Source organism: Peribacillus sp. YIM B13472 (genome assembly GCF_042788005.1).
Lineage (GTDB): Bacteria > Bacillota > Bacilli > Bacillales > DSM-1321 > Peribacillus > Peribacillus simplex_E.
Map to the genome: position 1 here is coordinate 57,672 of NZ_JBHZPG010000001.1, position 57,671 is coordinate 115,342.

A 57,671-nucleotide genomic window follows, 5' to 3' on the forward strand; every position below is an offset into this window, starting at 1 on the left:
CCAAATTAAACATCGTACCTACATAATTTCGGATTTCATTTATTTCTTCCATGGCTTTTATTTGCGCATCAGCATTAGCAGCGTCAGTAAACTTTTCCAAAGCTTTCATGAATCGGGTTTTAATTTCATCCATTTCAGGACGTTTATATTCATACTCATTAAATTTCATATGTACGCTCCTTTTCACGATATAAAAACATTTTTTCAACCTGAGTAACATTATTCATCGAATTCGTTTTCAAGACACATTCACCATTATCGCGGTTATCGTAATATAATTTAATTCGCCACAGCGTATTAAAAACCTTTATGTCCTCAAAACAAATTCAGATTTTTCAGACATGAAAAACCAGCACCTGTCGTCAAATCCGGGTGCTGGTTCTTTAGCTAATTTTGAGCGGAATACCCAATCTTTTTAAGCAATTCGATAACGGTGGCCTTTTCATCGTGCGTAAGTACACTCATGATATCATCGATTCTTTTTTCATGCTCAGGAAATACTCCTTCAATAAAGGCCTTTCCTTTATCCGTTATTTTCGCAAAGGTTACACGGCGATCCTCTTTACATGCAATTCGCTGTAGATATTCCTTCTGTTCAAGTTTATCCACGACATAGGTAATGCTGCCGCTAGCTAGCAGGATTTTTCCGCCTATTTGCTGTAGGGGCTGATCCCCTTTATGATAAAGTAATTCCAGTACTGCAAACTCAGTTGGATTCAAACCCTCTTCAGCTATATGTTTATTTACCACATCATTTATTGATCGATGGGCTCTAGACATCACAATGAACAGTTTCAAAGACTGTTGGATGTTATTATTCTCCATAACTTCACAACCTTAAAAATTTTTAATTAAAATATCTTGAATTAAAAGTTATTATATGACATAAAGGCTTTTTTGTCAATCTACCCTGTTAGTATGCACTATTGTTTAATCATTCATTTTGATATACTTGAAAAAAAAGCTAAAGTAGTGACAATCATGAAAACAAGGCATAAATTCACCACATATCTACTTATTGTTATTTTACCATTAATTATTCTCTCAATCACTTATTGGGTGCATTTAGAACGTTCCATTCAAAAAGAAAGACAGCAACAAGCTGAATGTGCGGGAACGGTTTATCAAGAATACATAGATCAAGTTATCAGAGAAACGAAGGAAAACCTTGAGCTGCTTAGCCTTAGCAGTTCCGTGCTTTATATGGATAACAAGAAAACCGAACTTCTTATGAAATGGATCAAAGATACAGATTCCAGGTATGCCGGAATATATTGGCTAAATCGTGACGGTGTCTCCATTTCAGGGACGAATAAGAATTTCAATCATTACTATTTAATTGAAGAGAATGATATAGAACTTGCAGTAAAAACCCAAAAAGCCGTTGTCGTAGGAACAAAGGAGCTATATAACCCTGATTACAATTATTTTTCCATTTTTGCTCCCATTCTGGATCATGATAAAAAAGTGCAAGGGTTTTTATTGGCACATATCAGGCTGGATCATATGGAAAATATATTAAAGATTCTCAGCCCTGGTCATACCTTTATATTGGAAACAAAGGACAAAACCCGAATTTTAGATAGAAATGCCGGCGGATTCACTGGACATTCTAAATGGGTGGATGTTCCTTTGACCGAAGTCGATTGGAAATTGTCCGTCAAAGTGCCCGACAAGATTAACACAAATAACATGAATGTATTTTTAATGCTTGTCTTTTTCACCTTCTTTTTTACTCACATGATTTATACCATCGTGGAGGAGCTGATCGTTCGCAGGAATACCAAAAACCAAAAGTTACTAAACGAAAGGCAAAAAATAGATTTTGTAGGTACATTGGCTGCCAGTACTGCACATGAAATAAAAAACCCACTTACCGGCATAAAGGGGCTAGTGCAGTTATTGGTTGAAAAACACCCTGAAGAACAAGATCAGTTCTATTACTCTGTCATCATGAAGGAAATTGAACGGATCAATAGTATCGTCAGCGAATTTTTGATTTTAGGGAAGCCGATGGCCCAGACTTTATCCTTATATGATATCCGCAGCATCATTGCTGAATTGAGACCAATAATAGAATCAGAAGCACGTCACTTCAATATTGAAGTGGAATGGAATATCCTAAAGGAGCCGATCCTGGTTCATTGTACAAAGGACCAACTCAAACAAGTCATTCTCAACATTGCCAAAAACGGTTTCGAGGCCATGGAAGTTGGGAAAAAGTTATGGATTCGAATTCACCATGAAAATGAATGGGCTAAAATCATGATCATCGACACCGGGCAAGGACTGAATGAAAAAGAAATAGGTAAAGTGTTCGATCCCTTCTATACATCGAAAAAGGAAGGAACAGGATTAGGGCTATTTGTGTGTAAACGAATAATTGAATCTTTTAACGGTACCATCGAGTTTTCAAGTAAACCTCTTAACGGTACAACCGTAACAATCAGCTTACCGCTGATAAAGAACCGCCCTTAGCAATACTTTGAAGAGTTTCATTTTTTTATGAAGACTAGTAACGATTCCGATTTAAAGGTGTCATGCATACGGTGCATGCTTCTTGAATCTATTTATGGAAAAGGTAAAAATCTTAATCAGGAAGAAGGAAATATACAGATGGGAAGTATCGCTGCCATTAAAACAAAACCGCAAAAACAAGATATGACTCTGAAAATCATGATCATCATTGGAATATGCCATCTAATGAATGATTCTCTTCAGGCCGTCGTACCGGCCATGTTCCCAATCCTCGAAAAATCAATGTCGCTAACATATACACAGCTGGGAATGATTGCATTCTGCCTGAATATCGTCTCATCGCTCCTGCAGCCGGCAGTTGGGTTCTATACGGATAAAAAGCCATTTCCATATGCATTGCCCATTGGGTTGACCAGTACTTTAATCGGGGTCATCATACTCGCAATTGCCCCAAACTATACCATTATCCTTGGTGCAGTCATCTTGATGGGCTTAGGGTCGGCCATATTCCATCCGGAAGGCTCCAGGGTTGCCTATATGGCAGGCGGACCAAAGAGAGGCCTGGCACAATCAATTTATCAGGTCGGCGGGAATAGCGGGCAGGCACTTGCCCCACTCATCACAGCCATCGTGCTTGTTCCTTTTGGTCAAAAAGGCGCACTCTGGTTTGCCCTGGTTGCCTTAATGGCCGTTATCCTATTGCTGTATATTGCCAAGTGGTATTCCCAAAAATTAGTTCACTTCCAGCCTAAAAAGCTTGCTGCAAAAATAATCAATAAAGAGCGGTCCCATAAAGTGGCCAAAGCCCTAGTATTAATTTTATTCATAATCTTTGCCCGTTCCTGGTATGTATCATGCATGACGAACTTTTACAGTTTTTATTTGATCGATCAGTATTCATTCACGATAAAATCCGCACAATTTTTCCTATTTGCCTTTTTGGCCGCCGGTGCTGTAGGTACATTTTTCGGAGGTCCGCTTGCTGATAGATTCGGGCGTAAAAATGTCATTTTCTTTTCTTTCGCTGCCAGCATGCCAATAACCGCACTTTTACCATTCGTACCTCCTACAGCCGCTTTTATTTTATTATTGATGGCGGGATTCATTATAATGAGCAGTTTTTCCGTCACTGTTATATACGCACAGGAATTGGTCCCGGGAAAAGTCGGAACGATGGCAGGCTTGACAGTGGGGTTAGCCTTTGGAATGGGTGCCATTGGATCCGTTTCATTGGGAGCCATTGCAGATATAATTGGAATCGACTCCATGATTAAGCTAGTGGGATTCTTGCCATTATTGGGGATCATCAGCATACTGCTGCCGACTGATCTGACATTGAAAAAATGGTATACAGAAGACTGACTGCAAAATAGTTTTTTTCCTGGAACATTTTCTTTATGTCTAAATACAATAAATTATTGTTCCACCCAAAAATTCACTAATGAGTAACGTTAAGTACCATAAAAAGGAGAAATTTATGAGTGGAGTTTTATTAGGCAGCATCCTATCTGCTATGTCTACAGGGCTTGGTGCGTTACCAATCTTGTTCATTCAAGGTTCAATCACACATCGATTCAGAGACACGCTTCTGGCATTTACGGCTGGAATTATGATGGCTGCTTCGTTATTGAGCCTGATCCCGGAGTCTCTGGCCACCGGAGGGTATATGCAGCTAGTCATTGGGGTTTTTCTCGGGGTGATGACATTAACGATCATGGAAAAAAACATTCCTCATATCGATCTCAGCCATACGAAAAGTGGCATTCAGTTCGATGAAAAGGCTTTGCTCATCATCACTGCCATTACACTCCATAATATTCCTGAGGGTCTTTCTGTTGGGGTCAGTTACGCCTCTGATACTGCAGAGACAGGTAACTTGATCGCTTTTGCCATCGGCCTGCAAAATGCTCCGGAAGGCTTACTAGTCGCCTTGTTTTTAATTAATCAAAAAATCGGTAAACTCACAGCGTTCCTGATAGCAACCTTAACCGGTACCATCGAAATAATTACCGGCTTACTAGGTTTTTATTTAACCTCTTACATTGGGTTCCTGGTTCCATACGGCCTAGCTTTCGCCGCCGGGGCCATGCTTTTCATCGTTTATAAGGAATTGATTCCTGAAAGCCATGGGGATGGTAATGAACGCTCATCTACCTATTCCTTCATTGTCGGCCTTTTGTTCATGGTCATATTATTGGAAGTTTTGTAATTCCCGAACTTCCATGGCTGGCTCCATCAAGTGAGTCAGCTCTTACTTTTTATTTATCAGTTAATCCATTCAGAAAAATTAAGACTTCTAAACCAATCCCGATGCATGAAGGACACCTTCTGGTGGCCTCCCCTCGATATATACCCCAAATCCATAGGAAATTCAAAAGATATATTGTCTTGTTTATATAAGTCTTTCATTAATTGTTTTCATATGTTTGCAAAGGTTCATTTCACCAGAAAGCACACAAAGTTGCTTGTCTCCTTGCCTGCTACTTTAAAAAGTCATGCATGCATTCAAATCCCCTCTAAAAGGTAATGTCGTCATTAAAGGGCTGCTGCACAATAACAACCATCTCTTCTCGCTTATTTCTCACTTCCACTGATGAATGATGTTGAAGGATCAAATACTCATTTATAAGTTTGTCAAGTTGCTCACTTTGGCGAAGGGTATACTCATGATTTAGTCCATACATTTTGGCCAACTCCATCATTTCCCAACGCTTCATTCGAATCTCAGAACAAATTTCCGTTGCACACCTAGAATTCATAACAACATTCACTACTCCTGCCTTTTAAAAGTTACATTATAATAAAGAAGTATTACAAAATATGCCTTATATGTAAATAGATTCGCAAAAAAAGACAAAACTTCTTAAATTGCGATAATGCAATACCCACTAGCAGACAAGATATGACGGAAATTTCTAAGCTTGAACCTCTTATATTGATTAGGAAGATTTCATATGCAGCCATTTCCGAAAATCGATTCGAAAGTTCTGCAATTTGGATATCATTATTATTTTCCGCTTAATTACTTCGGTCGCTTCTCTATAATGGACGCACAATATTTTTCATGGTTATAACCCTCAATTGTGATTCCAAGATATTAAATGATGAAAAAAAGGAATCCAATAAAGGATTCCCCATTAATTAATGAAAATTCCATATGCTTTCCGTTAACTAAAAAAAGGATTAGAACATCCTCTTCTACATTACTCGAATGGCAAATAAATATGAAAGCTCGTCCCTTTTCCCACTTCGCTTTCCACTTCTATATAGCCATTGTGCTCTTCAATGATTTTATAGCTGACCATGAGCCCGAGCCCGGTTCCCCTATCTTTCGTCGTATAAAAAGGTTCACCCAATTTTTTTAGCATTTCCGTTGAAATCCCCATGCCTTTGTCGGTAATTGAAATGCAAACGTATTTCTCTGAAAATCGGCTTGTTTTAATGTGAACAGATCCCCCATCCGGCATGACTTCCAATGCATTTTTGATGATGTTAATGAACACTTGCTTTAACTGGTTCGCTTCACATAAAACCTTAAATTCATCTTCTTCAAAGTCTGTCTCGAATTGAATATTTTCCAATAGTGCCTGAGCGGCCAGTAATTCCAGTGTCTCTCTCAATATGGTATGAACATCCTGTTTGAAAATTTTTAGCGCCTGCGGTTTTGCCAGTACCAAAAATTCCGTGATAATGGTTTCGATTCGATTAATTTCGGAAGTAATCACATGGAAATAAGTAGAAAACTCCCCTTTAACACCATCCTCAAGCAACTGGATAAAACCTTTTAAGGCTGTCATTGGATTCCTGATTTCGTGAGCAATTCCGGCCGCTAGTTCACCAACGACATTCAAAGTATCCGATTTTCGGATTTGTTCCTGCATTTCTAGATTTTTACTAACATCACGGAAAATGCTTAAATTCAGGTTAGAATATAAGTTTTTCCTCGTCAAAAATTCAATATGCTTAACTCTTCCATCTTCGTATGTTATCGGAATGATGGAAGAGTAGACCTCATGCTTATAAACATTTTCAATGTGAGCGTTCAAGACAGGAGCATTTTCAGGAATTTTTTCGATGAATCCCTTTACAGATAAAGATACCAGTTTGCGCTTCGAAATCTCCAATATTTTCTGACCCGCTTCATTAATATCGGTGAACCCTTCATGATTCCATAATATCAAGCCGTCTAATGTTCCCTCAAAAATCTTCCTGAACTTCTTCTCACTATCCCTTAATTCCTTCTCAATCAGCCAGCGCTCACTGACATTTCGAAAAATCGTTACGTTATATCCGTCACCTTCATGTTTTTTGGCAGTCAATTCAAGCAATTTAATTTGGTTATTAGGCATTTTATAAATCAGCTCACCCCGTACCTGGGTGTCTCTTTCAAACGTTTCCATCATATGAACAAAATGGTTATTATTGCTGTACACGTATTTCCAGATATGACTGCCGATCAACTCCTCTCTGCTGGATTCGAATATTTTACATGCTGAATGATTGACCCGAAAAATGATCCCGTCATCATTCCAGAATATGATCGCGTCCATCGATTGGTCGAATAATTCGGCAAAAATCCGTTCGCTCGTCTCTAACTTTTTTTCTATTATATTCGATTCTGTAATTTTTCGAAGCACCGACATATATAATTCATTTCCTACCGTTGAACTTATCGAGAAAGTGAAATGATGCAGTTCATTCCCAACCTTTATCTCTACCTCTCCTTTGAAGTTCGACTCATCAAAGGCTCTTTGTATGCTCTCATCCCAATATTCCCTATAATCTGGGGATATGAGGTCCCTCATATTCTTACCGACAATCTCTTTTTTCGGGATGCCCAAGACATGGATAAAGGCATGGTTCACTTCCATTATTATTCCTGAACTGTCGAATAGAACGATGCTTTCTATGGCTGTATCGAAGATGTCCAAAAACATCTGCCTTGACATCCTTGTTTCCCTTGACGAAGAAACATCCAATGTCACATCCCCCAAACGGTAGAACTGCTGTCCTTCGGAAAGTGAGCCTATACGCATAAACTCTATTTGCTTAAGGGCTCCGGTATGTAGCTGGATAATTTGCCTTTCACTTTCATTCGAGGTTTTTAGGGAACTTGACACTTCCTGGTTATTTAAAGGGATGACATCGAGAAAATCAGTTATCTTCATTGACTCCAGCTGCTCTTTCGCGGTTTCCAGCAGGGCACAAGCGGCATCATTTGCATAAGTGAGACGCAGTTCCTCATCAACCCTAATATAAGGCTCTGACATCGAATTGAAAATGTTCAAAAACCCTTCGATCTGTTTATTCAATTTTAAAATTTCCTGTTTATATTCCGTTTCATTCTCATAACCGATTTTCATATTAACCCCCCTCATCAATACCCCTACTTACCAACTTTATTCGACATCCATCTTGATTTTCCTAGGTGTTTTTCGAAAATCGGCGCAATCACGCTATTCTAAAATTATCCTATATATCAAATTATAGTATATTGAATACTATAAAACTTAGCGTTAAGCTTAATTTAAGGTTTTTATAATAAATTTAATAAATATTGATTTAGTACAAGGTATTTAGGGTATAAGAAATAACAATGCTTTCTAGCTACCTTAAAATTTATTAAATGGAGGCAACAATGAAACAACGTGATTTTTTCTTCGATAACGCCAAGTTCATTCTCATGGCTTTTGTCGTCTTTGGACATTTGCTGAATACGTATATACATGACAGTGAAACGATATATGCTTTATATAAAACCATTTATTCCTTTCACATGCCTGCCTTTATCCTTGTTTCAGGGTTCTTTGCGAAAGGTTTTTATCAAAAAGGGTATTTAGGTAAGATTACTAAAAAACTGATTTTACCCTATATCATTTTCCAATTGATATATACCGTTTACTACTATTTCTTATATGAACGTTCTGCCATCACTGTAGACCTGCTTGACCCCCAATGGTCGCTATGGTTCCTGATCAGTTTATTCTGTTGGAACATCATGCTCCTTGGTTTCTCAAAGCTAAAGCCATCAGTAGGCATAGGTTTATCTTTTTTAATCGCCTTATTGATTGGATATATTGACTATATCTCCAATTACCTTAGTCTCTCCAGGACATTCGTTTTTTTCCCGATGTTTTTGATCGGGTACCATTTAAGCAAGGAACATTTAAAAAAACTATTCACTCCCAAAGTTCGTTTGGCTTCACTCAGTGTCATGTTAGTGATTTTTATCGGTTTTTATTTAAATGCCGATATCAATTATAAATGGCTACTCGGTTCGAAACCATATGCCGAACTTGAAGATGCGACAATCGTGTCCATGTTTAAACGCCTAGGATTTTATGGATTGAGCATAATTTCAGTGTTCAGCTTCCTTTCGTTCATCCCACGCGGACAATATTTCTTTACGAACTGGGGTAAACAAACCCTTTATGTCTATCTGCTGCATGGTTTCTTCATTCGGTTTTTCCGTGAAAGCACCATACAGGAATACTTCAGCAATACAGAGAGCTTTATCATGCTCGCCGGCCTCTCTTTCTTGATTACCGTGTTATTATCAAGTGAAATGATCGCTACCATGGCGCAGCCGATCATCGAATTGAAAGCGACCAAGACAAAACGTTTCATGACTAAAACGAAAGAGTATATTAAACAAGCTTTTTAAAAAAACGGATGAAGCATTTTCTGCTTTATCCGTTTTTTTTCAAATTCCATTTCATTTCGACTTTTAGGCTAAAAAGATTCCCCTTCAATACCATAACTCATTTTTCAAATGGAGCACGCTATGGTAAAATTACTCGTTAGTGCTTGTTGGCTTAAAAAGACATGTACACGAAAGGAGCCAGGCGTTTCTTTTACGCCCTTTAACATGAATATAATAATCAGTACTCTTAACGCAAAATATATCCATACATCGCTATCCATTCGATATTTAAAAGCTTATGCCCAGCCCGATTATGATGTACAGCTGGCAGAATATACGATAAAAGATCCAATTATGAACATAGTTGGTGACCTTCATTCCAAAAAACCTGATGTCATAGGGTTCAGCTGCTATATTTGGAACATCGAAGAAACAATGAAAGTCGTAGCCATGCTGAAGAAGATCAATCCAGAATTGGTTATCATTCTCGGCGGACCTGAAGTCACCTATGATGTTGGGGAATGGCTTGATCAGATTCCCGGGGCTGATTTCATAGTAATTGGCGAAGGTGAAGTCACCTTCAAGGCCCTTTTATCTGAAATTGAAGGTTCGAATGACTATAAGAAGGTCGGCGGCATTGCGTATCGACAGGATGGAAAAAAAATCATCCAGCCTCAGAACGGCAAGGTTGATTTGAAATCCCTCCCTTCTCCATATCGTTTGGAGGAAGACCGCGGCGACCTATCTAAACGTGTCACCTATATCGAAACTAGCCGAGGGTGCCCGTTCAGCTGCCAATTTTGCCTTTCATCAATTGAAGTGGGTGTCAGGTATTTTGATCGTGAAAAGATTAAAGAAGATATCAGATACCTTATGGCTAATGGTGCCAAGACCATTAAGTTCGTTGACCGAACCTTCAATATTAGCCGAAGCTATGCCATGGAGATGTTTCAATTCTTAATCGATGAACATCTTCCCGGTGTGGTTTTCCAGTTCGAGATCACGGCGGACATCATGCGTCCGGAAGTTATCCAGTTCTTGAACGATAATGCCCCTGCAGGACTGTTCCGCTTTGAAATAGGGGTACAATCAACGAATGATCATACGAATGATCTTGTAATGAGAAGGCAGAACTTCGAAAAACTGACCAGGACCGTAACGATGGTAAAAGAAGGGCAGAAAATTGATCAGCATTTAGACCTAATTGCCGGTTTACCAGAAGAGGATTATCATTCTTTCAGAAAGACTTTCAATGATGTTTTCGAGCTCAGACCCGAAGAGATGCAGCTTGGTTTCTTAAAGATGCTTCGTGGCACTGGCTTACGGATACGTGCCGCTGAACACCAATATATATACAGCGAACATGCTCCATATGAAATCCTAGGAAATAATGTTTTATCCTTCGATGACATTGTCCGCATTAAACAGGTTGAAGATGTCCTTGAAAAATACTGGAACGACCATAGAATGGATCATACCACGGAATATCTTGTCAAAACAGTATTTCAATCACCATTCGACTTCTTTCAAGATTTCGGTACCTATTGGGATGAACAAGGCTGGTCACGAATCGGACATCAGCTTGAAGACTTGTTCAGACGCTTACAGCAGTTTTTGGCTTCCCGGGAATCTGCTGAACTGAAAAACATTAACGGACTCATGAAATTGGATTATTTCATGAACCAAAAATACAAACCACGTAAGCCTTGGTGGGAAGCTTCCCTAGATAAAAGTGGGCGGAAAGAGATATATGAAGAGATTCTGAATAAGCCTGAAAAGCTTGGTTCCTCTTTCACAGCCTTGGCACTTAATGAAAAAGAAATACACAAGCACACATTGCTCGAGGCACTTCCCTTTGATTTGGAAACGTATTTAGCTGAGGGAACAATCGTCGAGAAACCATCGTTCATGCTTGCCTATTTTGATCCGAGTGGTAAGGGATCAACGATTTTCCCTCTCTCAAAATCTGGCACCATCATTTTTTAAAAATAAGGACGGACCCAAGAATTGGGTCCGTCCTTATTTACTTATCACTATCACGTTTTTTATTTTCTTTTGCCAAAATTTCATAAATTTTAGTTGCGTTCATATCGCCGCTGAATTCGATTCCAAATTCAGTTCGTACATGTTGTCCCATCTTTTCCTGGCTGTTCTGTTTTTCTTTATCCATTAACTTCTTCCTTTTCTGCCTTGCTTTGAATTACGGTTGGCACCTTTCATTGCGTTTTCCTCCAATGCGAACTCATTGGAAAATTCATTTTCAGCTTGGTTTCTTTTTGGCGTTTTACTTGCTTTGACAGCACCATCCACATTGGCTTTCCGTTTCATTTTCATCCACCCTTTTCATATAGTTTACATTTTAGAATGGGGTAAAAATGCCTGAAATTATTCAGGGATAATATAGGGACAGACGAGAAAAATAACCGTAAAACGGAAAGGGAGACACTACATGAAAAAGAAATTGGATTCACCAATTGTCGACGATACACAACCACACCAAATTAATGCACCAAGCTTTAAGGGAACCGGCATAAAACCACAGGCTCCATTCGTCAATGATTTTGGAGTCGTCATTGGCGACAGTAAATATGCATCTGAAAACTCACCACTCGAAAATTGGAGCGAAGATACAGACCCGGAAATCATGGCTGGAGACGAATGGATACACCCCACCAATGATATAGGCTGGAATTCAACTGAAAACCGTGAACTGTTAGAGGCTAAAAAAGCGCCGCAGCCACCTTTCATGCATCCCGATAAGGATGTGAGCACTGATACGGATTGAATCGTTCTTGAGGGTCCAAGGAACAAGTGAAATCCCATTAAAATACAAGGGGTGCATCATCCACACCCCTTCTTCTCATTTTACCTGCAAAATCAACTTCCCTTTCGTTTGACGGGCGTTCATTTCCTCATGAACGGCTGCTGCCTTTTCAATTGGGTAGATGCCGCCGATAGTTAGCTTAAGCTCCCCGGACGCGACGTAAGAAAAAAGGTCTTGAATGCTAGGCAACAGCAAATTTGGGTGTTTCATGATCTGTGGCAAGAAAAAACCTACGACGGATTGATTGCGCCTCATTAATTGCTGCGGGTTCATCGTATAAGGTTTACGACTAGCATTACCAAAAACAACAAGACGTCCAAATGGAGCCAAACACTTCAATGTTTTATTGAAAATATCCCCTCCTGCCATTTCTAGAGCCACGTCTACTCCCTTTCCTCCCGTGACCTCACGGACTTTCATTTCCCATCCTTCTTTTGTGTAATCGATAAGTTCATCAGCCCCCATCGATTTAGCCAGTTCCAACTTTTCCACTGTGCTGGCGGTGGCAATCACTTTTCCAGCCCCGAAGATTTTGGCTAATTGTACGGCAATCGTTCCCACTCCACCTGCAGCAGCATGGACCAATACCGTTTCCCCCTGTTGCATGCGTCCCATTGTCTTTAGAATATGATAGGCGCTCAGACCTTGAAGGGGCAGGGCAACAGCTTCATGGAACTGAATGGCATCAGGAAGCGGAATGGCCGAGAATTCATCTGAAAGGGCATATTCTGAATATCCACCCGATTCAATTAAACTCACGACCCTTGTACCAGGTTTGATTTTGGTCACCTTTCCACCAACTTCCACCACAACGCCAGCCACTTCCGCACCTGGAATGAACGGAAGCGGCGTAGGTACTACATATTGCCCTTCCCTTCTGGCTGTATCTGCATAATTGACGCCGACACAATCGATTTCAATCAGAACTTCATGCCCAGTTGGCACGGGCCTTTCCATTTCAGTCAATTTCAGTACTTCCGGTCCGCCGTATTCTTCAAAATGAATGGCTCTCATCTTTATCCCTCCCTTATTAATTTCCTGTAAATTCCGGTTTTCTTTTTTCTTTGAACGCTGCAACTCCCTCCAGATGATCTTCTGTGGAGGCCATCAAGGTTTGCGTGATACGTTCCTGTTCGAGCATTTCATCAAGTGTAGCCGTAAATGAATGGCTAACGAGCTTTTTCATCATCCCATAAGCTTTTGTTGATCCATTTGCCAGCTTTTCAGCAAGTTTCAATGATTCCTCTTCAAGTTGATTGAGTGGATATATATAATTAATGACACCTAACTGGTGTAAGCGTTCCGCAGAAATTGGCTCGGCAGTAAAGAAGAGCTGCTTTGCAAGGTGGGGCCCTACTAATTTAGGTAAAAAATACGAACCACCTCCATCAGAGATCAGTCCTACCTGTGAAAAACTCATGGCAAATTGACTATCATCGGAAGCCACGATCAAATCACAGGCGAGTGCCAAATTAAATCCGGCCCCTGCCGCAAATCCATGGACGGCAGCGATTACGGGAACCTCAGAAGCATCCAGAGCCAATATGCATTCATTCATTCTGCCAACATGATCATACAATTGACTTGCAGAGGCCTTCCCCATTGACTTAACGTCACCTCCTGCAGTGAATGATCTTCCCGCCCCTTTGATGATAACTGCCCTTATATGTGGTGTTTGTTTTACATCCTTAATCGCTTTCGTTAAGCTTGCAATCATATCCGGACTAAATGCATTCAAGCTTTCAGGACGATTCAAAGTCAGGATCATTACATTATCGGTTACTTCTGTCAATAAGTGTTCTTTTAACATTTACCCATCCCCTTTTTCTATTTGATCAACCAGCCGCCATCCACCAATAAATCCGTCCCAGTCATATAGGAAGCCTCCGGCGAAGCAGCAAAGGCAATAACATTACTTATTTCCTCCGCTTTCCCCACTCTTTCCAGTGCCGTGTTCCGTTGAATCGACTTTACGAATTTTTCATTTTGCAATCCATCCTCCGTTAAAGGCGTTTCAATGAATCCCGGTGATACGGAATTGACCCGAATGCCGGCTGCAGCGAGTTCCAGTGCCAATGATTTCGTTAAACTGATGACCCCTGCTTTAGCAGAGCTGTAATGCGGGATGAATGCCCCTGCCTGATGTCCTGACAGTGAAGCCACATTCACGATTGCCCGATTGATGGCTTTATTTCCACTGCCCGCTCCTTCTTCCATCACTTTTCCTAAGTACTTGGAAACTAGAAAGACACTTTTCAAATTGACATGTTGAATCATATCCCAATCAGCTGAAGATGTATCCAAAAGCTTCGAGGACTTTGATCCACCTGCATTATTGATTAAAATGTGTAGATCACGATATTGTTCCTTCACATACATGGCCAGATTCTTTACATCTTCCTCGAGGGTAACATCTGCAGGGAAAATGTCGGCCACTGGAATCGTGTGCCTTGCATTGATTTCTGCAGCTGCTTCCTCCAGCTTTCCTTTCGTCCGCCCTACCAACAACACTTTTGCCCCTTCATCCGACAGGCGCATCGCTGTAGCTTTCCCAATACCGGAACCTGCACCTGTCACCACCGCTATTGACTGCGAAAATCTCATGCCCTTCACTCCTTATCCAGATTTTGAACTACGTTTCCTGCCTTTTCAATTCAGCTTTGATCTTTCCATTCACCAATTCTGGGACAAGCCCCATCGAACCTTTTTGCGCCGCCAATTCCAAATCTGCGATCAAGCTGTGTTTGTCAAACAACTGTCCGACATATGATGATTTCAGGATATCAAAGGCATTTTCGCTATTCGTTCGATAAAGCGCTTTTGCAGCCTTTGCTGCATCGTTGAGTATGAACGTACCTTGTGATCCAGCAATCAGGCAATCTATCAAATGACCTGCACCGTAAAAGTCTTCCAGACTGAATTCACCTGAGTTTCCCGAACAAACGATGATGATCGTTTCTGTTTTATGATGTTTTTTTATTTTTTCAGCAACAGACGGATTATTTAACAAAGATGCGATATAAACCTTTTTGGCAGCGGCTGAATTCCTCAGCGCAACCGTTCCATTAGTCGTGGACAATATTAAAGTTTTGCCAGGTACCAACTTACTCAATAGCGTCGGACTTGGATACATTAAATCACCAACCGGCTTTGCTTTTAGTTCCCCTGCCACTATGGAATCCCCATGGTCCAATTCCTGGCTTTTCACCAAGGCATCCACTGGATCCATGACAGGTATCACCTGGCGTGCTCCATCATGAAGTGCTGAAATAATCGTTGTGGTTGCTAATAACACATCCAGGATGACCGCAACTTTATCCCCCTCTTGGAGCTTTTCACTATCTATTTCTTCTTTTTTTAATAGCAAATGAATGTTTTGTATATATTCCATTTAATTAAACTTCCTTCGCAGCTACATTTGCAGCATGAGTGAGTAAACCTTTAACCGTTTTTCCGAGATTGGAAAAACGGGGATCATTAGTCTGGCCCTTTTTATATCGATAATAGATTTGCTGAAGGATGACTGCTAACTTAAAGTAACCAAAGGTTAAATAAAAATCGACGTTGGAAACATCCCTGCCACTCCTTGCTGCATACGTCTCGATAAATTCCCTTCGTGTCAGGAAACCAGTTAAAGTCGTGATTGACGCTTGACCCACACCGAATTTGATAAGTTCCGGGTCACCGCTTTCCGTCCAGTAGCTTAAAGCCACTCCTAGATCGGCTAGCGGATCACCAACGGTGGACATTTCCCAATCAAATAAACCAACCATCTCTGAAAGGTCCTTGTTAAACATGGCATTATTGATCTTATAGTCATAATGGATAATTGAAGTCTGGCTTTTTTTCGGGATATTCTGTTTAAAATAATCGATAAGCGGACGAATTTCCTTGATTTCATCTGTCTTTGCTCTCTCATAGCGGGAAATCCATCCGCGTACTTGTCTTTCAATGAACCCTTCAGGTTTAGAAATTTCCACCAATCCCGTTTTCTCATGGGGAATCGAGTGAAGATCAGCAAGCCGATTGACCATCACATTTGAAAGCTGTCTGCACTTTTCAACCGTAGGCTCTGTTCCCTTGGGGAATTCGGTATCTATTACAATTCCATGTTTCCTTTCCATTAGGAAAAAAGGGGCCCCCGCAATCGATTCATCATCCGAGAACAGAATAGGCTCGGGAGCTGCTTGAAAATATGGGTTGATTGAGGAAAGGATATGATGTTCACGCTTCATATCATGCGCCTTTGGAGCAACAGGACCAAGAGGTGGCCTTCTGAGAACAGCCTCCCACTCACCAATTTTCAGCTGATAGGTCAAATTGGAATAGCCCATGGGAAATTGTTGCAATTCTAACGGTTCATTTGGAAGGTCCAATACATTTTTTCTTAGGAAATCCTCTAATGCACCAATATTCAGTTCCTCGCCGGGCCGAACAGGAATCGTATCGTCCACCATGTTCTTCCACTCCTTTAGACTTTTGTCATTCTAATTTTGAACAAGATGTGAAATGAGCTTTTCTTTAATAAATTCAGGAATAGGTTCACTTTTTTGATTCAAAAAATTAAAACAGACTAAAACTGCACTTCCCCTAGCAATCACTTCCCCAGTTTGTGAACAGAGGATATCATGGACCATTTCACAACTTTTCGTACCTACCTTTGTCAAAGATGTCCGGATGGTCAAGAGTTGATTGAAATATCCCTGAGCAATAAAGTCGCATTTAGTGGAGGCTAACAAAAAATTCCAAGATTCGACATTCACCGCTAGACCTAAAGCCTCAAAAAACTTCATGCGTGCTTCTTCGAGGTATAAGAAATAGCTTGTGTTATTGATGTGGCCCAAAGCATCCGTTTCGGAAAAACGGACGTTGACTTCCAATTCATGCATAAGACCCCTCCTTGATTAACGATGTACGAAAGCAGGTTTACGTTTATCCAAGAAGGCGGAAACCCCTTCTTTAACATCTTCAGTTTGGAAGATTTCTTCAAAAAGATTCGTTTCAATCTCTAGACCTTGTTCAAGCGTTGCCTCACTTCCTTCATTAATCGCTTTCTTGATTCTCGATAGTGCCTGAAGTGAGTGCCTTGTCAATCGTGAGGCCAAGATTTTCGCTTCCGATAAGCCGCAGCCTTGCTCAACGACTTTATTGACAAGCCCGATTTTTTCCGCTTCTATGGCACCAAGCGGATCACCGGTAAATATAATCTCTTTTGCTTTTGCGTTTCCTACAAGTCTGGACAAACGCTGTGTACCGCCAGCTCCAGGAAATAAGCCCAATTTCACTTCCGGCAGACCAATTTGAACCTGTGTTTCTGCCACTCGCAAATCACAGGTCAGAGCCAGTTCGCATCCGCCGCCCAAAGTCAGGCCATTTAATACGGCTATCGTAGGTTTAGGTAACTGGTCGATTTTGGTTAGGACGGCATGACTTTCCTTTACCATTTCTTTCATATTCGGGTTCCCCATCATGTTAGGGAATTCTTTAATATCGGCACCAGCTGCAAATGCGATATTGCCTGCACCGGTTATGAGTACCGCAACCGTTTCAGTATCTTTTGAAAGTTCATCGAATATTTCTCCCAATTCTCTAAAAACTTGTTTACTGATTACGTTTAATGGAGGATTATCGATGGTGATGACAGACAGCTTATTTTCCTTAACCACTCTAATTAATTTTGTCATCAATTCTTCACTCCTTGGTTTGGATAATCATACCAGCCTTTTCCTGTTTTCCTTCCTAAATCTCCTTTATTCACCTTTTCTTCAATACAAGCATTTGGTTTGTCTTCTGGATTTCCAGTTTCATTGTATCGCTGCTGCATGACAAAATATCCTACATCAATACCTGATAGATCCATCAGTTCAAAAGGGCCGATGGGATGGCCTAAAGCCTTCCTGCAAATTAAATCGATATCCTTATAGTCCACAATCCCTTCTTCATACAAATATAAGGCCTCACGCTGCAACGCTCCCAAAATTCGGTTGGCTACGAAACCCGATATCTCTTTCCTCAACAAAACTCCTGTCCTATTCATTTTCTCTGTGACTTCCATCGCAAGCTTCGCTGTTTCCTCCGATGTTTGATCACTCATGACAACTTCAACACAATCCATTATTAGAGGCGGGAAAAAGAAATGCATATTAATGAACCTATCCGGACGCTTCGTCACACTCGCAATCAGGCTATTGACAATAGTTGAACTATTCGTTGCAAAAATGGTTTCTGCTGGGGCCAATTCTTCAAGTCTAGCAAAGACCTCCCGTTTCACATCAAGCTTTTCAACAACCGCTTCAATGATCAAATCAGCTCCACTGGCCGCTTTCTCAAGATCGGTGGTATATTGAAGACGGCTAAAAGCAGCCAACTTACGATCTTCAGACAATTTTCCTTTTTGAACCCATTTAGTCAAAATGACATCCAATTTTTCTTTGGCTGTATTCAATGCATCTTCCTGAACATCCTGAAGAATCGTTTCGTAACCTCCAAGTGCAGCAAGCATCGCAATTTGATGCCCCATCTGCCCAGCCCCAATTACGGTTATTGATTGAATTTGCTTGTTGATCATGCCTTCTATCTCCCTTCTACTAACTGGTTAGTATGTAACCTGGTCACGCTTCAATTCCCTGTAGAATCATCCCCATAAAAATGGCTGCAACTTCCTGTTCGGTTTTTTCACCTTCTGGGTCGAACCAATGATAGCTCCAATTGGCCACACCCAAAATAGCAAAAGAGATGATGGATGCATCGAGATTGGAACGTAGTTCTCCGCTCTCGATGCCGCTAATCAGCACTTGCTCGATTTTATTACGGAACTCATCCCGCTTAGGAAGGATTTGTGCAAGTTTTTCGTCACTTAGATTTTTCATTTCACGGAAAAAGACCGTTGCGCTGGATTTTTTGGTTTTGATGCTTTTTAAAAGCATCAATACCATATCGAAAAGCTTATCCTTACAGCTTTTCCCAGGCTCCAACATGATTATTTCCTGCTCACTAAGCAACTCGTCTATATAAGCTAGATGAATATCCATAAGCAACTGCTCTTTGCTCGTAAAGTAATAATAAAACGTTCCCTTCGTAACCCCGACCGACTCGACGATATCGGAAATCGACGTTTCACTAAAGCCCTTCTTTTCAAATAAGCGTATGCTATGTTCTGTCATTTTTTCTTTCATGTTTGCATCCTCGCAATCTGTTAAAATTTCAGCTGAATTGATATCATACGCGTTCGTACTATCAAAGCTCTCTTATTTCCTGGAAAGTTCTTCTCTTAAAGCCCGCCTTAAAATCTTTCCGACATTTGTTTTCGGTAACTCATCACGAAATTCAACGAAATGCGGAACTTTATAAGCCGATAGGTTTGCTCGGCAGTAATCGATGATTTCCCGTTCATTTGCCGTTTTATTATTTTTAAGTACAAGCACAGCTTTTACCGACTCCCCTCGGTAAGCATCTGGAACTCCGATGACAACCGCTTCCTGGACAGCAGGATGTTCATAAAGAACTTCCTCCACATCTCGCGGATATATATTATAACCACTTGCGATGATCAAATCTTTTTTCCTGTCGACAATATAGAGGTATCCATCTTCATCAACTTTGGCGATATCACCCGTATAAAGCCAACCATCCCTTAGGGTCACCGCCGTTTCCTCCGGCATATTCCAGTAACCTTTCATCACTTGAGGCCCTTTGACGACCAATTCCCCCAATTCGCCAGATCCCACTTCTTTTGTTCCGTCTCCCAGGTCCATCACTTTATATTCAGTCGAAGGGAAACCAATCCCCACGCTCCCAGGCTTCCTTTTTGCAAATGCCGGGTTACAATGCGTTGTTGGCGAAGCTTCCGTAAGTCCGTAGCCTTCCAATATCTTCGCACCTGATTTTCGTTCGAACTCACGCAGCAGTTCCACGGGCATCGGTGCACTTCCGCTGTTACAGACCTGAATGGAGCCCATTCCATATTCTTCTGCCTTTGGATGATTCGTCAACGCTACATACATGGTCGGTACACCAGGAAAAGTGGTCGGCTGTTCACGCTTAATCGTTTCCAGCACTTCTTCTATTTCAAATCGTGGCAGCATGATGGAATCACCCGCGATATACACGGATAAATTCATTGCGGACGTCATTCCAAAAACATGAAAAAGCGGGATGACCGACAGCGTTCTTTCAGAGCCCATTTTTAATTCATGCTTGAAGAATTCATACGATTGAACGACATTTGCCAGAATATTGCTGTGAGTCAGCATCGCCCCTTTTGAACGGCCTGTCGTTCCTCCTGTATACTGAAGAACGGCTATATCATTTTCCGGATCGATTGATACTTGATTGATTTTGCCGTCCCCTGTCTTCATGAATTGGTCAAAAGAAGCATCAGGCTGGAAATCTGCATCCGAAGACTGAAGGCTTACGGCGATGATATTTTTCAGATTTGCATGTTGCTGCACACATTTCACTTTCGGGTATAATCCATCCAATACAACGATCGTTTCAGCACCGGAGTCCTGTAAAATATGCTGCAGCTCCCTTTCAACCAGCATTGGGTTGATTTGGGTGATAATGGCTCCTGTTGCCAACGATCCATAATAAGCTATAACGTATTGCGGACAGTTAGGTAGCATGATGGCGACGCGATCGCCTTTTTGAACACCTTTTTTTTGCAGGGCTGAAGCAAAGGCTTGCGACGCATGAAAAAGTTCCTGATAGGATATCTTTCGGTCATAAAAAGTAATAGCTGTATTGTTTGGATAGGACTGACATGCATTTTGAAGGATCCTTTGCATCGGAAAATCCGGGACTTTTATTTCCTTTGAAATTGAATCAGGATAAACGGAAAGCCATTTTTTTTCATTCATCATTTCATACCCTCCAGCCATATTTACTTACCTTTCATTACTTTGCATGTGCCCCCCCATCGACAATCAAGATATTTCCAGTCACAAAATCGGATGCTCTTGAGGCCAGGAAAACCGCTGCCCCTTTCAAATCATCATCACTCCCTAATCTTTTTAGCGGCGTGGAATCCAAGATAGGATTCTTTCCTTGCTCAAGAACCTCTTTCGTCATTTTTGTCGGAAAGAATCCGGGTGCGATTGCATTAACATTGATATTATGCTGCCCCCATTTAACAGCTAAATCCTTCGTTAAAGTAATGACCGCCCCTTTACTTGTATTATATCCGACCGTATCGAGCACTCTCGGGTCGGTCCCCCCTAATCCGGCAACGGAAGCGATGTTTATGATTTTCCCATGTCCCTGCTCAATCATGATCCTGCCTGTTGTCTGGCTCATGATAAAGGTTCCGGTTACATTGACATTCATCACCTTCTGCCATGCTTCAAGGGGCATGTCGACGGCTGGTGCCCCCCAGGATGCCCCGCTATTGTTTACTAAAATGTCGATGGCACCAAATTCACGGTAAGTTTCGTTAACAACTTCCTGTACATCTGATGGATTGGTGATATCACACTTCAGGGAAAGCGCCTTGACTCCAAGCTTTTCGATTTGTGAAGCAACTTCGTCGCATGCCTCCTTCTTCCTTGAACAAAGAACGACATTTGCCCCAGCTTCGGCAAAGCCGGTCGCTATTTGTGCTCCCAATCCTCTCCCTCCACCGGTTATGATCGCCGTCTTTCCAGTTAGATCGAATAAGTCGGTAACTTTCATATTTTCACCTCATGCTTTTGTTGGTATTTTCGAAGCTCTATCTTAGCAACTTGTGAGCGGTGAACTTCATCGGGACCATCAGCAAGCCTTAAAGTCCGTGCATTTGCCCAATGTGCAGCAAAAGGGAAATCATCGGAAATCCCTGCAGCTCCAAAGCCTTGGATGGCCCTGTCCAGCACATTCAATGCCATATTTGGTGCCACCACTTTTATCATGGCAATCTCCGCCTTCGCTTCCTTGTTCCCGACAGTATCCATCATATAAGCAGCTTTTAAGGTCAGAAGTCTTGCTTGTTCGATTTCAATGCGTGAATCAGCAACCCACTCCATGATCACACCTTGTCTCGCCAATGTTTTACCAAAAGCGACACGATTTTGAATACGCTTACATAATTCTTCAAGAGCTCTTTCAGCAGCGCCGATCAGCCTCATGCAATGATGTATCCTTCCGGGTCCGAGTCTTCCTTGGGCAATCGCAAATCCTTTGCCTTCACCCCATAGAATATTCGTTGCCGGGACCCTCACATTTTCAAAAGTGATTTCGGCATGGCCATGCGGGGCATGATCATAACCAAACACAGGGAGCATTCTCTCAATTTTGACACCCGGTGTATCCAGCGGTACAAGAATCATTGACTGTTGTTCATGCTTGGACGCCTCAGGATCTGTCTTACCCATGACGATGGCAATCTTACATCGAGGATCGCCTGCTCCTGAAGACCACCATTTTCGGCCGTTTATGACATACTCATTACCCGTCTTTTCTATCCTGCATTCGATATTGGTCGCATCGGAAGACGCCACTTCCGGTTCTGTCATCGAGAAGCATGAGCGGATTTCCCCAGCAAGCAAGGGCTTCAGCCAGCGTTCTTTATGTTCATCTGAACCGTATCTCACCAACACTTCCATATTCCCAGTGTCCGGCGCATTACAGTTGAAGATTTCAGGCCCTATCGACGACCTACCCATGATTTCACAAAGCGGGGCATATTCTAGATTTGTTAAACCCGCGCCATAACCGCTATCAGGTAAAAATAAATTCCATAATCCTTCTTCTTTTGCTTTTGCCGTCAATTCAGATAAAATCGGGGGTATTTCACTCCAGCGGCTCTTTTGTGCTTCGAGCTGCTTTTTGTATATTGATTCATTTGGGTAGACGTGCTTTTCCATGAATTCCGTTAACTTCTTTTCCAGATCTTTCACCTTTTGAGTATGTTCAAAGTTCAAATTGAATTCCTCCTTTTAAACTTACTAACCGGTTAGTATGTTATTACTCTTAAAGTATATACATAATTTCCAGATTTTTTCAACGATTAAATCATTATTTTCTTGTCATTCGCGACCCTGCATCCGGACCATTTCGTTCTCACTATATTCCCTTTGTTGGACGGTAGGAAAGATACAAACGATTTTCGTACCTTTTTTCAGTTCACTTGTGATGAAAACTTTTCCGCCGTGCTTTTCGATGATTCTAAAACAAACGGAAAGACCCAATCCCGTTCCTGATGTTTTTGTAGTGAAAAATGGTTCTCCTACTTTTTGAAGGGAGTTTTCCGGGATACCCTCCCCTTCATCCAAAATGCTCAAAAAAACTTCCCCATTTTTTACATTTATGCTCACAAAAATATTTCCGCCATTCGGCATCGATTCTATGGAATTTTTTATCATGTTTATTAATACTTGCTTGATTTGGTTTTCATCAAAGTACATAAAAATAGGTTCTGAATCATAATTTTTATGAATTTGAATATTGTTCAGTACGGCGTTTGTCTCCAACAGCGTTACGACATGGTTGCAGCTTTCCTTTAAATCCTTCTCAAGAAAAACCGCCTCAGCAGGTTTCGATAGCAGCAAGAGTTCATTCAGAACTTGCTCGATTCGATTTATTTCCGAAAAAATAATATCATAGTATTCCTGCTTTTCGGAACCGCCATCTTTAATCAATTTCACGAATCCCATTATCGCTGTCATCGGATTCCTGACCTCATGTGCAATCCCTGCCGCAAGTTGGGCAGCCGTTGATAATTTGCTTGATGTGATTGCCAAGTGTTCGTTTAGACTCACAAGCTTTTCCTCCGCATGTTTACGTTCATTGATTTCCGATAATATGCCCGCCGTCCCGATGAATTTCCCAGTGTCATCGTAAATTAGTTTAACGAATGCTTCAACCCAACTTGGTCCCTTTTTCGCATTTAGTTTAATGTCCGCACGAAAATATTTTTCCCCTCGATGAAAGGAGTCCGCAAAGGCTTTTAATACCTCTTGATAAGAAGCGTTATCCATATGCTTAGAAAAGTGAAGGCCCAGGGATTCATTCACGGTTGCACCACTCATCGATTTCCATGCCGGGTTTAAATACAACCATTTCCCTTTTTCATCCGTTTGGAAAATGACCTCATTGAAGCTATTGATCAATTCTTTAGAGTAATTGGAGATAATGCGATAACGCCCTTCGCTATCCTGCAACAAAGCAATCGTTTTCCGGTTATGATCGAAGATGGCACCCAAACACCAGGCAATGGTTAAAATTACGATTAAATATATTCCTGCAAAGGCGGAAAACCTTCGTTCTTCATGCCCCAGCCACCCTATATAGGGTAATATCAATATGAAGAAAAGGGCAGGGACAATGATCCTTCCAGTATATTTCTTCACTTCTTCCACCTCCTTACCAAAATGATTTATACTTCATCCGATTGAATTCAAAGTAAGGGGGCAAATTAAGGATATTTTTGTATGTTAAAATGGTTGAATACTCACTTATAGGTAAATTTCAACATTTTGTCCATAATTCCTGCAAACATAACAAAAAACCTTTCCTAGATGGAAAGGTTACTGTTCTACTTAAATCATTTACCCAATGATGACACGTTCCTTTGGATAATGATAATTTTCCGTAACTTCTTTATGGCCTATGATATACAGGAGGGACGTTATCCCGACACGGCCAATGAACATAATGATCATAATGACAATTTTACCGATATTACTGAGTTCAGGCGTAATTCCCATCGAAAGTCCAACTGAACCAAAAGCCGAACATACTTCAAAAATGATTTGCATCAAAGTAAAATTCTCAGTAATCGATAAAATGAAGACCGCGATTATGCAAAGGAGCGATCCCATGATCATAACTGCTGTCGCCTTTCGAATATCATCGGGATGAATCTCCCGCTTGAACACTTTAATGGAACGCCTTCCCCTCATGAAATTCCATAAAAATAGAATCATGATGGCCAGAGTCGTTGTCCTTATCCCTCCCCCGACTGAACTTGGGGATGCTCCAATGAACATCAAAATGCTCATCAATAAAAGGGTCGGTTCCGAGAAATCGCTCACATTCATCGTTGTAAGGCCACCACTTCTCGTATTCGATGACATAAATAGAGAATAAAAAAAAGATTCATGCCAGCTCTTGCCTTTAAAAAACCCGTTCATTTCCAGCAAGTGAATCAGGATCGTTCCCCCAATGATAAGGGAAAAGAAAGTGACTGATGTCAGCTTCGTGAACAAAGAAAAGTGAAACTTATAAGTACGGGCTTTATTGGATAAAAACTCTTTCAACTCAATCAAGACAGGAAACCCGATTGCTCCAAGGATAAGCAGGATAATCGTGATGAACTGTACAAAATAATCGTCTTTAAATGGAATCATTGAAATACCGGTAATATCAAAACCAGCATTCGTGGTGGCACTTATGGCTAAAAATAAGCCATTTAAAAAGGCTTCTTTCCAGTTTGGAAAATAATTCAGAAAGTAAATGCCTAAAACTAGAGCTCCAATCATTTCAATTACGACAAATATCTGAATGATTTGAATCAATAATTTAACAAGCCCCGAAAGATTCGATTGGTTTTGATCCGTCATGATCAATTGTCTTTCCTTCAAACCGATTTTCTTACCCAAAATCAACCAGAAAAACGTTCCAAGTGTCATAATGCCAATACCGCCAAATTGGAGAACGAACATTAGAATGAAATAGCCTACCTCATTATATACTTCGGGTAAACTAACAACTGTTAGACCTGTCACACTAACTGCACTTACGGCTGTGAATAATGCATCCATGAATTTAAATTCCACGCCTGGCTTAAGAGCAACCGGCAGACTCAACAGTATGGTCGAGATACTTACGGCCAAAAAGTAATAACCGACGATAAGCTGAGCGGGTGTTAACTTTGATAATATTTTTTTGATAGCAAACATAAAGAGTTTCCTTTCTTACTCCTTTATAGTTATGCGAATCACATAACCATTAAAAATCTAGTTTACCCTTTTTTCATTCTTTTTTCCATTCTCTTTTAAAACTGTCTTACTTACAACAAATAGGCAGGTTTACCAATAAGTTTGATGCTGTTCATATAAGTAAAACTCCACATTCTACTTATACTATCATTACAGCGGCAAAAGCCGTTGAAAAAGTAAAGGGGAGATTTAAATGGCTAACAGCAGTAACAACCTTCTTGTTCCTGGAATCGAACAAGCATTAGAACAAATCAAATATGAAATTGCATCTGAATTCGGTGTACAATTAGGTTCCGATACTTCAGCACGTGCCAATGGTTCAGTTGGCGGAGAAATCACGAAACGTCTTGTACAACAAGCACAATCTCAACTTAAAGGTCAATAATTCTTATTACAATTTAATATCCATGGCTAAGAGTCCAGCTGCATGCTGGACTCTTTTTAATCATTATGTCCATTTCCATTTCCATTATTGCCTTTACCCCTTTTCGACTTATCCCAATCTTTCTTATCTTGTTTATATTGCTTATCATGGTTATCTTGCTTACCTTGTTTATCATGCCTATCCTGGTTATTTTGCTTACCTTGTTTATCATGCCTATCCTGGTTATTTTGCTTACCTTGATTATCATGACTGTCGTGCTTTTTATGATCATTATTATACTTTTCTTTGGCTGAAGGAACTTTTTTCACATCGAACTTTTTATCATTCTTTTCATTTTTCTGCTTGTTCTTTGATTGGTTGCTGTGATCGCTATCCGATTTTCCTTTTGACTTGTTGCTTTTATCCTTGTATCCATTTATAGAATTCCGTTTTCCATTTGTATCTACCCGTTCGGTTTGTTCCTTAATTTTGGTAAATTGCGTTCCCGGTTCTTTCCTTTCAGTCGGTTTGGCTTCATTGGCCGGCTTTTGCTTTATTTCAATTTCATCCTTCTCTTCTTTCTTTTCCCCATCCGATTTGTTTTCCGTACTCAGCGTTACGCCCTTCTCTTTCGGAATAACAACCTTTTCCTCGACTTTTTTATCTGGCGCTGGAGCAGGCTCCCTCTTATTGACTTTTATCTTTCCTTTATCTTCATTCAACTTCTTTTCGAGATACCTACCCGTGGATATGCCTTGTTCCCTTGCTTGCTTCCGATCGCTTTTTGTTGCCTGGATCACTTTCATTCTTGTATCAGAAACATTATCCTGCTCAGATATTTCTTTTATCTTTTCTTTTAAATTCTTATCCAGTTCTTTATTTTTTTCCAATAACGTTGTGGAAACGACTATTTGTTTATTTCCTTTCAAATAACCAAGTTGCTTCGTCGTTTCAACGATTCGGTTTGTAACAGTCTTTATATTCTTGCCTTTCCAGTCCTTCAGATGATCAATCACAAGCTTGCCGTCTTCATTTAAACCGGTAAGTTTGAGAACTTCTAAATCATCGTCAAGCTCCAATTCAATGCTTGGATTCACATCTATCGTCATATAGGCCGACACGGGACCAGTGAAATAAGAAGGAAGAATCGAAAAGAGTATCAAGAAGGTGGAGGCAATGCTTAGCACGGCCGTTTTTTTGAAAGATGAATGAAAATTGGAAAAAGCAAGAGTGAACTTTTGTTTAGCAGGTGAAAAAGTGATTTCCTCACCCACTTCATATACCCGTTCCTGCCTTTTGGTTTTCAGAAATTCACCCTCGGGGGTCAATAGGGTTACATATCGCTTATTAACTGAAAGAATAACTCCTTTTTTCATCCATCGATAGCCCCTTTTATATAATCATTCAAATACAAAAAATCTCCGTTTATTATGATTGCCACAGCAATGATGTATTTTCTGTTCCGTTCAATCGTTTTTCTGCTTACTTCCACTTTTCCCTCAAGCTGTTTTACGGGCAGCCGCTTTTTTGCAAACAGGGTTTCTTTCAGTTCGTCATCTTCCATTAACAATTTAGCGATCATGATAGCTCCCTTCCTGGCATCTGCATGTTTGGGAGAGTTTTCAACTAAATCCTCAAATGACAGACCAAAATCCTGTAAATGGCTTATATAAAGCTGAATTTCTTCTTTTCTTCTTTCCGATTCCTTCTGCTTCTCGTATTCATTGATGGAATTTTCATTATCGATATATATATGGCTTTGATCATTATCATCATTCAGTGATAAATCCAATAGTACTTCTTTTTGTTTGGATTGGCTTCTTAAATAATCTATAACCCTTCGTTTAACGAGGGTTTCGGCAAATGCCAATAAAGAACGGCCCTTTTCCGGGGAATATTTATCGATTGCCTCGTTAAAAGCAATCATACCAATACTGAATTCATCATCCGATTCGTATATGTAACGTTTACAAACTGATGAGACGGTTTTCGCAATAAAAGGTTTGAATGACTCTATAGTATCATTACGAAGGCTAATATCGCCTTGTTGAATTTTCAATACGGTTTCTTCTAAAGAACTCTTTTTTTTGAATGCTGTAAACAACAATCCAAGCATTTGCTCACCTCGCTCCTGTTGAACATAAAATACGCATCAACATACTTATCTTAAGCGGAGGGAGTCTAAAAGACAGTACCAAAAGAACTATTTTTGCAATTTAAATGAAATCACATAATATATCAACATGATAAAATACTTAGTTTTTTCTCGTTTATTACAGTGCAATTACAGTAAAATAACTTTTTCCGGGTTTTCGTCCAATACAATGGGACAATTGTCATTTTTATAACCGGAATTTAATATTCACATCTTTTAACATATCATACGTAAACATACCTGCGCTTTTGAGGGTCATCTCCATAAATACATTAAAAAGCAAAAAAAATAGGCGTGACCAGCACGCCTACAGACTGTATATAAACTCGATGAAAATCAAGTTTGTTTCAGTTTTTATGAAGGTTTATAAAACCTCAAACGTTGATTTCCACTCCAGGCACTCGCTTTCCGCGGGCGGTCCGGGAGCCTCCTCGGCGCCATGCGCCTGCGGGGTCTCCCCTCGACGCGCTTTTCCCGCAGGAGTCTCGCACCTTTCGTTCCAATCAACTTTGTTTTGAAATTTTAGGTAAAACCCCTTTTGACTACAAACTCTAGGCGTGACCAGCTCGCCTGTTTTTTTAAGCTTCCTGTATTTTTTTCTCTTCTTTTTCTTTTTTTTCTTTGTTGCTTGAAATGATCCATGCACCTGCTGCAATTCCAATCAAAACAGCCCAGAAAATTGATTTCCAAAGAGTTGATTCAGGGAAATGATGATCGATGACAGCCAATGAAGGGTGTGCAAGTGTGTGTACAGCCAATTTCACTCCAACCCAACCCACAATCAAAAATGCTGCCATTTCAAGTGAAGGACGCTGATGAAGCAACTTCACGAATCCAGTTGCTGCAAATCGCATAATGACCAATCCAATCAAACCTCCGAGGAACATGACAGCGAATTGCCCTCCGTCAATACCGCCTACTTTCATCCAGCCTGTTGCAGGAAGTGTAACAGCCAGTGCGACGGCAGCCAACATGGAATCGATTGCGAAAGCTATATCAGCCGCTTCAACCTTTACCACGGTCATCCAGAATCCAGATTGCTTTTTGGGTTTCGTGATTTCCTTCTCACCTTTACCAGCGTATTTTTTGTAAATGTTCTGAAAAGCAATGAAAAGTAAATAAATCGCACCGATTGCTTGAACTTGCCACACGTCGACAAGAAAGGAAATAAGGAATAAACTCGCAAAGCGGAAAACAAAAGCTCCCATCAGACCATAAAACAAGGCTTTTCGCTGTTGTTCTTTTGGCAAATGCTTAACCATGACTGCCATGACGACTGCATTATCCGCAGCAAGTATCCCTTCCAATCCAACCAAGATAAGAAGGACCCAGCCATATTCCAATAATATTGATGCTTCCATCCATTCAACCTCCAATAGTTAGTATTTCCTTCCTATTGGCATTGGCAAAATAAAAAGACCTCTGCCATATAGGCAAAGGTCTTGCTGAACATGAAATCATGTCAACAAAGCCGATGAATGTTTAACATCCACGTAATGACGACTTTGTTTTAGGGCGAACCCTAACGCTACTCCCCTTTGAAAAGGAAAATCAGTTATTAAGTATATTAATAGTATACGCGCGAGTTATGAAAATAACAATCTTTTTTATAAATGGATCTCATTTTCGATTCCCTTTGGATAATTTCATCAAACGCAAATATTCTTTGCCGAAACGAACCCAGTTCGGTTTGGCAGAAAAATAGTTCTGAAACAGCGATAAAAAACTCGTGTATTTCCCTTCATATGGATACCATTGTATTTCTGTATTGTTTTTACCATTATCGATCATGATCGCTTTTTCATGGCAGAAAATCTTCAATCCATGCTCGCCATGATAGCGGCCAACCCCACTTTGTTTGGCACCGCCAAATGGTAAATGATGATTAGCAACCGTTATCAGCACATCATTGATCGTCACCGCCCCGGTTACTAACCGTGACGCAACCCTGCTTGCTTTTTCCTTATCCATCGTCCAAACGCTGGAATTGAGTCCATATTCACTTTCATTTGCCAGGGCGATCACTTCTTCCTCCGTATCGAAAGGTATAACAGGCAACACGGGTCCGAACGTTTCTTCTTTCATAATTTTCATGGAATGATCGACATTGGACAGAATTGTCGGCGGAATGAAATGCGTCTGTCCCATTTTCCACTCTTTCGGAGGTGTTCCGGTTTCAAGTACGGCCCCCTTATACAGTGCATCCTCCAGGTGTCCAGCCACAATATCAACTTGTGCCGGGAAAGTCATTGAACCGATATCATCGTTCGATTGCACTCCCTGTCTCATGGACTTCGTTTTTTCTTTAAGAAGCATTAGGAATTCATTATAAACAGGTCTTTCCACATAAACCCTTTCAACACTCATGCACACCTGCCCACTATTTGTGAAAGCCCCCCATAGAGCCCCGTTCACAGCCCGCTCCAAGTTAGCATCACGCAGAACGATCATCGGATCCTTACCGCCCAGCTCCAGTGTCGTTGGGATCAGGTGTCTTGCTGCGACCTCACCAATCATTTTTCCAGTCCTAACAGATCCAGTAAAAAATATATAATCTGGTTTTTGCTCAGTTAATGCCGCACCCAATTCTTTCCCTCCATGGGCAAACTGTATAGTCCCTTCTGGGAAACCTGCTTCAAGAAACAGATTTTCGATGCACACCCCAACTAAAGGAGTTACCTCTGATGGCTTGGCGATGACTGAATTTCCCGCTGCTAGAGCATTAAGAATGGGTACCATGGAAAGCTGCAGCGGATAATTCCATGGTGAAATGACGAGAATCGTTCCACGGGGCATATAATGGATATAAGATTTTTTACCAATTAACATGAGTGGGGTGGTGACCTTCCGTCCGGAAAGAGTCTTCACTGCATGTTTCTCGATATGCTTGATTGCATCAATCGTGGGCATGATGTCAGCAACCAGCGCTTCAATTTTCACTTTTCCCGTATCTTTTGAAACGACTTCAGCTATTTCATCCATTTTTTTAACCATCAATAAACGAAGCCGTTTTAAATAGTGCAGCCGTTCCTTGATGGGAAGATTCGACCATGATTGGAACGCCTGTCTTGATTTCTTATATATATGAGGAATCGACTTCATTGGCGTTGGGACGATTTCCGCAATCTTCTCACCTGTTGCCGGAGAAAACACTTCCAACTTGTCATGTATTTCTTCCATAACTACTCCCCTTGCTTTACCATATTTTTATTGGTGCTCCATATCATTTTTATCCTTTAAATAAAGATCGACCGAGGAGGAACCCCTTCCCTGAAATGCAGCAAAACTTCTCGGCTGCAGTGCTGTCAAAACGCCCTTTCTAAGTGACATAAAAATAGCGACTCTATTCCACTCTTTAATATGCCAGAGACGCAGCAGCCTGTATAATATAATCGATTGGAACCAAGTTCACAACCGTTCCCCTCTCTCCATAAAATCCCTGTCCGATTCCCTGCAACATAATTGGAGCTTAAATAAGTATACCTCTTAAGATGAGTTATTCTTTTAGCAAATTCGTTTACAGTATCCGCGACATCACGTCACGTTTTACAACTCATTTGGTGATACCAATGAAATACAGCCCTGTCATCAATAACCTTGAATAGTAATTTCTATACCACTGCATAAATGGAATATATAGTAAAAAGTTTTCTTTATTAAAAGGATTATTCACGTTTGCTATCGAAGGTAATGTATAGGAATCCAAATTCGGCTATAAGCAAAAAGGCCATCCGGGAGACTAGTTTATCGGTTTTAGTGTTTAATATTGGGTAATGGAGGATAAATTCATATTATCGAATAAAAATTATTATCTATATAGCCGATTTTCCGTTACTATATAAGAAGGCGATTTTTTCGCGCATACATATTTGAGGTGAGCGCACAAGTGAAAAGAATAATTAAAGCATACGACTTCCCTATTTTCATCGCTGTCGTATTACTCTGTTTGTTTGGTTTAGTCATGATTTACAGTTCGAGTATGGTTACTGCTGTTGCTCGATACGGTCAGCCCATGGATTTCTTTTTTGAGAAACAAAAAACGGCCTTTCTCATTTCATTCCTGGCAATGATCGTCACGATGATCCTTCCTTATAAGATGTACAAAAACAAAATGTTCTTGATGTCTATGATGTTTGGAATGGCCGGTATCCTTTTGATGCTATTTATTTTCGGCCATACAGCTGGAAATGCTACAAGCTGGTTCAAGTTAGGGACAAAATCGATCCAACCTGCAGAATTTTCCAAATTGGCGATGATTATTTATCTGGCCGCCATATACGGAAAAAGGCAAGATCGAATCAATAGTATTGATAAAGCCGTCATCCCCCCGATTTTCTTTCTGGTTTTCATCTGTTTTTTAATCGGAATACAGCCTGACTATGGAACGGCAGCAGTCATTTTCCTGATTTCAAGTACCATGATCATTTCATCCGGGATGTCTTTTAAGAGTATATTCAAACTCTCTATGATTACTGCTATATTCGTTGCGATATTCGCATTAGGAGTACTCGTGACAGGTAATTTCTCATCCGTCCTCTCAGAAAATAAGGTGTCTCGTTTTACGGGGTTTGCTGACCCTTTCGGAAAGGCAGGAGAAAGCGGGTATCAACTCGTCAATTCATTATTCGCGATAGGATCCGGTGGCCTTACTGGAGTGGGGCTCGGTGACAGTGTACAAAAATACGGGTACCTGCCTGAATCACATACTGATTTCATCATGGCCGTCATTGCAGAAGAGCTCGGGATATTCGGTGTCGGGTTCGTTCTATTGACACTAGGTTTTATCGTCCTAAGGGGGTTTGTGCTTTCAGCAAAATGCAACGATCCTTTTGGAAGTCTTTTATTGATCGGCATCTCATCCATGATCGGCATTCAAGTTGGCATCAACGTTGGCGGAGTGACTGGTCTTATCCCAATTACAGGAATCACCCTTCCATTCATCAGTTATGGAGGATCTTCCTTACTGCTGCTCATGCTTTCAATGGGCATATACCAAAATGTCGTAATGCGAATGAATTTACTTGAACAGAAAGAAATGGTCGTGTCCATCCCAAAAGATGAGATTGCGTCTTCAAAATAAATGTAAAATTCTCCCTCTGACATTACTGTTCATGTCAGGGGGTTTTCCCCTATTGAAGTTCATATGAAAAAACAGGCAGTCGAAACCGACCGCCTGTTTTTTCATTTATAATGGATACCGATTTTCGTAAAGCCAGCAATCAAACTGAGCAAAGGACAAAGTAAGCAGAAGAAAGCAAATGGGGCATATTCAAGGGTTGAAACACCCAATACCTGTGTTAAAAATACACCGCAAACACCCCAAGGAACCAGAGGGTTCACAACTGTTCCCGCATCTTCAAGTACCCTCGCAAGCGTTTTGGGCTGCAAGCCTAATTCTTCATATTTTTGCTGAAATGCCTTCCCAGGCAGTATTACTGACAAATACTGTTCACCCACTAGGAAATTAACGCTGATTCCTGCAAATACAGTAGCCGAAATCACTTTCGCTACACTCGTCAATGAATCCTGGACCGCATTTAAAATGGAAGGGATGACTCCCAATTCAAACAAGAGTCCGCCCATCGCCAATGCCAACAACACCATCGAAACGGAGAACATCATACTTTCAATGCCGCCCCGCGATAAGATTGAGTCAAGTTGATCCATTCCACTCTTGAGTACGAATCCGCCGTATAAAATATCTGCTAGTTTTGCAACCGTAAAATTAGGCGTTTGAATGAAAGCGATGATGGCTGCCGAAATGATTCCTGCCGACAATGTCGGAATGGCTGACACCTTTTTCAAAGCCATGACTAGAACGACGATAAATGGAATCAAACTCCATATGCTTATGTTCGTTTCCATTTCCAGGGCTTTGGTCATGACTTCGATTTCCTCAACAGGAGCCAGTTTGACATTCGGTGAAAGGAAGTAAAAGATGATTAGTGATATTAAAAAACCTGGAATCGTTGTCCAAAGCATATTATTAATATGTTCAAATAATGGTACTCCAACCGTACCGGAAGCAAGGTTGGTCGAGTCGGATACAGGAGACATTTTATCCCCAAGAAATGCACCGGAAATGATTGCACCGGCTGTGATCGCCAACGAAAAATCCATCGCCGCCGCCATGCCTATGAAAGCAACGCCGATTGTGGCTGCTGTTGTAAGTGAACTCCCGATACAGAGCCCAAGTAGCGAACACACCAAAAATGTGACCGCATAGAAATATTCACCAGAAATCCAGTCAAAACCATAGTACATGATGGTAGGAATCGTCCCGCTTGCCATCCAGATTGAAATCAGCATTCCAATGAAAAAGAATATATAGATAGCTCCCATACCAGAAACTGCACCTTTGACGATAGCCGCTTCCATAATCGAAAATGGCAGCTTCTTGATCTTTCCATAAACAAATAGAAATAGGATTGCCGCTATAATTGGAATATGGGGGGCAAGTCCATAATGTATGATACCAGTTGCAATGATTAAGAATAGAACGGCCAAAACCCCAATTGCTTCAGGTAAGGAGAGTTTTAGCTTTGCATCTTCAAGACGCATGTGTATTTCCCCGCTTTCATGTTGTATATTCTCTGAGGTAAGGATCGGACCTTTTCACCCCTCACAATTACTGAAACGCTTTTAAGCACTAAAGTACTAGCTAAATATAAAGGAGTTTCGGGAGAATGTCAAAGGAATAATAATCTATTTTAGTAGAATTCGATTCTTCATTCCTTTTTATCACAAAACAAAAACCCATACTTCGCTTCGTATAGGTTCAGCTAAATATACCTTAAGATATAAGTCCTCTTCTTTGCTTAGCCCCAAATAAGGCCCTATCTTAATCCAAACGATGTCCCTACAATTCTTTCAGTTATGTCGTAGTCCCACCTAAATGAACTGCAAACCGTTCCTGATCATCAGATAGTTTGGTTTTTAACTTACCAATTAATAAAAATTATTATTGTATACAAACTACGTTTTGCAAGTAAAAAAATGATTCCTGTACACCGAAGATTTAGATTTTAGATTTCAACAACTGCTGCATTCGAATATGTAATTATACAAATCCTATTATTATAATCTCATTTTAATTAATGGATAATTTTTACAATAGATACTATTTGCGACGCATTTTCCTGGACTTACACCTTTAATCAAACACCATCCCTTTAAATAAAAATAGCCAACATCTACTCTTTTCAAAAAAAGGTTAATGTTATACAATAAGTTTGTTAAGTATTTCACAAACTTCCGTTGAAAAGTATCCATCCAAGAAGGATGGATACTTAGAAGGCTACATTAACAAGGATATATAGATAGGTAATGTAATTAAAGATAGAATGGTACTAATTACAAATGAAGATGCTGTTTCAGTTGATAACGAATCAAATCTAGTTGAAATCATTGCCGCTACAGCAGATCCCGGAAATGATACTAGCAAAATAGCTTTAATTGTATCTGCATGATCAAGGCCAATTAGATGAGCAACCAGAATCATATATAATGGAATAGCCACAACTTTTAAAATGGAAATACCAAAAGCAATTGGTTGTAAGCTAATCTTACGGATACCCACGGTTACACCAACAGCAAATAATGCAACCCCAGATGTCACTGACCCAATTTGATCGAGCGCATTTTTTATGATATCCGGTGCCTGGAACCCTAATAGTGTTAATACAACAGCGAGTAAGGGAATACATGCAAGCGGTTCGCTAAGACCATGCAAAACGATACCCAGAATGTTTGTTTTTTCATCTTTAGATTTACCCATTCTGGATTGTCCGACCGTACCAACTATTGTTGCTAATGGATCCAGAAGGGCATTCACCACAATACCGGTAATCGCAATAGGTATAGCTATCTCTTGCGCCCCAAACAAACTGCCTAATACAGATATCCCCATAAAAGCAAAGGCTGGCTGAGTTGCGTTTAATGAAAACATAGATGCTTTAGTTAAATCGTATTTAAACACCAAACGAGCCACTATTAAAAGGATAATGTAAAAGCCAATAACACCTATGGTCATAGTTAAGAAAAATGACCATTGATTAATTAAGGTTTGTTTTGAGGTTGTTGTGATCCCAATAAATAAGTGTGCAGGTAATGCAAATTTTGTAACTAACGTATTAAGCCCTTTGGATGATTCTGAATTAAAAATTTTAAAATAGCCACCCAAATAACCAATAATAATTGTAAAAAAGATTGGTATTAATGTTAAAAATATATTCCCAATATTCACTCGAGATGCACTTCTCTTTCCAAAAATTGTCCTATTTAAAAGATTCTACTATGACTGACTTATACGGAGATTCCCCTAAAACGGATCCCCTTTCTTTTGAGACAACAAAGTAAGATGGATTTATTTCCCATGAATAGTTTTATACTCCGGCTTCCACATGTATTCTGTAATTGCTTTTTCAATATCTGTTATATCCGCTTTCGCAATTCCTTCTTCAATGGCTGTCTTTGCCACTTCAATGGCTACAGATTTAGAAACCTCTTGCAATTGTTTGATTGAAGGGAGTAAAGAAGCACCAGGCTTACTGCTATCCGATAATCTTGAAACAGCAGATGAGGCTGCTGCAAGCATGCCCTTAGAGATTTTTGTTGCTTCTGCGACAATTGCACCAAGTCCAAGTCCTGGGAAGATATATGCATTATTAGATTGTCCGATTGTATAAATCACATCATTATAGTCAACATCATCAAACGGGCTTCCTGTCGCTATTAAGACTTTACCTTGAGTCCACTTTATAAGGTCTTCAGGAACAGCTTCCGCTAAGGTAGTCGGATTTGACATCGGCATAATAATAGGATGTTCCACGTGCTTTGCCATTTCTTTTACAACTTCTTCTGAGAAAGCCCCTGTTTGACCAGAAGTGCCGATTAAGATGGTTGGTTTAACCTTTTTTATTACCTCTAATAATGGGATAATTCCGACTTCATTCCGAGCCCATTCCTCGACTTCTTCAGCTTTCCGGCAATACGGCTTTTGGAATTTCAAAACATCCGGAATGTCATCTATCAACAATCCACGATAATCGACAGCCCAAAATTTACCATATGCCTCTTCTCTGGAAATGCCATCAAGGATCATGGCTTCAACCATTTGATCAGCATTACCGATTCCTGCTGCACCTGGACCAAAAACAACAACCCTTTGTTCCTTTAAAGGAACACCAGTTACTTGTAATGCAGACTTTACGGCGGCTAGTGTTACTGCACCTGTACCTTGTATATCATCATTAAAAGTGAGAATTTTGTCGCCATAATTATCGATTATATTTCGTGCATTTATATTTCCAAAGTCTTCCCAGTGAAGTAATCCCTTTGGGAAGAAGGCTTGAGACTTTTTAACAAATAAATCAATGAATTCGGTGTATTCATCACCGCGAACACGCCCAAACCTGTTACCAATATACAGTGGATCACTAATCAGGCTTTCATTGTCAGTCCCAACATCCAAGACAATAGGTAGCACCCTGCTTGGATCAATTCCCGCAGCTGCAGTGTAGACTGCCAATTTGCCAATGGCTATGTTAATTCCACCAACTCCCTGATCTCCGATTCCAAGAATACTTTCAGAATCTGTAACAACTATTAAATCGATATCATCAGATGAAAGGTCCAGGTTTTTAAATGCATCTTCCATTCCCTCCATATTATCTATAGATAGGTATAGACCTCCTGGACGGTGATATTCTCGGGAGTACTGTTGAATGGCCTCTCCTACAGTAGGTGTGTAAATGATCGGAAGTATTTCACTTAGATGGTCTTTAAGTAGGCGGTAAAACAGTACCACATTCCGATTAAATAAATCATATAACATTCCATTCTTCCGAATATCGCTAGGTTGAGTGGAGAATTGTTCATACGCTCTTTTTACTTGTTCCTCAAGAGTAAGCACCTGGGATGGCAGCAAGCCTACCAATCCTAGTTCATTTCTTTCTTCCTTAGTGAAAGCAACCCCTTTATTAATAAAAGGGTTTGACAGAATACCTTTTCCTCTTAAAGTTGTTTCCAAGCCCTTTTTTGTCTTATCATAAGCTGTCATAGACGTACCCTCTTCCTAAAAATGTATATTTATAAATGATCATTACCAGGCAATAGAGTATATTCTTCCCTGGGGAAGTGTAATTACTAAAAGAAAACTGTAAAAAGGAAAATAAATATACAGCACATAAAAACTTAAATATTTCCTCATTACTGCTTATTTGTTCAATCTTGTGAAAAATTTATAAATAACTCAATCGCCAGTCTATATCTTAGTAGTCATTTACGGGTGACACTAGCTTATTTAACTAATTTTAGTATTATGTAATTAAAAAAAGTAAGCAGCCATTGGCTGCTTACAGATAACGTTGAATAATATGGCTCTTGTCATCATTAAATTTGTGTTGGGAGACTGGTCGGCCTACCGTTCCATAGATTACCTTAACATCAAGGACCCCGATATCCTTCATGAATTTTAAATATTTCCTTACTGATACCCTGGATATACCCGCCACATTTACGACTTCCTCTGTTGAAAAGGGAGCATTTTTAAATAACCGTATCACATTCCATATAATCTTTAAGGTATCTTTAGCCAATCCTTTCGGTAATTCCTCTGGTAAATGATTTTCTTCTTGATGCAATATTCGATAATCTAATTCTTCTTGATTTAGCATATTTTTATCTTGAATAAAAGCTGATTTGTTCCGATATGCTGATAAGGCCGCGTTAAAACGTTCAAATTCAAACGGCTTAATTAAATAATCAACAGCACCTAGTCTTAATGCTTTCTGAATCCTCTCAATGTCCGACGCAGCAGAAATGACAATAACATCTATCTCTTTTTCACTTTCTCGAATTTGTGAAAGTAAATCGAGTCCATTTTTCCCAGGCATGAAAATGTCTAATAGAACTAACCCTATTCTTTGATTTTCCAATACATTCAGAGCTTGATCCACTGAGGAACAGACTGCAGCTAATTCATAGCCATCGACTTGATTCAAATAGCGCTTATTGAACTCTGCAACCATCGGGTCATCTTCTACGATCATTACCTTAATCATCCTACATCATCCTTGCTTTTGTATGGTATATAAACCACAAACGTTGTTTCTTGACCTTCTTTTGAACTAATATCGAGATCTCCGCCTAGCTTATCCAGGCTTGCCTTAACCAAATATAAACCAATCCCCCTGTCCTCTCCTTTTGTTGTAAATCCTTTTTGAAGGATATGATTAAGATTGGCATCAGATATTCCCTGTCCAGTATCATGTACTTCAATAGTTAAAATGTCATCTGCATAATCAAACTTTAATTCAATTCGTTTAACGGGATTTTTTTCCACTGCTTCTATAGCATTGTCAATCAAATTTCCTATTATCGTAATTAGCTCATGAGTAATAGCTGCATTTTCTGGTTCTGGCAATTGAAAGTCAGAGCATAACGCCAGCTTAGCACCTGCTTCCCTGGCATAACTTAGTTTTCCAATTAAAAAACCGGCTAGTACTGGATCTTTAACGGTTTTGGTAATAAAGCCAATCTCGTTTTCTCTGTGGTCAACTAGATCACTAATATATGCTGCAAGCTGATCATAATAATGCATATGCACCATACCAAGTATTACATGAAGTTTGTTCATGAATTCGTGCGACTGGGCCCTTAACGATTCAGCATATAAACGGACTCCAGTCAGCTGTTCCGCCAGCAGATGTATTTCTGTTTTATCACGAAATGTAGCCACGGCACCTACGATTTCACCCTTCACAAATACTGGTACCCTATTCACTAGTAAGACACTATCTTTTAAATCCTGCTCTTCATCTAATTCGACTTTGCCGGTCTCCAGGATTCTATCCAGGTTTGAGTCAGGCATATAACTACTTACCTTTTTACCCGTTGGATTTTCATTAATACCCGCTTTTTTAAATATCTTTAAAGCGGCTTTGTTTACGAGAGTAATGGTTGAACTCTGATCTACCGCTATAATTCCCTCCCGAACTGATTGTAAAATGGCATTTCGCTCTTTTAAAACCTTCGCAATAGCAAAAGGTTCCAGCCCAAACAATATTTTCTTAATATACCTTGCCAAAAGTATTGCGCCGGCAATTCCGGTTAATATTCCAAAAACGGTTCCTACATAAATATTAAAACGGCTTTTTAAAACAGCATCATTAACTTTTTGAAGAGAAATACCGACCACCACGGCTCCAATTTGATTATCCTCTGAATCATAAACAGGGGTGAAAGAACGCAAAGATCTGCCTAAAGTTCCTTTCGAAATAGATATGTGCTCTCTACCTCGTAATACATCTTTCTCATCCCCTCCAACAAATTTTTTTCCTATTTTACTTGGATCGGGGTGAGTTTTCCGGATTCCATTATTATCGATTATTACTACAAATTCTACATCTGTCGATTTTTTTATCCTATTGGTAAATTGCTGAACTTCCTGATTGTTCCCACTTCCACTTAACGCTTCGATTACAAGCGGCGTTTGTGCTGCCATGCGTGCTACGTTTACTGCTTTTTCAGTCTGGCTCTTCTCTATTGTATCCGCAACTGTTTGGCTAATAAGAATATCTGTAATAAATAATGATAGGGCTACTACCCCACACACCAGTATCATAATGGTAAACTGTAGACTCCATTTCCCTTTTTTCACTGCTACACACCTCTTTGGTCTAAAAACTCTATTAACTTTAAGGAAGATACTTTTTATGTTAAGTATGTTCATTTTGCTTACATCACACAATTATTCGGTACTTTATCAAGTTCCAAAAAGGTAGCCAATTGATTTAATTCAATTGTGATAAGATATAACCTAACCATTTGCCAATCGTATCCTTAAAAATACTGATTCATCTGCAATATTTTCCAATGATAAAACCGACCATACCTTCGTAGGCTTGGATATAAATATTCAAAACCTTACTCGCACCGTCATTATTCTTCTTTCATATCTTAACCCCTACATACCTCGGTAGTTCAATATAAGTTATTTTTGCTATTCTCCTCCTGCACCAGGGTTAAAGCCACAAATTTTCTATTAGTATTATGCAGTTCAATAAGAAGTTTCGCGGAATATCCAAGCAATTCTTACCATGCCGAAAGTTACTTCGATTTTCTTATTTAACCTTTCCAATTAGTTACTATTTAATTTTCAAAAATACAGCTGTCTAACATCTTCTATCTCCCTGTTTCCGTTTATCTAAAGTCGACATGTTTAAAACAGGGGGTAATGATTAAAATACCCGCATTTTCAACAGATTTCAAATCAACAATGTATTAAGACAGTTCTCAAGGTTTAGACTTAGTCATCAATTGTGTAAAATGGCCTAAACAAAGAAAAGATCATCTAATTACTAGAGATATGTTAATGATTATGAAAAAAGATTAGAAATTGTAGACATCAGTGCTGATGTAGACAGGGCAATTGAAACCTATAAATCGAAAATACATGCAAATCCTACTTATGTATATATAACATCAGTCTTTATTGTTTATATTACTTTTATCTGGAATCTGTTTTTTTGGGATTACATAAAAAAAGCTTGCAGATTTAGACCCTAAAAGGGACCTGATTCTACAAGCTGAACAACCTCCACTATCAGATGTTTTCCAGTTAAACTATTGATTAAATGATATACATCCCAAATGTCAGGGGTTTCTGTTCCAATGTACCAAGCTAATACTCCGCCTAAGTGATTTTGTTTTAACAGTTAAGTCGAAGCCTGATTGATTATGAAGTTCCTCCATAAATTTGCTCTATAGGCAATTTCACATAATAACAGGTAAATATATTCGCGGAAACATGTTTAAGGTACTATCAAAAAACCTTTCGTTATTTAAACAATGCTCTACGCTCTAGATAATGAAAAAAACCCGTGTATATTACACGGGCTTCTCCATTATTTCAAATCCATTGGATTATATAATTCCACGTCAGGATTTTTATCTTGGAACCAACGAAGTGCAAACTCATTTTCAAATAAGAATGCATATTTATCAAACCGATCTTTAACAAGGATGCTTCTTGAGCTATGAAGGTTTTCATCCAGCTTCTCATCTTCAGCCCAACGTGTAATCTTACTGCCCATGCGCTCCATCACGACTTCAACATTGTACTCGTTCCTCATTCGATGCTCGAATACTTCGAATTGAAGTTGCCCAACCGCACCAAGCAGATATTCTTCCATCCGAACCGTTTTGAAGAGCTGAATGGCCCCTTCTTGTACAAGTTGGTTAATTCCTTTATGGAAATGCTTCTGTTTCATGACGTTTTTAGCTGTTACCCTCATGAATAGTTCCGGTGTAAACTGAGGCAGCCTTTCAAACTGGAACATGTCTTTGCTTGTTGTGATCGTATCTCCAATCTGGTAGTTACCGGTATCATATAAACCGATGATATCTCCACTTACCGCTTCATTTACGGTGTTCCGATCATCAGCCATGAATTGGGTAGAAGAAGACAGGTTAATCGGTTTCCCTGTCCTGCTCAAGTTTACGCTCATTCCACGCTCGAATTTACCGGAGCAGATACGAAGGAAAGCAATTCGGTCACGGTGTTTTGGGTTCATATTCGCTTGGATCTTGAAAATGAAGCCAGAAAAATCATTACTGACAGGGTCCATTTCACCAGACGTTGTCATCCGTGCTTGTGGAGCTGGTGCAAATTTCAAATAAGCATCCAAAAACGTCTGAACACCGAATGTCGTTAAAGCACTTCCGAAAAATACGGGACTTAGTTTTCCATTCGCAATGTTTTCTTCAGAGAATTGGTTACCCGCTTCCGTCAACAGCATGATTTCTTCCAAAGTTTGCTCATATAACTGGGAATCCTTAAGTTTATGATCCACTTCGAGTTCACCTTCGTCATTCAACGGAAGGAAACGCTCTTCCCCTTCAGTTTTGAACTGTTCAATCCGATTATTGAACCTGTCGTAAATGCCCACGAAGTCTTTTCCCATCCCAATCGGCCAGTTCATTGGGTATGTTTCTATACCTAATACCTCTTCGAGTTCGGCAAGCAATTCAAGCGGCATTTTACCTTGTCGGTCCATTTTATTGATAAAGGTGAAAATCGGGATACCCCTCATCCGGCATACTTTGAATAATTTAACTGTCTGATCCTCGATACCCTTTGCCGAATCGATAATCATCACGGCGCTATCAACAGCCATCAGTGTACGATATGTGTCTTCACTAAAATCTTGGTGGCCTGGTGTATCTAGAATATTGACACGGAAATCATCATAATCGAATTGCATGACTGAAGATGTAACGGAAATTCCCCGTTGCTTTTCAATCTCCATCCAGTCACTGGTTGCATACTTCCCTGTTTTTCTAGCTTTGACTGTTCCGGCATCACGGATCGCGCCGCCAAACAGCAATAATTTTTCTGTCAAAGTCGTTTTCCCGGCATCCGGGTGAGAGATGATTGCGAAGGTCCGTCGGGATTGAACCTCGTCTTTTAATGTAGTCATAAAATGTTCCTTTCATTATTGGAGTCATCAAAAAAAATTTATAGGAGATTTACTGTATTTTTTACATTGGAATGGCAACCTTTCTTTGTATGCAAAAATCCTGATCCTACACAATATATGTAAGAAAAAATAAATCATAAGGCATAAGCCTTGGCTACTCTGCATTCATGTCAATCAACCTTTCTATTTTAACACGATATGAAGGAAAGATGTAGAGGTGAATGAAACACCATAAGAGGATTTGTTCAGATGGCAAAACAAAAGACGCTTAATCAGCGCCCCTTATCTTAATCCATATGGTTATCGTTCATTTATTCATGGTTTAACATTTACCTTGCAGTTTTAATCTCTTTTTGTTTCCGCTTGTTCTTCCAGCGTTTTTTTACTTCCTTGAATATGATGGGAGCAGCAAAAATGAGGGCCCTTTTTAATAATTTTTTCATTTTCATCCGTCCTTTCTTTCTTATCCTATACCCGATTATTTTAATTTCAACCATAAAGGCTTTTCCTTTTGGACATGGCATCCCCGTCAAATTTCAAACTAGGAAAATTTTGCACGACAATACCGTTATGCTTCCCCTTATTAAACCTTCCTAAAATTATTTTTCCGAAACGGGAATGTATAATTTGCTTCCATTTGTTTTAACCTTTATAAAGGTGGGTATATACTAAAAAACTGGAAATTGCTCCAGAGGTTAGTTGATTAATTTTTCCTGTAGGCTTTCACACATTATCAAGCATCTTCGTATGATAATTTAAATTGAATGTGGATGCTTGATAATGTGTGAATTGATTTTCCCATCCAGGTAAAATCATCACCATTAATATTTTTTAACTTTTTAGGAGGATTCATCGAATGACAGTAACAGGTAAAGTCAAATGGTTCAATAGTGACAAAGGATTTGGATTCATCGAAGTACCAAACGAAGATGATGTATTCGTACATTTTTCCGCCATTCAGGGTGAAGGTTTCAAGAGCCTTGATGAAGGTCAAGAGGTTGAATTTGAGATCGAAGAAGGAAACCGAGGACCTCAAGCCAAAAACGTCGTAAAACTCTAAAGCATAGATACACAAACATAATTGATAGGCAATGTAAAAGGATGCCGCCATATTGGGCGGCATCCTTTCATATATATGAGTACAAGCGAAATATTCACGTTATCTTTCATTAAAATGATCCATAATGAAGCCAGGAACATGTTCGCCAGAAAAACTCTTGATGTCCACATCTCTGCTTTCTTTATAATAAAAGGCAGCTGAATAATCTCCGCCCCAATCGATCTGAGCATGATCAATGGCCGTCTCGATTTCGGAAGCCGTCTTGATTTTCATGCGATTTGGCTGTTGTTCAATCTGCTGTGCAAGTTCACTTTCAGAACTCGAGTAAATTTGCGAATCGATCTTCGCGACCAGGATATAAGAGATATCATCAGCCATTAACCGAGCTTTTTCCGATTGTCCGGTATTTTCCATCCATTTTGAAAACTGAGTATATGAAGAGTCCCAATTCAAATACATGGTTTTGTTATTATTCAAAAGAATTTCGATGGTGGCAAAATCACCGAAAGAAGATGTCATTTGGGCGAACGATTGATTATTAAGATCCTCAGACAATGCCTGTACGGCAGCTTCCAACTGTTGACCGTCCGTAATCGTTATTGATTTGTCCACTTGTCCGCTCGCCGTTATCTTGATTTTAGATATGTCTTCAGTAGAAACATTCAATAACTCATTAACCATTTTTTTATATTCATTCGACTCATAAATTTTCGCCAATAGCGGCATGTAAGAGTCGTAGTTTTGCAAATGGTACTCTCTTGCTAACCGTTTTCCATTCTTGAGTTCATACATCAGAAATACGGATTGTCCATCATTCAATTCACCAATGGAAACCTTTTTACCCTTATCGATAATTTCCTGATGCAATAACCTGATCGCTTCTATATTTTCCTTCTCATTAAGATAATTGGAAGGTTTATTAGACGCGCCATCATCTTCAAAAAATAAAGGAGAATCGCCAATATAAATTTGGCTAATCATCTTTTCATCAGGAATCTTGGCCTTATACTGAATGGGATCTATTTTAATAAAGAGTACCAGCACAATGATAACCACTATAAATGTTACATAACCTTTCAGGTTGACCCGTATTCGCCAAGTCTTTTGCAGGACGATTTCCCCTAAATAATATCCAAACAAAGAACCGGCGGCATATCCGAAGAAAATCCACCCAGGTTTGCCTGTCGTTTCGCTAAAATAAAGCCCTGTAAACAGCATCATGCATATTGTCAGGACGAATTTAAATAATGGCTTAATCTTCGGGTAAACAAATGCCTGTGATACATGCTCCAGCTTTCTCCTCTCATAGAGAAAAAGGGAACTGATCAGAAAAAGGAAGGTTAATATACTATAAATTAAAGTATTAACAGAGAAAAAAGTGATTTTTTCCATCTCCGTTGCTGCCAATAAGGGGGAGATGCCATTCAAATTGCCACTTAGATAATAATCTGCAGAAAATCCTGCTATCAAAAACTTCACATTGGCTGCAAACAAAACAAACAGCCCCACCGGCAAAGCAAGAAAAATATAGGTCAGCAATCCTTGAAAGGCTGATAATCCCGTCACCATTCCAATTAAAACGGCAACAGAAAAGATCAAAGCTTCCAAAATAAATGTAATCCCCATCCAAGACCATATATCCGTCATGGTATATAGCCTTTCTATATCAATTGCCGAGTGAAATAATATCAATATTGAACCTGTAAGTAAAATCGGCAAACCCATGAAGCCAATTCCCGTCCCAATCATATGAACGTAAATGCTGCGTCTAGTAATCGGTAAACTATGAATAAAGTCTGAAGCTTGTTTCATTTGTAAGAACCGAAAAAGGAAGATGGCAAGTAATACTGGAATAACGATGACCAAGACAAACTGTATCATCTGCTGACAGGAAAAAAGGTTATTGAATTCCACATATTCATTGTTCTCATTCAAGATTATCGCTAACATTTCCAGAGGCAGTGAAAATATGAGGCCGACGAGATACAGGAAACCAATCCAGCCAGTGCTTCTGAAAATATAGATAATCAGTTCTCTATTAAACCAGGTTATTCTGGATGACATAACCGATATCCCCCATTTCATAAATGAATATCTCCTCTAAAGTAAGTGGGAGAATATCTAATATTTCTGGCTGAAACTGATTAAAGTGCGATTTAATCATGGATTCTTTACCTTTAACGATGCAAACGATCACGCTGCCGCGTCTTTCCTTGTTAAGAATTTGAATTCCGCGGTATAAACCATGGGGAATTTTATGTTTAAAGGCAATTTGCACTTTGTGTACATCCGCTTTTAAGTCATTCAAATCCTTTTGGATAACAAGTTCACCCTTGTGCAAAATCCCTACATGATCGGCTAAATCTTCAATTTCCCGGAGATTATGGGACGATAGTAAAATCGTCATATCCCTTTCCGATACATCCTGAATCAACAACTGTCTCACATTTTTACGCATGACCGGATCTAATCCATCAAACGGTTCATCCAGGATGAGAACTTCCGGCATCGTCGAGAGTGCGAGCCAAAAAGCAACCTGTCTCTTCATCCCCTTCGATAGTTTATGTATTTTAGATTGGACGGGGATTTGGAATACTTCCTGTAATTGATAGAAACGTTCTTGATTCCACTCACTATAAATATGACTATAAAAACCTGCCATTTGCATGATCGTATAGTTAGCCAGGAAATAAGGCATATCAGGAAGGAAGAAACAACGATTTTTCACTTCACGGTTTTCGAACACATATGATCGATCAATAAGAACTTCACCTGCATCCTGTATCAGATTGCCTGAAAGCATTTTTAATAAAGTCGTTTTCCCCGCCCCATTTGAACCTAATAACCCGAATATGGAGCCTTTTTGTATGACTAAGGTGACGTTTTTGATCGCTTCTTTTCCTTCATATAATTTACTCACCTGTTTTATTTCAATCATGATTCTCCCCCCTTTGCCAATGGACTGATTTCCTTTATTAATCTATAAATTTCATGTTTATCGATTCCGATATACAGAGCTTCAGCGAGTACCTTTGAAAGCTCGTTTCTGATCTTTTCTTCTTTTAATGAGTTTTTCAAAGATTTAGGAGGTGCCACGAAATTCCCTTTGCCTGGCAATGTATATATAAACCCGTCAGATTCAAGCTGCTTGTACGCTTTCTGGATCGTATTTGGATTGATTGTCAATTCCTGAGCCAATATTCGTATGGAGGGGAGCTGATTATGTTCCTGTAAAATTTCATTGATCATTAGTTCCTTAAACTTATCCATCAATTGCTCATATATCGGCTTGCCACTTCGGACATCCAATTCGAACATCATCAACCCCTCCTAGCAAATGGGTGTATTACATCTCCTAATACAGTACATTATAAAACAATATCTTCCAATTTAAAACCGATTTCAAACAATACTATCCATACATTTGCTTTCATTTTGTTTAACAAGACTTAAAGTAGGGAACTAAAGATAGTAAGAATTAACAAAGGAGTTGTTTTCATTGAAACCATTATATACAGCTACAGTTACCGTACACGGTGGTCGTGAGGGACATGTTAAATCAGAGGACGGGATTCTGGATTTCGATGTGAGGTCACCGAAGGAATTAGGTGGTTCCGGTGAGCGCGCTACAAATCCTGAACAGTTATTTGCAGCCGGTTATGCGGCTTGTTTTGACAGTGCCTTGAATCTTGTTCTGCAAAAAGAAAAGAAAAAAGTCGATACTTCCGTGACGGCAAATGTCACGATCGGTAAAGATGAGGAAGACGGCGGTTTTAAATTGGCTGTAAGGTTGGATGTTTCGATTCCCGACCTAAGCAGAGAAGAAGCCGAAGACTTTGCCAAAAAAGCTCACATGACCTGCCCTTATTCAAAAGCAACTCGCGGGAACGTCGATGTCACCTTGATTTTAGTATAAAAATATGCAAGGGAATGGATACGGCATTAAGGCCGGCTCCATTCCCTTTTTACTATTTCACTTCTTCCAATCCTTTCAGCTTCAAAAGAAAGCCCAGACCTATTACCGCCATGATGATCAGTGACCCTAATGCCATCCGGCTCGCCAATGTACCGAGGTCATGGAATACCAACGTTATCGTTCCATATAAAAGCGGACCGATTATGGAAGAAACTTTTCCGGAAAATGCAAATAGTCCAAAAAATTGCCCCCTCTTCTCTACCGGGGTCAATTCAATGATATATGTCCGTGATGTCACCCACATCGAACCTAGTGAAATGCCAAACATACTCCCTGCAACCCAGAACCAAAGAGCGGTTTGTGCGAAGACCGCTATAAATAAAGCGACCAAGAGCAGAACTCCCACATATGTCACAGCTAGCCGCGGTCCCTTCGACTGAGTGATATATCCAAACAGAAACGATCCGGCAATACTCGATACTGTCGATACCAAGTAAAGCAAAATGAATCCGCTTGAGGAAAATCCAACAACAGTCTTGGCATATACGGCCATCATGCCGATAGTGGTCGCAATTGCATCATTTAAAAAGAAATAAGCAATCATGAATGTAAAAACCGATCGATAGGATTGCATCTCTTTAAATGTTGATTTAATTTCCTTATAACCGGATAAAAAAGGTTGTTTTGCTTTTTGCTGTTTTGGAGTCTCTTTTAAGAAAAAGAATAAAGGAAGGGAAAAAACCAGAAATAAAATGGCCGTTGGAATAAAGGCTTCATGTGAACTCCCTTTACTAATGAATGGATAGATCGACAGTCCCACTAACGTTCCCAGATAACCTACCGCCACTCCAAATCCTGATATAAGCGGCAATTGCTGTTTCGTGCCTAAATCACTCATCATCGTATCATAGAAAACAAGACTCGAATGATAGAAAAACTTTGCTATCACAAATAAAAGAATGACGATCGCTAAGGAAATTGGAATGCCCAGAAGCTTTCCATCGAACGAAGCCCCTCCAAATACCCCCATTAAAAAAGTACATACAACAGAAATGAGTGTAAAAATTATAATGTATTTTTTCATTTTTCCCGTTCGATCGATCATGACTCCGAAAAGCGGGGAAAATAAAACAAGAAACAAACTGGCAATCGCATTAGCGTATGAGATGAAGGTACTTGCAATCTGATCAAGAACGGCATTTTCCCCAATCTGTTCCTGGAGGAAGAATGGAAAGAAAATCGTATTGATATTAGAAGAAAAAATCGTATTGGCAAAATCGTAAAACGCCCAAGAGAGAATGGGCAGGGAAAAATATAAACCAAAATTCCCCTTCCATTTTTTAGCCTTCGGTTTCACCTGCAATTCCATCCGCTTTCCCTCCTTTATATATGCTTAAATTATATGTATTCCATACCTTCTCAATAAATCCTTTAAGTCGGGATTATAACATTGTGTAAAACATGATTTTTTCCTGCCTAACATGTAAAATTATGAAATACGGCTGCCCTGCTAACTTCTTCTTTATATTCTTTAAGTTTGGGTAAAGGATATTTAAAATAATATGCCTAATAGGAGTGTGAAAGATGATTGCATTTATTCTTATTATCTTGTTAACCATACTTGTCCTGTCCGCTATCTACGCTAACAGACCAAAAAGTGATTTCCCTGAAAGCTTCATAATGCAGCATTCCCCCCTTAAAATTGGACATCGCGGTGCATCTGGATATTGCCCCGAGAATACAATGGCATCTTATATTAAAGCAATTGAATTGGGAGCTGATTTTCTGGAAGTGGATATCCATCTCAGTAAAGATGATGTACTTGTGGTTCATCATGATCCCACACTGGATCGAACCACAAACGGCAAAGGGAACCTCCGTGATTACACGGCAGCCGAATTAAAGGAACTTGATGCAGGAAGCTGGTATCATTCTCGCTATAAAAACGAAAAGATTCCTTTACTGAGTGAGGTATTGGAGAATTTCGGGTCAGAAGTTGGAATCTTAATCGAAATTAAACATCCATCTGCCTATCCTGGCATTGAACAGAAACTTGCAGATGAATTAGAGAAATTCCAAGAATTTCCAACAAGTAAAAATAGGATAATGGTACATTCGTTCGATATGGAATCCATGAAAAGGTTTCATCAATTAATGCCGGACATACAAGTGGGCGTATTGATAAAACGGCGAATTGATGACCAAAAATTAAAAGAGATTGCCGAGTTTGCATCATTTTTGAATCCAAAGCAAACGATTTTAAGTACGAAGCTGCAAATGCGAATCCAAAAGCACGGGATGAAAGTATATACATGGACCGTCAACAATAAAAAACAAATGCGCATGTTCAAAAAGATGCAGTTAGATGGTATCATTTCTGATTTTCCTGATTATTTCTTGGATTGAAACTTTGAATGTTTGCCTATTATTTTTTCTTTAAAAACGTTCCAGTTGATTTAAGAAATCCGCCCCTTTCTACATCTAGCGGGATCCTGGCTAGCTAGTTATTCGGTAGGGAGTCGCAAATTCCTACAATCCAGTCAGGGTTTCATTTCAAGTCTTCTTTTAATCATGGTTCGGGGTGAGACCATTTCGAACTCCCCCTTTGTCGACAAACTGAACAATCCGCAAATGCGGATTGTTTTTTTAATATCATTGAAATGATTGTATCTCATGCCCATCCTTACCATAATAGGCCCATCGCTGTTGGCCTCGTCTCGATCTATAACCTTCCACGGAATTTAACCGACAAGTGGGGTAAAACCAAAATGAGCGGACATTCTTAAGCCAAACATACGTATGTTGGAAAAAAGCACCCTTTCATTGAACCAGCGTCAATTGCCTTATACATTCCATCGTGAAGTTGTGGAATTAATAAAGGCGGAGCTATATGAGGCGGGCCTCCTCCGTAGGACGCACCAGACGTGCCAGGCGGAATCCTTACATCCATTATTTGATTTTTTTAATGGATTATCCATGTTTCGGGGATGTGCATTTTGATATAAATTATTTTCAGTAGCGTTATGGTGGTTCTGTTTATCGATTGAATTGAACTTCCTTTTATCCGTATGTAGACGAATGACCATGTGTGCAATCTTCGTTCTCGAATCTAGCTTCTATATGACCTTTAATCAGAAATTAATGCACAAGAAAATATTCCCTGTTTATTTTTTGAAAAAACCCCTATATTTTTTGGCTTTCTTGTACTAGAATTTGATATAGTGTTCTTAATGATTTAAACTTATTCCAGTCCCTAAATCGTTTTTGGGGACCAACCGAACTAAATTTTCTAATCTTAGAAAAAACGAGGGATTCCTATGTGGGAATTATTATTAGAATTCGATTATCAAACCGTTCGCCATGCGGTATGGGCAGGTTACTTATTTACCTTTGTCTTTCCACTGGCTGCGTTTTACTTCTTAAATAAAAAGCAATCACACTTGAACGACAAATATCAAGCTTCCGTTCATTCAGATAATGGTAAATCTCCTGTTCAGAAAGGCAGCACTTTTGACTGGCGCGATGCACAGCGCTTTTTCACATTTATCCGGCACAAGGATTCACCAGATGATTCCGATGAGCCAAGCCTCCTTCTCGTTGTTTAAACATTAACAATTCGAGGAGGAAATTATAATGAAGAAGAAAAACATGTTTCTAATTGCCGTCCTATTTTTGGCAACGACACTTTTGACAGGTTGCTCAGCAGCAACGAGCGGTCCATTTCATACTGCATTGGTTAACCCCATGACAAAAATGCTAGAATTTAATGCTGATTTATTTAATGGCAACTATGGTTTAAGCATCATCATGATGACATTTCTGATCCGCCTTGTCTTGCTTCCACTGACTGCCAAGCAATATAAAACACAGCTTAGCATGAAAACGAAGATGAATGGGCTGAAACCGGAAATGACAGCAATCCAGCAGAAAATCAAAGAGACGAAAGATCCAGCTAAACAAAAGGCCCTTCAACAGGAAATGATGCAGCTTTACCAAAAACATGGAGTCAATCCTTTAAACATGGGCTGTCTGCCGATGTTAATTCAAATGCCGATTCTAATGGGCTTTTATTATGCGATTCAAGGTTCACATGAAATTGCGACACATAATTTCCTTTGGTACAGTCTTGGCCAGCCGAATATTGCCATGGCGATTATTGCTGGTGTCATTTATTACTTCCAATCGGTCATTTCCATGAGACAAATGCCGGAAGAACAGCAGAAACAAATGAAGCTGATGAGCCTGCTCTCACCAGCAATGATTTTATTCATTTCTTTCTCTGCTCCTGCTGCATTGCCGCTGTATTGGTCAATCGGAGGTATATTCATGATTGTTCAGTCCATCGTGCTTCAGCGAATATATAAAAAAGACCATGCCGCTGTCCCGGCTGCAAATGAAACGGTTATTAAAAAAAGCTAATCCACTTGGATTAGCTTTTTTCATTCAGTCACTTTCCACTTCACTGAAACTCCTCAAGCTTGCCTTGATGGACAGTGAAGGAATTTTCGGCGAAATGCACTTTGTTTTATTTCTTCGGCAATGGATTTGTTGAAACCTTTTCGAAAAATCTCTCTACATATTCAAAATCCGTGTAAAAGAACAATAATAGATCACCTGGTTGTGATGTTTCCCAAGCTTTAACGAATGCGTCCAATTCATGAGGTTCGATGAATGTCCGATCTTTATGTAACCCAGCTTCTATGGCAGCTTCCTGAAGCAGCCCGGCTACTTCGAACCGCTCCCTTCCACGCAAATCATCGTCTTCTTTAATGATGAACAGATCAGAATTCATGGCCGCCACCTTGGAGAGCCTGATAAGCTCTTCATCAATACGGTCCCCCGGTCCTGCCAAAACAGTGATAAGACGATTTTTGTTATAGGCACTGACCGTTTCGAATATAGCCTTCAATCCTGCTTCATTATGGGCATAGTCGATGATGATCGTGCGCTCTTTCAACTTTTTTAAATTGAAACGTCCCTTGGACAAATTCGTATCAGGCATAAATGTGGCAGCCTTCCTTCTTAGTTCTTCCATTGAAACGCCTTGTGTTTCGGCTGCGGCTAACGCCTGAAGTAAATTGGCGATATTATGACGTGCCATGCCTGAAATCGTAATTGGAATAATCGTGCAATCCATGAATTGATGGATGACTCCATCAGAAGAATGACAAATCACGCCTTGTTCATTGACGTACCAAACTTTACATCCCCCATTTATCGCAGCCTTCACGTGAGGCTGGGTGGCATCAGTAGAGGTGTAAATGACCTCCCCATCTGTATAGGCGTCCATGGCAGCTACATTCGGATCATCTGCATTCAGCACACAATAGCCTGTTTTCATTACGACTTCGGCTACCAGCCTCTTTAATTTTATGAGATCATCCAATGTATCGATTCCATCATTGCCGAGGTGATCCTCACTTACATTGGTGATGATCCCCACATCACATTTACGAAAAGCCAGACCTTCACGCAGAATTCCGCCCCGTGCCGTTTCCAATACGGCTACATCAACTTCAGGATGGGCCAATACCATTCTTGCACTGACAGGGCCACTGCAGTCTCCTTGATCCAATACCTCTTCGCCGATATATACTCCATCAGAATTTGTCATACCCACCTTTGTTTTATCATTAGTAAGAAAATAATGAACCAATCGGGTCGTTGTCGTCTTTCCATTTGTACCGGTCACTGCGATGATCGGTATAGCCGCCTCTTCCCTTGTCGGAAATAAGTAATCGACAATGGCTTTGCCTACATCCCTTTTTTTTCCTTCACTCGGATAATGATGCATTCGAATTCCCGGTGCAGCATTCACTTCAATAATCGCAGTCCTTGAATGTTCGATTGGTTTTGATATATCCTCACAGATAAAATCTATTCCGGCTATATCCAAACCGATCGCTTTCGCGGCAGCAACAGCCATATTTTTAATGGTGGGGTGAACCTGGTCCGTCACATCGATTGCCTTTCCACCAGTCGAAAGATTTGCATTGCCGACAACTTGAACCAATTCCCCTTGATTCGGAATGGTATCGAGCGTCCGATTCGATTTTTCCAAGTAACATGTCACGGTATGTGTAAGTGGAATTTTTGACATCGGCTTTTCATGACCTTCTCCCCGCAACTCATTACAATTTTCCTTTTCTATCAAACTGCGTATCGTTTCCTTACCGTTGCCAATAACATAGGGAGGAAGCCTCAAACTAGCGGCGATAAGTTCTCCGTTGACTATCAGTAACCGATAATCATGTCCTTCAATATGCCGTTCGACAATGTACTTCTCCACATGTAACTCCAAACAATTAATTACATTGAATAGTTCATCCTTATTTTTGATATGGGTGATGACACCCTGGCCCTGTCTCCCATTATACGGTTTTATGACAAGTGGAAAACCCAGCCTGTCCGCCGAGGCAAAGATATCTTCAATGGAATGGGCAACTTCCCCTTCAGGTACAGGGAGGCCACACCCTCTTAAAATTGATTTAGTCAAAGATTTGTCACATGAATTCTCAACGGCAATATTCGAAGTTTGGCTAGATATTGTCGCCTGGACATACTTCTGCCTTGTACCGGTTCCTAAACGTAGTAAGCTTTCATCACCCATTCGCTCGACAGGGATATTTTTTGCCTGCGCTGCCTTAAAAATGGCTTCGGTACTTGGCCCCAGTTTATTTTTATAATATAACTGCTCTATTTGTTTTACATAAGATTGTACATTTATAAGTTTTTCACCACTCAGGATGGCTTCGACGATATCTTTTGCTGCTAGAAAAGCTTGAAGACCTGAGTGAGGCTCCTGATAGTCAAAGGTAACATAATAAACACCCTTCTTTTCCATCATTATCGTTTTTCCACGAATGGCTTCGATTCCGGCCAAGTTTTGAAGCTCAATCGTCATATGCTCCAATATATGTCCCATCCATGTTCCTTTTCTCAGCCTCTCGGCGAAACCGCCTCGATACCCTTTTGAACATGTATGGCTTCCCAAGTTCGGGAGCGCCTTTAACAATTTTTCATTGAATCCAGGTATTGAATCAGATGGTTTCTCTTCAAGTTCCCCTATATCCAATTCAATGCAAATCGTAGGTGTATAAGCAAAATAATTAGGTCCTTTTAAATAACGGACTCGATTGATCATCATTGTTGGATCCCCTTTTTCATCAACAATTTCCTGGAAAGCAGGTCAAAACGGTATCCCCTGGTTAGTGCATGAAGGTTAAATCCCGAAAGAGTCAACTCTTCACTGCCATTTTCAGAAGATGTGATATTGATATAATCACTGGTGCTGCCATCAAGAACCAATACTTGATGTTGGCCAACTACTTCAAAATGGCCGTCTTTAACTAAAATTGCTGTATTTTCATCAATGCCAATACCCATAATTTCTTTATTCCCTGCTATCGCACTTAACAGACGGTCAAAGCGGCCACGCTGGGAAAAATGTTGATCGATTATCAGGCCGTCAAGGAAGCCGAAGCCCACCCCAATTTCAACCTTTAACTTATTGTCATTCAGCATCGTGTCAGCAGCGACGATCATATACTTACCTAAAATCGAAGCGCCAGCACTTGTCCCTGCTATCACCATTCCTTTATGCCAGGCTTTAGAAAGGGCATCGTGGAACTTGGTTTTTCCAATCAGTTCAGACAATCGGCTTTGGTTTCCCCCTGAAATGAAGATAGCTGAAAAAGATGTCAGCTGTTCACAAATTGCAGGATTGTCTGCATCCTGCCTTGAATCCAGCTTGATCACTTCCACCCTGTTCACTCCTAAATCCCTGAAGATCTTGATATACTCTGTACTCACTTCCTCAGGAATTTCACTTGCTGTAGGCAATATTCCTATTCCGCCGTCGCCATGGGTTGCAAGCTCGACAAATTTATTTAATACTTCACCTTCAAGGCACTTATCCTCTGCCCCGCCAATGATAAGTAATTCACCACAATTCATTCATCATACTCACCTTTACAAATGGATTAACATCATGAAACAAACATCATGAAACAGAACACATAATGACTAGTATGGCAACTTCTTTCCGTCTTCATTCATAAAAATGGCAAACTGCATAATTTTGTTTAACTTAATGGAAAAAGAGGAAAAGTAATAGAGTAAAAAAATATAAGGAGTGTGCAAAAATGAGCCAAAACCAATTAAAAGAAAAAGTATTGAACATCATTCGCGATCATAAAATAGGAGTTTTATCTTCAGTTGAAAACAACAAACCCCATTCACGCTATATGACATTTTTCAACGATGAATTAACTTTATACACCCCAACGAGTGGAAAGACGGAAAAAATTGGTGAAATTGAAAAGAATCCTAATGTTCATATTCTGATCGGCTATGATAATGAAGGATTAGGCGATTCCTACCTGGAAATCTCAGGTACCTCGAAAATAAATGATTCACAGGAACTGAAGGATAAATTATGGAATGAATCATTTGAAGATTGGTTCGAAGGTCCGAAAGATCCAAATTATTTAATCCTTCAAATTAAGCCGGAAAGCATTCGGTTGATGAACAACAATGGTGAACCTCCACAAGAATTATCATTATAAATCAATATTATTTGTGATTCACGAGTATAATGCCGATACTCACGAGTATTACGCCGAAACTCACGAGTAAAACACCAATACTCACCAGTATTACGCAAAAACTCAGGACTATAATAAAAATATCGCTAAAAAACAGTAAAAGCCCGCACTCATATGATATGAGTGCGGGCTTTTTTCACGATTAAACCAACTCTGATTGGATATAATGCAAAATCAGATTGGCTGTATGCTTTAATGAAGAGACATGCGTCCGCTCGAAGGCATGTGAA

At 39.9% G+C, this 57,671-nt stretch carries 51 protein-coding genes (2 of these 51 cut by a window edge); 14 read left to right on the forward strand and 37 right to left on the reverse strand.

Annotated elements, in window-relative coordinates:
• Both ACFX4I_RS00310 and ACFX4I_RS00315 read right to left on the reverse strand, forming a co-directional pair.
• Positions 1-169, reverse strand: partial view of a M3 family oligoendopeptidase gene (locus tag ACFX4I_RS00310; protein WP_377418284.1) — the 5' end (the start) only. 1,526 nt of this gene lie to the left of the window's left edge; 169 of the gene's 1,695 nt are visible here — the first part of the coding sequence; it begins with the start codon at positions 167-169; its stop codon lies beyond the left edge, outside the window.
• Between the two features lie 218 nt (positions 170-387).
• Positions 388-825: a MarR family winged helix-turn-helix transcriptional regulator gene (locus ACFX4I_RS00315; protein ID WP_076366852.1), complete on the reverse strand. Its 438-nt coding sequence runs from the start codon at positions 823-825 to the stop codon at positions 388-390.
• Between the two features lie 156 nt (positions 826-981).
• Here ACFX4I_RS00315 and ACFX4I_RS00320 point away from each other — a divergent pair, with 156 nt between their 5' ends.
• From ACFX4I_RS00320 to ACFX4I_RS00330, 3 genes are all read left to right on the forward strand, one after another.
• Positions 982-2,478: an ATP-binding protein gene (locus tag ACFX4I_RS00320; RefSeq protein WP_377418287.1), complete on the forward strand. Its 1,497-nt coding sequence runs from the start codon at positions 982-984 to the stop codon at positions 2,476-2,478.
• Between the two features lie 138 nt (positions 2,479-2,616).
• Complete coding sequence (locus tag ACFX4I_RS00325) at positions 2,617-3,840, forward strand: MFS transporter (RefSeq protein WP_283933056.1); 1,224 nt, start codon at positions 2,617-2,619, stop codon at positions 3,838-3,840.
• Between the two features lie 115 nt (positions 3,841-3,955).
• The gene (locus tag ACFX4I_RS00330; RefSeq protein WP_230303533.1) at positions 3,956-4,687 is read left to right on the forward strand and encodes a ZIP family metal transporter; all 732 of its coding nucleotides are present in this window, start codon (positions 3,956-3,958) and stop codon (positions 4,685-4,687) included.
• Positions 4,688-4,994: 307 nt separating this feature from the next.
• Here the strand turns inward: ACFX4I_RS00330 and ACFX4I_RS00335 are convergent, their stop codons facing one another.
• Together ACFX4I_RS00335 and ACFX4I_RS00340 are read right to left on the reverse strand one after the other, a co-directional pair.
• On the reverse strand, positions 4,995-5,237 hold the full coding sequence (locus ACFX4I_RS00335; RefSeq protein WP_214790553.1) for an aspartyl-phosphate phosphatase Spo0E family protein: 243 nt from the start codon (positions 5,235-5,237) through the stop codon (positions 4,995-4,997).
• 444 nt (positions 5,238-5,681) lie between these two features.
• Complete coding sequence (locus tag ACFX4I_RS00340; RefSeq protein WP_230302086.1) at positions 5,682-7,841, reverse strand: PAS domain-containing sensor histidine kinase; 2,160 nt, start codon at positions 7,839-7,841, stop codon at positions 5,682-5,684.
• Between the two features lie 275 nt (positions 7,842-8,116).
• Here ACFX4I_RS00340 and ACFX4I_RS00345 point away from each other — a divergent pair, with 275 nt between their 5' ends.
• Positions 8,117-9,142, forward strand: a complete 1,026-nt coding sequence (locus tag ACFX4I_RS00345; RefSeq protein WP_283932737.1) for an acyltransferase family protein — start codon at positions 8,117-8,119, stop codon at positions 9,140-9,142.
• Positions 9,143-9,346: 204 nt separating this feature from the next.
• The gene (locus ACFX4I_RS00350) at positions 9,347-11,107 is read left to right on the forward strand and encodes a B12-binding domain-containing radical SAM protein (RefSeq protein WP_377418718.1); all 1,761 of its coding nucleotides are present in this window, start codon (positions 9,347-9,349) and stop codon (positions 11,105-11,107) included.
• Between the two features lie 37 nt (positions 11,108-11,144).
• Here ACFX4I_RS00350 and ACFX4I_RS00355 read toward each other — a convergent pair whose 3' ends face one another.
• Together ACFX4I_RS00355 and ACFX4I_RS00360 are read right to left on the reverse strand one after the other, a co-directional pair.
• Complete coding sequence (locus tag ACFX4I_RS00355; RefSeq protein WP_179891043.1) at positions 11,145-11,291, reverse strand: hypothetical protein; 147 nt, start codon at positions 11,289-11,291, stop codon at positions 11,145-11,147.
• The gene (locus ACFX4I_RS00360; RefSeq protein ID WP_098371175.1) at positions 11,291-11,449 is read right to left on the reverse strand and encodes a hypothetical protein; all 159 of its coding nucleotides are present in this window, start codon (positions 11,447-11,449) and stop codon (positions 11,291-11,293) included. Before ACFX4I_RS00360 ends, ACFX4I_RS00355 begins: the two co-directional genes overlap by 1 nt.
• Before the next feature lie 121 nt (positions 11,450-11,570).
• Here ACFX4I_RS00360 and ACFX4I_RS00365 point away from each other — a divergent pair, with 121 nt between their 5' ends.
• A complete protein-coding gene (locus tag ACFX4I_RS00365; protein WP_230302083.1) occupies positions 11,571-11,906 on the forward strand; it encodes a DUF3905 domain-containing protein in 336 nt (111 codons plus the stop codon).
• A 75-nt stretch (positions 11,907-11,981) separates the two neighbouring features.
• Here the strand turns inward: ACFX4I_RS00365 and ACFX4I_RS00370 are convergent, their stop codons facing one another.
• From ACFX4I_RS00370 to ACFX4I_RS00435, 14 genes are all read right to left on the reverse strand, one after another.
• Entirely contained in the window at positions 11,982-12,959 is a 978-nt protein-coding gene (locus tag ACFX4I_RS00370) for a quinone oxidoreductase family protein (RefSeq protein WP_377418292.1), read from the reverse strand.
• 16 nt (positions 12,960-12,975) lie between these two features.
• Positions 12,976-13,755, reverse strand: a complete 780-nt coding sequence (locus tag ACFX4I_RS00375; protein ID WP_283932735.1) for an enoyl-CoA hydratase/isomerase family protein — start codon at positions 13,753-13,755, stop codon at positions 12,976-12,978.
• A 17-nt stretch (positions 13,756-13,772) separates the two neighbouring features.
• Positions 13,773-14,549, reverse strand: a complete 777-nt coding sequence (locus ACFX4I_RS00380; RefSeq protein ID WP_230302080.1) for an SDR family NAD(P)-dependent oxidoreductase — start codon at positions 14,547-14,549, stop codon at positions 13,773-13,775.
• A 28-nt stretch (positions 14,550-14,577) separates the two neighbouring features.
• Positions 14,578-15,336, reverse strand: a complete 759-nt coding sequence (locus ACFX4I_RS00385) for a 2-phosphosulfolactate phosphatase (protein ID WP_377418295.1) — start codon at positions 15,334-15,336, stop codon at positions 14,578-14,580.
• 4 nt (positions 15,337-15,340) lie between these two features.
• Positions 15,341-16,402, reverse strand: a complete 1,062-nt coding sequence (locus ACFX4I_RS00390; RefSeq protein WP_377418297.1) for a phosphotransferase family protein — start codon at positions 16,400-16,402, stop codon at positions 15,341-15,343.
• 30 nt (positions 16,403-16,432) lie between these two features.
• The gene (locus tag ACFX4I_RS00395) at positions 16,433-16,834 is read right to left on the reverse strand and encodes an acyl-CoA thioesterase (protein WP_377418300.1); all 402 of its coding nucleotides are present in this window, start codon (positions 16,832-16,834) and stop codon (positions 16,433-16,435) included.
• Between the two features lie 15 nt (positions 16,835-16,849).
• A complete protein-coding gene (locus ACFX4I_RS00400; protein ID WP_377418303.1) occupies positions 16,850-17,629 on the reverse strand; it encodes an enoyl-CoA hydratase in 780 nt (259 codons plus the stop codon).
• On the reverse strand, positions 17,629-18,513 hold the full coding sequence (locus ACFX4I_RS00405) for a 3-hydroxyacyl-CoA dehydrogenase family protein (RefSeq protein ID WP_377418306.1): 885 nt from the start codon (positions 18,511-18,513) through the stop codon (positions 17,629-17,631). Before ACFX4I_RS00405 ends, ACFX4I_RS00400 begins: the two co-directional genes overlap by 1 nt.
• A 43-nt stretch (positions 18,514-18,556) precedes the next feature.
• Positions 18,557-19,120, reverse strand: a complete 564-nt coding sequence (locus ACFX4I_RS00410; protein ID WP_063232039.1) for a TetR/AcrR family transcriptional regulator — start codon at positions 19,118-19,120, stop codon at positions 18,557-18,559.
• A 72-nt stretch (positions 19,121-19,192) separates the two neighbouring features.
• Positions 19,193-20,803 carry a long-chain-fatty-acid--CoA ligase gene (locus ACFX4I_RS00415; protein WP_377418721.1) on the reverse strand — a complete coding sequence of 537 codons (1,611 nt, stop codon included), beginning with the start codon at positions 20,801-20,803 and terminating at the stop codon, positions 19,193-19,195.
• A 37-nt stretch (positions 20,804-20,840) separates the two neighbouring features.
• Positions 20,841-21,614, reverse strand: a complete 774-nt coding sequence (locus ACFX4I_RS00420) for an SDR family oxidoreductase (RefSeq protein ID WP_230302074.1) — start codon at positions 21,612-21,614, stop codon at positions 20,841-20,843.
• Entirely contained in the window at positions 21,611-22,840 is a 1,230-nt protein-coding gene (locus ACFX4I_RS00425; RefSeq protein WP_141992463.1) for an acyl-CoA dehydrogenase family protein, read from the reverse strand. The genes ACFX4I_RS00420 and ACFX4I_RS00425 overlap by 4 nt, the downstream gene beginning before the upstream one ends.
• A gap of 105 nt (positions 22,841-22,945) precedes the next feature.
• Positions 22,946-24,268 carry an ATP-binding protein gene (locus tag ACFX4I_RS00430; RefSeq protein WP_377418309.1) on the reverse strand — a complete coding sequence of 441 codons (1,323 nt, stop codon included), beginning with the start codon at positions 24,266-24,268 and terminating at the stop codon, positions 22,946-22,948.
• A 198-nt stretch (positions 24,269-24,466) separates the two neighbouring features.
• Positions 24,467-25,819 (reverse strand): TrkH family potassium uptake protein, encoded by a 1,353-nt coding sequence (locus ACFX4I_RS00435; RefSeq protein ID WP_377418312.1) that lies wholly within the window; start codon positions 25,817-25,819, stop codon positions 24,467-24,469.
• Between the two features lie 232 nt (positions 25,820-26,051).
• Between ACFX4I_RS00435 and ACFX4I_RS00440 the strand changes: the two genes are divergently transcribed.
• Positions 26,052-26,243, forward strand: coding sequence for an alpha/beta-type small acid-soluble spore protein (locus ACFX4I_RS00440; RefSeq protein ID WP_034314196.1), 192 nt, complete (start codon positions 26,052-26,054; stop codon positions 26,241-26,243).
• A gap of 56 nt (positions 26,244-26,299) precedes the next feature.
• On the opposite strand, the gene ACFX4I_RS00445 is transcribed toward ACFX4I_RS00440, so the two are convergent.
• The 4 genes from ACFX4I_RS00445 to ACFX4I_RS00460 all read right to left on the reverse strand — a co-directional run bounded on the left by ACFX4I_RS00445 (position 26,300) and on the right by ACFX4I_RS00460 (position 31,557).
• Positions 26,300-27,598, reverse strand: a complete 1,299-nt coding sequence (locus ACFX4I_RS00445; protein ID WP_377418315.1) for an anti-sigma factor domain-containing protein — start codon at positions 27,596-27,598, stop codon at positions 26,300-26,302.
• Positions 27,595-28,338 (reverse strand): RNA polymerase sigma factor SigI, encoded by a 744-nt coding sequence (sigI, locus tag ACFX4I_RS00450; protein ID WP_377418318.1) that lies wholly within the window; start codon positions 28,336-28,338, stop codon positions 27,595-27,597. The genes ACFX4I_RS00445 and sigI overlap by 4 nt, the downstream gene beginning before the upstream one ends.
• Positions 28,339-28,955: 617 nt before the next feature.
• Positions 28,956-29,738: a TerC family protein gene (locus ACFX4I_RS00455; protein WP_230302068.1), complete on the reverse strand. Its 783-nt coding sequence runs from the start codon at positions 29,736-29,738 to the stop codon at positions 28,956-28,958.
• A 259-nt stretch (positions 29,739-29,997) separates the two neighbouring features.
• On the reverse strand, positions 29,998-31,557 hold the full coding sequence (locus tag ACFX4I_RS00460; protein WP_377418321.1) for an aldehyde dehydrogenase family protein: 1,560 nt from the start codon (positions 31,555-31,557) through the stop codon (positions 29,998-30,000).
• 706 nt (positions 31,558-32,263) lie between these two features.
• Here ACFX4I_RS00460 and ACFX4I_RS00465 point away from each other — a divergent pair.
• Positions 32,264-33,457 (forward strand): FtsW/RodA/SpoVE family cell cycle protein, encoded by a 1,194-nt coding sequence (locus tag ACFX4I_RS00465; RefSeq protein WP_377418324.1) that lies wholly within the window; start codon positions 32,264-32,266, stop codon positions 33,455-33,457.
• Between the two features lie 101 nt (positions 33,458-33,558).
• On the opposite strand, the gene nhaC is transcribed toward ACFX4I_RS00465, so the two are convergent.
• From nhaC to ACFX4I_RS00495, 6 genes are all read right to left on the reverse strand, one after another.
• Entirely contained in the window at positions 33,559-34,938 is a 1,380-nt protein-coding gene (gene nhaC, locus ACFX4I_RS00470) for a Na+/H+ antiporter NhaC (RefSeq protein WP_377418327.1), read from the reverse strand.
• Between the two features lie 736 nt (positions 34,939-35,674).
• Positions 35,675-36,622, reverse strand: coding sequence for an AEC family transporter (locus ACFX4I_RS00475; RefSeq protein ID WP_230302064.1), 948 nt, complete (start codon positions 36,620-36,622; stop codon positions 35,675-35,677).
• Between the two features lie 120 nt (positions 36,623-36,742).
• Entirely contained in the window at positions 36,743-38,437 is a 1,695-nt protein-coding gene (locus ACFX4I_RS00480) for an NAD-dependent malic enzyme (protein WP_283932726.1), read from the reverse strand.
• A 295-nt stretch (positions 38,438-38,732) separates the two neighbouring features.
• Positions 38,733-39,440 (reverse strand): response regulator, encoded by a 708-nt coding sequence (locus ACFX4I_RS00485; RefSeq protein ID WP_377418330.1) that lies wholly within the window; start codon positions 39,438-39,440, stop codon positions 38,733-38,735.
• Entirely contained in the window at positions 39,437-41,038 is a 1,602-nt protein-coding gene (dcuS, locus tag ACFX4I_RS00490) for a DcuS/MalK family sensor histidine kinase (RefSeq protein WP_377418333.1), read from the reverse strand. Before dcuS ends, ACFX4I_RS00485 begins: the two co-directional genes overlap by 4 nt.
• A gap of 1,246 nt (positions 41,039-42,284) precedes the next feature.
• Positions 42,285-43,859, reverse strand: coding sequence for a peptide chain release factor 3 (locus tag ACFX4I_RS00495; protein ID WP_098371199.1), 1,575 nt, complete (start codon positions 43,857-43,859; stop codon positions 42,285-42,287).
• An 856-nt stretch (positions 43,860-44,715) separates the two neighbouring features.
• Here ACFX4I_RS00495 and ACFX4I_RS00500 point away from each other — a divergent pair.
• Positions 44,716-44,919, forward strand: coding sequence for a cold-shock protein (locus ACFX4I_RS00500; protein ID WP_061462203.1), 204 nt, complete (start codon positions 44,716-44,718; stop codon positions 44,917-44,919).
• Between the two features lie 99 nt (positions 44,920-45,018).
• Here ACFX4I_RS00500 and ACFX4I_RS00505 read toward each other — a convergent pair whose 3' ends face one another.
• From ACFX4I_RS00505 to ACFX4I_RS00515, 3 genes are read right to left on the reverse strand one after another with little or no spacing between them, the layout of a single operon-like run.
• Positions 45,019-46,983: a DUF6449 domain-containing protein gene (locus ACFX4I_RS00505; RefSeq protein WP_377418337.1), complete on the reverse strand. Its 1,965-nt coding sequence runs from the start codon at positions 46,981-46,983 to the stop codon at positions 45,019-45,021.
• A complete protein-coding gene (locus ACFX4I_RS00510) occupies positions 46,958-47,857 on the reverse strand; it encodes an ABC transporter ATP-binding protein (protein WP_230302060.1) in 900 nt (299 codons plus the stop codon). The genes ACFX4I_RS00505 and ACFX4I_RS00510 overlap by 26 nt, the downstream gene beginning before the upstream one ends.
• Positions 47,854-48,237: a GntR family transcriptional regulator gene (locus tag ACFX4I_RS00515; RefSeq protein ID WP_230302088.1), complete on the reverse strand. Its 384-nt coding sequence runs from the start codon at positions 48,235-48,237 to the stop codon at positions 47,854-47,856. The genes ACFX4I_RS00510 and ACFX4I_RS00515 overlap by 4 nt, the downstream gene beginning before the upstream one ends.
• Positions 48,238-48,418: 181 nt before the next feature.
• On the opposite strand from ACFX4I_RS00515, the gene ACFX4I_RS00520 reads away from it, so the two are divergent.
• Positions 48,419-48,835, forward strand: coding sequence for an organic hydroperoxide resistance protein (locus ACFX4I_RS00520; protein WP_076366919.1), 417 nt, complete (start codon positions 48,419-48,421; stop codon positions 48,833-48,835).
• Between the two features lie 52 nt (positions 48,836-48,887).
• Here ACFX4I_RS00520 and ACFX4I_RS00525 read toward each other — a convergent pair whose 3' ends face one another.
• Positions 48,888-50,204: an MFS transporter gene (locus ACFX4I_RS00525; RefSeq protein ID WP_230302059.1), complete on the reverse strand. Its 1,317-nt coding sequence runs from the start codon at positions 50,202-50,204 to the stop codon at positions 48,888-48,890.
• A 215-nt stretch (positions 50,205-50,419) separates the two neighbouring features.
• On the opposite strand from ACFX4I_RS00525, the gene ACFX4I_RS00530 reads away from it, so the two are divergent.
• The 3 genes from ACFX4I_RS00530 (at position 50,420) to yidC (ending at position 53,254) form a co-directional block, all read left to right on the forward strand.
• Positions 50,420-51,241: a glycerophosphodiester phosphodiesterase gene (locus tag ACFX4I_RS00530; RefSeq protein ID WP_377418340.1), complete on the forward strand. Its 822-nt coding sequence runs from the start codon at positions 50,420-50,422 to the stop codon at positions 51,239-51,241.
• Positions 51,242-52,152: 911 nt separating this feature from the next.
• Positions 52,153-52,440: a hypothetical protein gene (locus ACFX4I_RS00535; protein ID WP_230302057.1), complete on the forward strand. Its 288-nt coding sequence runs from the start codon at positions 52,153-52,155 to the stop codon at positions 52,438-52,440.
• 28 nt (positions 52,441-52,468) lie between these two features.
• Positions 52,469-53,254 (forward strand): membrane protein insertase YidC, encoded by a 786-nt coding sequence (gene yidC / locus ACFX4I_RS00540; RefSeq protein ID WP_230302056.1) that lies wholly within the window; start codon positions 52,469-52,471, stop codon positions 53,252-53,254.
• A gap of 106 nt (positions 53,255-53,360) precedes the next feature.
• On the opposite strand, the gene cphA is transcribed toward yidC, so the two are convergent.
• Positions 53,361-55,982, reverse strand: coding sequence for a cyanophycin synthetase (cphA, locus tag ACFX4I_RS00545; protein WP_377418343.1), 2,622 nt, complete (start codon positions 55,980-55,982; stop codon positions 53,361-53,363).
• On the reverse strand, positions 55,979-56,791 hold the full coding sequence (locus ACFX4I_RS00550; RefSeq protein ID WP_283932719.1) for a cyanophycinase: 813 nt from the start codon (positions 56,789-56,791) through the stop codon (positions 55,979-55,981). The genes cphA and ACFX4I_RS00550 overlap by 4 nt, the downstream gene beginning before the upstream one ends.
• A 188-nt stretch (positions 56,792-56,979) precedes the next feature.
• Between ACFX4I_RS00550 and ACFX4I_RS00555 the strand changes: the two genes are divergently transcribed.
• The gene (locus ACFX4I_RS00555) at positions 56,980-57,402 is read left to right on the forward strand and encodes a pyridoxamine 5'-phosphate oxidase family protein (RefSeq protein ID WP_230303916.1); all 423 of its coding nucleotides are present in this window, start codon (positions 56,980-56,982) and stop codon (positions 57,400-57,402) included.
• 181 nt (positions 57,403-57,583) lie between these two features.
• Here ACFX4I_RS00555 and ACFX4I_RS00560 read toward each other — a convergent pair whose 3' ends face one another.
• Positions 57,584-57,671: the final stretch of a M42 family metallopeptidase gene (locus tag ACFX4I_RS00560; protein ID WP_283932717.1), read on the reverse strand. It continues 959 nt past the right edge of the window; the window shows 88 of its 1,047 coding nt (coding positions 960-1,047); the start codon falls outside the window, past its right edge; it ends in the stop codon at positions 57,584-57,586.

Bases quoted from the DNA above. Each gene is read 5' to 3' on its own strand.
- ACFX4I_RS00420 (WP_230302074.1), bottom strand. From the start codon at position 21,614: ATGAAAGTTACCGACTTATTCGATCTAACTGGAAAGACGGCGATCATA.
- ACFX4I_RS00480 (WP_283932726.1), bottom strand. From the start codon at position 38,437: ATGACAGCTTATGATAAGACAAAAAAGGGCTTGGAAACAACTTTAAGA.
- ACFX4I_RS00435 (WP_377418312.1), bottom strand. From the start codon at position 25,819: ATGTTTGCTATCAAAAAAATATTATCAAAGTTAACACCCGCTCAGCTT.
- ACFX4I_RS00485 (WP_377418330.1), bottom strand. From the start codon at position 39,440: ATGATTAAGGTAATGATCGTAGAAGATGACCCGATGGTTGCAGAGTTC.
- ACFX4I_RS00440 (WP_034314196.1), top strand. From the start codon at position 26,052: ATGGCTAACAGCAGTAACAACCTTCTTGTTCCTGGAATCGAACAAGCA.
- ACFX4I_RS00410 (WP_063232039.1), bottom strand. From the start codon at position 19,120: ATGAAAGAAAAAATGACAGAACATAGCATACGCTTATTTGAAAAGAAG.
- ACFX4I_RS00395 (WP_377418300.1), bottom strand. From the start codon at position 16,834: ATGCATGAATTGGAAGTCAACGTCCGTTTTTCCGAAACGGATGCTTTG.
- ACFX4I_RS00510 (WP_230302060.1), bottom strand. From the start codon at position 47,857: ATGATTGAAATAAAACAGGTGAGTAAATTATATGAAGGAAAAGAAGCG.
- ACFX4I_RS00525 (WP_230302059.1), bottom strand. From the start codon at position 50,204: ATGGAATTGCAGGTGAAACCGAAGGCTAAAAAATGGAAGGGGAATTTT.
- ACFX4I_RS00515 (WP_230302088.1), bottom strand. From the start codon at position 48,237: ATGTTCGAATTGGATGTCCGAAGTGGCAAGCCGATATATGAGCAATTG.
- nhaC (WP_377418327.1), bottom strand. From the start codon at position 34,938: ATGCGTCTTGAAGATGCAAAGCTAAAACTCTCCTTACCTGAAGCAATT.
- ACFX4I_RS00380 (WP_230302080.1), bottom strand. From the start codon at position 14,549: ATGAGATTTTCGCAGTCAATAGCGGTGGTGACAGGTGCAGGTTCCGGT.
- ACFX4I_RS00355 (WP_179891043.1), bottom strand. From the start codon at position 11,291: ATGGATAAAGAAAAACAGAACAGCCAGGAAAAGATGGGACAACATGTA.
- ACFX4I_RS00350 (WP_377418718.1), top strand. From the start codon at position 9,347: ATGAATATAATAATCAGTACTCTTAACGCAAAATATATCCATACATCG.
- ACFX4I_RS00455 (WP_230302068.1), bottom strand. From the start codon at position 29,738: ATGGAAGCATCAATATTATTGGAATATGGCTGGGTCCTTCTTATCTTG.
- ACFX4I_RS00460 (WP_377418321.1), bottom strand. From the start codon at position 31,557: ATGGAAGAAATACATGACAAGTTGGAAGTGTTTTCTCCGGCAACAGGT.
- ACFX4I_RS00365 (WP_230302083.1), top strand. From the start codon at position 11,571: ATGAAAAAGAAATTGGATTCACCAATTGTCGACGATACACAACCACAC.
- ACFX4I_RS00325 (WP_283933056.1), top strand. From the start codon at position 2,617: ATGGGAAGTATCGCTGCCATTAAAACAAAACCGCAAAAACAAGATATG.
- yidC (WP_230302056.1), top strand. From the start codon at position 52,469: ATGAAGAAGAAAAACATGTTTCTAATTGCCGTCCTATTTTTGGCAACG.
- ACFX4I_RS00385 (WP_377418295.1), bottom strand. From the start codon at position 15,336: ATGGAATATATACAAAACATTCATTTGCTATTAAAAAAAGAAGAAATA.
- sigI (WP_377418318.1), bottom strand. From the start codon at position 28,338: ATGCTTGGATTGTTGTTTACAGCATTCAAAAAAAAGAGTTCTTTAGAA.
- ACFX4I_RS00405 (WP_377418306.1), bottom strand. From the start codon at position 18,513: ATGATCAACAAGCAAATTCAATCAATAACCGTAATTGGGGCTGGGCAG.
- ACFX4I_RS00445 (WP_377418315.1), bottom strand. From the start codon at position 27,598: ATGAAAAAAGGAGTTATTCTTTCAGTTAATAAGCGATATGTAACCCTA.
- ACFX4I_RS00360 (WP_098371175.1), bottom strand. From the start codon at position 11,449: ATGAAACGGAAAGCCAATGTGGATGGTGCTGTCAAAGCAAGTAAAACG.
- ACFX4I_RS00400 (WP_377418303.1), bottom strand. From the start codon at position 17,629: ATGACAAAATTAATTAGAGTGGTTAAGGAAAATAAGCTGTCTGTCATC.
- ACFX4I_RS00415 (WP_377418721.1), bottom strand. From the start codon at position 20,803: ATGAATGAAAAAAAATGGCTTTCCGTTTATCCTGATTCAATTTCAAAG.
- ACFX4I_RS00345 (WP_283932737.1), top strand. From the start codon at position 8,117: ATGAAACAACGTGATTTTTTCTTCGATAACGCCAAGTTCATTCTCATG.
- ACFX4I_RS00505 (WP_377418337.1), bottom strand. From the start codon at position 46,983: ATGTCATCCAGAATAACCTGGTTTAATAGAGAACTGATTATCTATATT.
- ACFX4I_RS00500 (WP_061462203.1), top strand. From the start codon at position 44,716: ATGACAGTAACAGGTAAAGTCAAATGGTTCAATAGTGACAAAGGATTT.
- ACFX4I_RS00550 (WP_283932719.1), bottom strand. From the start codon at position 56,791: ATGAATTGTGGTGAATTACTTATCATTGGCGGGGCAGAGGATAAGTGC.
- ACFX4I_RS00335 (WP_214790553.1), bottom strand. From the start codon at position 5,237: ATGAATTCTAGGTGTGCAACGGAAATTTGTTCTGAGATTCGAATGAAG.
- ACFX4I_RS00320 (WP_377418287.1), top strand. From the start codon at position 982: ATGAAAACAAGGCATAAATTCACCACATATCTACTTATTGTTATTTTA.
- ACFX4I_RS00555 (WP_230303916.1), top strand. From the start codon at position 56,980: ATGAGCCAAAACCAATTAAAAGAAAAAGTATTGAACATCATTCGCGAT.
- ACFX4I_RS00375 (WP_283932735.1), bottom strand. From the start codon at position 13,755: ATGTTAAAAGAACACTTATTGACAGAAGTAACCGATAATGTAATGATC.
- ACFX4I_RS00535 (WP_230302057.1), top strand. From the start codon at position 52,153: ATGTGGGAATTATTATTAGAATTCGATTATCAAACCGTTCGCCATGCG.
- cphA (WP_377418343.1), bottom strand. From the start codon at position 55,982: ATGATGATCAATCGAGTCCGTTATTTAAAAGGACCTAATTATTTTGCT.
- ACFX4I_RS00390 (WP_377418297.1), bottom strand. From the start codon at position 16,402: ATGGTGGACGATACGATTCCTGTTCGGCCCGGCGAGGAACTGAATATT.
- ACFX4I_RS00370 (WP_377418292.1), bottom strand. From the start codon at position 12,959: ATGAGAGCCATTCATTTTGAAGAATACGGCGGACCGGAAGTACTGAAA.
- ACFX4I_RS00315 (WP_076366852.1), bottom strand. From the start codon at position 825: ATGGAGAATAATAACATCCAACAGTCTTTGAAACTGTTCATTGTGATG.
- ACFX4I_RS00530 (WP_377418340.1), top strand. From the start codon at position 50,420: ATGATTGCATTTATTCTTATTATCTTGTTAACCATACTTGTCCTGTCC.
- ACFX4I_RS00330 (WP_230303533.1), top strand. From the start codon at position 3,956: ATGAGTGGAGTTTTATTAGGCAGCATCCTATCTGCTATGTCTACAGGG.
- ACFX4I_RS00495 (WP_098371199.1), bottom strand. From the start codon at position 43,859: ATGACTACATTAAAAGACGAGGTTCAATCCCGACGGACCTTCGCAATC.
- ACFX4I_RS00340 (WP_230302086.1), bottom strand. From the start codon at position 7,841: ATGAAAATCGGTTATGAGAATGAAACGGAATATAAACAGGAAATTTTA.